This is a genomic window from Sulfuricella sp. T08 (assembly GCF_000971475.1).
Taxonomy (GTDB): domain Bacteria; phylum Pseudomonadota; class Gammaproteobacteria; order Burkholderiales; family Sulfuricellaceae; genus Sulfuricella.
Map to the genome: position 1 here is coordinate 19455 of NZ_DF967552.1, position 57671 is coordinate 77125.

The 57671-nt window shown below is 57.7% G+C and carries 52 protein-coding genes and 1 pseudogene (1 of these 53 only partly in view); 14 read left to right on the forward strand and 39 right to left on the reverse strand.

Annotated features, from left to right (window positions below):
• The 18 genes from SCT_RS17700 to menB all read right to left on the reverse strand — a co-directional run.
• A partial coding sequence (locus SCT_RS17700) for a thiamine pyrophosphate-binding protein (protein ID WP_256381550.1) occupies positions 1-430 on the reverse strand: 430 nt, incomplete at its 3' end.
• The gene (locus SCT_RS12980; protein ID WP_059423714.1) at positions 427-1779 is read right to left on the reverse strand and encodes an isochorismate synthase MenF; all 1353 of its coding nucleotides are present in this window, start codon (positions 1777-1779) and stop codon (positions 427-429) included. The genes SCT_RS12980 and SCT_RS17700, both read right to left, overlap by 4 nt.
• Before the next feature lie 12 nt (positions 1780-1791).
• Complete coding sequence (locus SCT_RS12985; RefSeq protein ID WP_159107908.1) at positions 1792-3087, reverse strand: class I adenylate-forming enzyme family protein; 1296 nt, start codon at positions 3085-3087, stop codon at positions 1792-1794.
• Between the two features lie 36 nt (positions 3088-3123).
• Positions 3124-3846, reverse strand: coding sequence for a class I SAM-dependent methyltransferase (locus tag SCT_RS12990; protein ID WP_059423718.1), 723 nt, complete (start codon positions 3844-3846; stop codon positions 3124-3126).
• A 101-nt stretch (positions 3847-3947) separates the two neighbouring features.
• On the reverse strand, positions 3948-4775 hold the full coding sequence (locus SCT_RS12995; RefSeq protein ID WP_059423720.1) for an ABC transporter permease: 828 nt from the start codon (positions 4773-4775) through the stop codon (positions 3948-3950).
• 25 nt (positions 4776-4800) lie between these two features.
• Positions 4801-5235, reverse strand: a complete 435-nt coding sequence (locus tag SCT_RS13000) for a nitrous oxide reductase accessory protein NosL (protein ID WP_059423722.1) — start codon at positions 5233-5235, stop codon at positions 4801-4803.
• Positions 5232-6101, reverse strand: coding sequence for an ABC transporter ATP-binding protein (locus tag SCT_RS13005; RefSeq protein WP_059423724.1), 870 nt, complete (start codon positions 6099-6101; stop codon positions 5232-5234). The genes SCT_RS13000 and SCT_RS13005 overlap by 4 nt, the downstream gene beginning before the upstream one ends.
• A gap of 32 nt (positions 6102-6133) precedes the next feature.
• Positions 6134-7105: a NapH/MauN family ferredoxin-type protein gene (locus SCT_RS13010; RefSeq protein WP_059423726.1), complete on the reverse strand. Its 972-nt coding sequence runs from the start codon at positions 7103-7105 to the stop codon at positions 6134-6136.
• On the reverse strand, positions 7105-7953 hold the full coding sequence (locus tag SCT_RS13015; protein WP_059423727.1) for a 4Fe-4S dicluster domain-containing protein: 849 nt from the start codon (positions 7951-7953) through the stop codon (positions 7105-7107). The genes SCT_RS13010 and SCT_RS13015 overlap by 1 nt, the downstream gene beginning before the upstream one ends.
• Positions 7950-9338, reverse strand: coding sequence for a nitrous oxide reductase family maturation protein NosD (gene nosD / locus SCT_RS13020; protein WP_237759694.1), 1389 nt, complete (start codon positions 9336-9338; stop codon positions 7950-7952). The genes SCT_RS13015 and nosD overlap by 4 nt, the downstream gene beginning before the upstream one ends.
• 42 nt (positions 9339-9380) lie before the next feature.
• On the reverse strand, positions 9381-10355 hold the full coding sequence (locus SCT_RS13025; protein WP_059423729.1) for a hypothetical protein: 975 nt from the start codon (positions 10353-10355) through the stop codon (positions 9381-9383).
• 186 nt (positions 10356-10541) lie between these two features.
• Positions 10542-11285 (reverse strand): c-type cytochrome, encoded by a 744-nt coding sequence (locus SCT_RS13030; protein WP_059423732.1) that lies wholly within the window; start codon positions 11283-11285, stop codon positions 10542-10544.
• A 160-nt stretch (positions 11286-11445) separates the two neighbouring features.
• Complete coding sequence (locus SCT_RS13035; RefSeq protein ID WP_059423734.1) at positions 11446-11763, reverse strand: cytochrome c; 318 nt, start codon at positions 11761-11763, stop codon at positions 11446-11448.
• Positions 11764-11951: 188 nt separating this feature from the next.
• A complete protein-coding gene (gene nosZ / locus SCT_RS13040) occupies positions 11952-14249 on the reverse strand; it encodes a Sec-dependent nitrous-oxide reductase (RefSeq protein ID WP_059423736.1) in 2298 nt (765 codons plus the stop codon).
• A 254-nt stretch (positions 14250-14503) separates the two neighbouring features.
• Positions 14504-15589 carry an o-succinylbenzoate synthase gene (gene menC / locus SCT_RS13045; protein WP_059423738.1) on the reverse strand — a complete coding sequence of 362 codons (1086 nt, stop codon included), beginning with the start codon at positions 15587-15589 and terminating at the stop codon, positions 14504-14506.
• A gap of 164 nt (positions 15590-15753) precedes the next feature.
• Positions 15754-16263 (reverse strand): TlpA disulfide reductase family protein, encoded by a 510-nt coding sequence (locus SCT_RS13050; RefSeq protein ID WP_059423740.1) that lies wholly within the window; start codon positions 16261-16263, stop codon positions 15754-15756.
• The gene (locus SCT_RS13055) at positions 16260-17150 is read right to left on the reverse strand and encodes a 1,4-dihydroxy-2-naphthoate polyprenyltransferase (protein ID WP_082098350.1); all 891 of its coding nucleotides are present in this window, start codon (positions 17148-17150) and stop codon (positions 16260-16262) included. Before SCT_RS13055 ends, SCT_RS13050 begins: the two co-directional genes overlap by 4 nt.
• 89 nt (positions 17151-17239) lie before the next feature.
• Complete coding sequence (gene menB / locus SCT_RS13060; protein ID WP_059423742.1) at positions 17240-18055, reverse strand: 1,4-dihydroxy-2-naphthoyl-CoA synthase; 816 nt, start codon at positions 18053-18055, stop codon at positions 17240-17242.
• Between the two features lie 212 nt (positions 18056-18267).
• Here menB and SCT_RS13065 point away from each other — a divergent pair, with 212 nt between their 5' ends.
• The 5 genes and pseudogenes from SCT_RS13065 (at position 18268) to cysG (ending at position 23871) form a co-directional block, all read left to right on the forward strand.
• Positions 18268-19923: a methyl-accepting chemotaxis protein gene (locus SCT_RS13065; RefSeq protein WP_059423745.1), complete on the forward strand. Its 1656-nt coding sequence runs from the start codon at positions 18268-18270 to the stop codon at positions 19921-19923.
• Between the two features lie 153 nt (positions 19924-20076).
• Positions 20077-20373 (forward strand): annotated as a pseudogene (locus tag SCT_RS13070) (nitrous oxide reductase accessory protein NosL); the annotation flags it as partial.
• 164 nt (positions 20374-20537) lie between these two features.
• Positions 20538-21752 (forward strand): ATP-binding protein, encoded by a 1215-nt coding sequence (locus SCT_RS13075; protein ID WP_059423749.1) that lies wholly within the window; start codon positions 20538-20540, stop codon positions 21750-21752.
• Entirely contained in the window at positions 21749-22423 is a 675-nt protein-coding gene (locus SCT_RS13080; RefSeq protein ID WP_237759695.1) for a response regulator, read from the forward strand. The genes SCT_RS13075 and SCT_RS13080 overlap by 4 nt, the downstream gene beginning before the upstream one ends.
• Before the next feature lie 29 nt (positions 22424-22452).
• Positions 22453-23871 (forward strand): siroheme synthase CysG, encoded by a 1419-nt coding sequence (gene cysG / locus SCT_RS13085; RefSeq protein ID WP_059423751.1) that lies wholly within the window; start codon positions 22453-22455, stop codon positions 23869-23871.
• 40 nt (positions 23872-23911) lie between these two features.
• Here cysG and SCT_RS13090 read toward each other — a convergent pair whose 3' ends face one another.
• Positions 23912-24343 carry an FKBP-type peptidyl-prolyl cis-trans isomerase gene (locus tag SCT_RS13090; RefSeq protein WP_202812160.1) on the reverse strand — a complete coding sequence of 144 codons (432 nt, stop codon included), beginning with the start codon at positions 24341-24343 and terminating at the stop codon, positions 23912-23914.
• A gap of 153 nt (positions 24344-24496) precedes the next feature.
• On the opposite strand from SCT_RS13090, the gene ovoA reads away from it, so the two are divergent.
• Complete coding sequence (ovoA, locus tag SCT_RS13095; RefSeq protein WP_059423854.1) at positions 24497-26596, forward strand: 5-histidylcysteine sulfoxide synthase; 2100 nt, start codon at positions 24497-24499, stop codon at positions 26594-26596.
• Complete coding sequence (locus SCT_RS13100; RefSeq protein ID WP_059423753.1) at positions 26593-27762, forward strand: MalY/PatB family protein; 1170 nt, start codon at positions 26593-26595, stop codon at positions 27760-27762. The genes ovoA and SCT_RS13100 overlap by 4 nt, the downstream gene beginning before the upstream one ends.
• Positions 27763-28098: 336 nt before the next feature.
• Here SCT_RS13100 and SCT_RS13105 read toward each other — a convergent pair whose 3' ends face one another.
• From SCT_RS13105 to SCT_RS13120, 4 genes are all read right to left on the reverse strand, one after another.
• Positions 28099-29829, reverse strand: coding sequence for a DUF2326 domain-containing protein (locus tag SCT_RS13105; protein ID WP_059423754.1), 1731 nt, complete (start codon positions 29827-29829; stop codon positions 28099-28101).
• Positions 29820-30095, reverse strand: a complete 276-nt coding sequence (locus SCT_RS17935) for an ABC-three component system middle component 6 (protein WP_371257746.1) — start codon at positions 30093-30095, stop codon at positions 29820-29822. The genes SCT_RS13105 and SCT_RS17935 overlap by 10 nt, the downstream gene beginning before the upstream one ends.
• On the reverse strand, positions 30034-30972 hold the full coding sequence (locus SCT_RS13115; RefSeq protein WP_159107909.1) for an ABC-three component system protein: 939 nt from the start codon (positions 30970-30972) through the stop codon (positions 30034-30036). Before SCT_RS13115 ends, SCT_RS17935 begins: the two co-directional genes overlap by 62 nt.
• Before the next feature lie 342 nt (positions 30973-31314).
• Entirely contained in the window at positions 31315-31638 is a 324-nt protein-coding gene (locus SCT_RS13120) for a rhodanese-like domain-containing protein (RefSeq protein ID WP_009205261.1), read from the reverse strand.
• 262 nt (positions 31639-31900) lie between these two features.
• Here SCT_RS13120 and SCT_RS13125 point away from each other — a divergent pair, with 262 nt between their 5' ends.
• A complete protein-coding gene (locus SCT_RS13125) occupies positions 31901-33643 on the forward strand; it encodes a YdiU family protein (RefSeq protein ID WP_059423765.1) in 1743 nt (580 codons plus the stop codon).
• A 323-nt stretch (positions 33644-33966) separates the two neighbouring features.
• On the opposite strand, the gene SCT_RS13130 is transcribed toward SCT_RS13125, so the two are convergent.
• The 6 genes from SCT_RS13130 to SCT_RS13155 form a co-directional block, all read right to left on the reverse strand.
• On the reverse strand, positions 33967-34245 hold the full coding sequence (locus SCT_RS13130) for a hypothetical protein (RefSeq protein ID WP_059423767.1): 279 nt from the start codon (positions 34243-34245) through the stop codon (positions 33967-33969).
• Between the two features lie 120 nt (positions 34246-34365).
• A complete protein-coding gene (locus tag SCT_RS13135; RefSeq protein WP_059423856.1) occupies positions 34366-34893 on the reverse strand; it encodes a disulfide bond formation protein B in 528 nt (175 codons plus the stop codon).
• A 13-nt stretch (positions 34894-34906) separates the two neighbouring features.
• The gene (locus SCT_RS13140) at positions 34907-35551 is read right to left on the reverse strand and encodes a pyrimidine 5'-nucleotidase (protein ID WP_059423769.1); all 645 of its coding nucleotides are present in this window, start codon (positions 35549-35551) and stop codon (positions 34907-34909) included.
• Positions 35548-36438, reverse strand: a complete 891-nt coding sequence (argB, locus tag SCT_RS13145; RefSeq protein WP_059423771.1) for an acetylglutamate kinase — start codon at positions 36436-36438, stop codon at positions 35548-35550. Before argB ends, SCT_RS13140 begins: the two co-directional genes overlap by 4 nt.
• Before the next feature lie 93 nt (positions 36439-36531).
• Positions 36532-36963, reverse strand: coding sequence for an Hsp20/alpha crystallin family protein (locus SCT_RS13150; protein ID WP_059423858.1), 432 nt, complete (start codon positions 36961-36963; stop codon positions 36532-36534).
• A 211-nt stretch (positions 36964-37174) separates the two neighbouring features.
• On the reverse strand, positions 37175-38725 hold the full coding sequence (locus tag SCT_RS13155) for a hypothetical protein (protein WP_059423773.1): 1551 nt from the start codon (positions 38723-38725) through the stop codon (positions 37175-37177).
• On the opposite strand from SCT_RS13155, the gene SCT_RS17175 reads away from it, so the two are divergent.
• From SCT_RS17175 to SCT_RS13170, 3 genes are all read left to right on the forward strand, one after another.
• Positions 38699-39097, forward strand: coding sequence for a hypothetical protein (locus SCT_RS17175; protein ID WP_144408273.1), 399 nt, complete (start codon positions 38699-38701; stop codon positions 39095-39097). The genes SCT_RS13155 and SCT_RS17175 overlap by 27 nt on opposite strands.
• A 128-nt stretch (positions 39098-39225) precedes the next feature.
• Positions 39226-42903 carry a PAS domain S-box protein gene (locus tag SCT_RS13165; protein ID WP_082098352.1) on the forward strand — a complete coding sequence of 1226 codons (3678 nt, stop codon included), beginning with the start codon at positions 39226-39228 and terminating at the stop codon, positions 42901-42903.
• 53 nt (positions 42904-42956) lie between these two features.
• Positions 42957-44807, forward strand: coding sequence for an ABC-F family ATP-binding cassette domain-containing protein (locus tag SCT_RS13170; RefSeq protein ID WP_059423778.1), 1851 nt, complete (start codon positions 42957-42959; stop codon positions 44805-44807).
• Between the two features lie 3 nt (positions 44808-44810).
• Here SCT_RS13170 and SCT_RS13175 read toward each other — a convergent pair whose 3' ends face one another.
• From SCT_RS13175 to SCT_RS13190, 4 genes are all read right to left on the reverse strand, one after another.
• On the reverse strand, positions 44811-45587 hold the full coding sequence (locus SCT_RS13175; RefSeq protein WP_059423780.1) for a transporter: 777 nt from the start codon (positions 45585-45587) through the stop codon (positions 44811-44813).
• Positions 45588-45730: 143 nt separating this feature from the next.
• A complete protein-coding gene (locus SCT_RS13180) occupies positions 45731-46678 on the reverse strand; it encodes a D-2-hydroxyacid dehydrogenase (protein ID WP_059423782.1) in 948 nt (315 codons plus the stop codon).
• A 124-nt stretch (positions 46679-46802) separates the two neighbouring features.
• Positions 46803-48119 carry an ATP-binding protein gene (locus SCT_RS13185; RefSeq protein WP_059423786.1) on the reverse strand — a complete coding sequence of 439 codons (1317 nt, stop codon included), beginning with the start codon at positions 48117-48119 and terminating at the stop codon, positions 46803-46805.
• Positions 48116-48823: a response regulator gene (locus tag SCT_RS13190; RefSeq protein WP_059423861.1), complete on the reverse strand. Its 708-nt coding sequence runs from the start codon at positions 48821-48823 to the stop codon at positions 48116-48118. The genes SCT_RS13185 and SCT_RS13190 overlap by 4 nt, the downstream gene beginning before the upstream one ends.
• Positions 48824-49008: 185 nt before the next feature.
• On the opposite strand from SCT_RS13190, the gene SCT_RS13195 reads away from it, so the two are divergent.
• The 3 genes from SCT_RS13195 (at position 49009) to SCT_RS13205 (ending at position 52104) form a co-directional block, all read left to right on the forward strand.
• Complete coding sequence (locus tag SCT_RS13195) at positions 49009-49245, forward strand: hypothetical protein (protein ID WP_144408274.1); 237 nt, start codon at positions 49009-49011, stop codon at positions 49243-49245.
• Positions 49246-49333: 88 nt separating this feature from the next.
• The gene (locus SCT_RS13200; protein WP_059423790.1) at positions 49334-51409 is read left to right on the forward strand and encodes a bifunctional UDP-sugar hydrolase/5'-nucleotidase; all 2076 of its coding nucleotides are present in this window, start codon (positions 49334-49336) and stop codon (positions 51407-51409) included.
• Positions 51410-51480: 71 nt separating this feature from the next.
• Complete coding sequence (locus tag SCT_RS13205) at positions 51481-52104, forward strand: NF038129 family PEP-CTERM protein (protein WP_059423795.1); 624 nt, start codon at positions 51481-51483, stop codon at positions 52102-52104.
• Positions 52105-52151: 47 nt separating this feature from the next.
• On the opposite strand, the gene SCT_RS13210 is transcribed toward SCT_RS13205, so the two are convergent.
• The 6 genes from SCT_RS13210 to SCT_RS13235 form a co-directional block, all read right to left on the reverse strand.
• Complete coding sequence (locus tag SCT_RS13210) at positions 52152-53450, reverse strand: MFS transporter (protein ID WP_059423797.1); 1299 nt, start codon at positions 53448-53450, stop codon at positions 52152-52154.
• 4 nt (positions 53451-53454) lie between these two features.
• Entirely contained in the window at positions 53455-53802 is a 348-nt protein-coding gene (locus SCT_RS13215; protein ID WP_059423799.1) for a hypothetical protein, read from the reverse strand.
• A gap of 20 nt (positions 53803-53822) precedes the next feature.
• A complete protein-coding gene (gene hslU / locus SCT_RS13220) occupies positions 53823-55145 on the reverse strand; it encodes an ATP-dependent protease ATPase subunit HslU (protein WP_059423800.1) in 1323 nt (440 codons plus the stop codon).
• Between the two features lie 84 nt (positions 55146-55229).
• Complete coding sequence (gene hslV, locus SCT_RS13225) at positions 55230-55766, reverse strand: ATP-dependent protease subunit HslV (RefSeq protein WP_059423803.1); 537 nt, start codon at positions 55764-55766, stop codon at positions 55230-55232.
• Between the two features lie 74 nt (positions 55767-55840).
• A complete protein-coding gene (locus SCT_RS13230) occupies positions 55841-57100 on the reverse strand; it encodes an STAS domain-containing protein (protein ID WP_144408275.1) in 1260 nt (419 codons plus the stop codon).
• Between the two features lie 78 nt (positions 57101-57178).
• Positions 57179-57671 carry the 3' portion of a metal ABC transporter permease gene (locus SCT_RS13235; protein ID WP_059423807.1) on the reverse strand. It continues 281 nt past the right edge of the window, so the window shows 493 of its 774 coding nt (coding positions 282-774); its start codon lies off the right edge, out of view — the gene reads right to left on this strand; the stop codon is at positions 57179-57181.

The window sequence follows — 57671 nt, forward strand, 5'->3', positions numbered from 1 at the left end:
CCGTGGTTTCCACCGGCGGCAATTCGTGACTGGCGCGCACTTGGCCGCCGAACAGTTTGACCTGGTCGATGGCTTGGTTGGCGCCGCAGTCACGCAGCTCCGGCGGGCGGTCGGCGGTCAGCAGAATCAGGGGGATCAAGCCATGATTGGCCTCGATCACCGCAGGAAACCAGTTGGCCGGCGCCGAACCGGAAGTACAAATGAGTGCGACCGGACTGTGGTCAGCCTTGGACAGGCCAAGCGCAAAAAAACCCGCGCTGCGCTCATCCACCTGGATCCAGGTGCGCAGGCGCGGATGGCGCAGACAAGCCAGCGCCAGCGGTGTCGAGCGCGAACCGGGAGAAATCACGGCATGCCCCACTCCCGCCGCAGCCAGACCATCCGCCAGCACCATCGCCCAGCGCAGGTTGGCAGCGGCGACGTCGCTCACACCTGTCCTCCCAGCACGCGCAGCATGGCATTGAGTTTGGCCTCGGTTTCTTCCAGCTCGGCGCGGGGATTGGAACCGGCGACGATGCCCGCACCGGCATACAGCTCGGCCTCATTACCGTCCAGCCAAGCGCAGCGCAGCGCCACCGCGAACTCGCCGTCACCATCGTAGCCTATCCAGCCGGTAGCGCCGCTATACCAGCCTCTCCGTATTTCACCGTGGCGCGCCAGCCAGTCCAGCGCGCGCCGGGCGGGGGCGCCGCCTATCGCCGGCGTCGGATGAAGTCGCTCGACCAGATTCAACAAGCTCACGCCCGAGTCGGCAGTGCCCCGGATCACGCTGCGCAGGTGACGCAATTCCTGCAGCTCGAACACCTTCGGACGGGCGGGAATTTGCAGAAACCCGCATACCGGCTCAAGGGCGCGGACAATCGCATTCACTACCAGGCGGTGCTCGTGCAGGCTTTTTTCGTCGTCCAGCCGCCCGGAATGCCAGTCGGTGCCCGCCAGCGCGTCGCTCACCACCTGCCCGGCGGCAAGTGATACCAGCGACTCCGGCGTGGCGCCGAGCAACACGCCGCCGCCCGGGAAGAAATGGGTGAAATGGATGCAGCCGGGATAGCGCGTCGCCAGCGCAGCCATCAGCGCGGCGGGAACAAACGGCTGCGTTGAACGGACGCGGATACTGCGCGCCAGCACCACCTTGTCGAGTTCGCCAGCATGGATGTCCGTCACTGCACGCGCCACCCGTGCTAGCCAGACAGCGTCATCAGGCTGGCTGGAAAACCGCTGCAGCAAAACGGCAGCAGATGGGGGCGCGTTTCGATCCAGGGCCGCCACCACCTCGCCAGCCAGCGTCATCCAGCCGGCCAGCACCGCATCCGGCGAACCGCCCCGGTCGCAGGTAAAGGTCATGGCGCAGATTTCTTCGCGCCGTTGCACCAGCAGGGTCGGAATCGTGAGCCGTGAATTCGGCACATCTCCCGCCCCTTCCTGGCCGAAGGCAAAGCCGGCCAGAGCGGCCGGCTGAAATCCGAGCCCATCCGCATCCACCGCCTGCCATAGGCGACGGTATTCAACGAAGGCCGCATCCAGGGCGCGGAAGCGACCTTCACCTTGCGCCTCGACGCTGGCCGTCACACCCAGGCCGAGCAGGAAGCGGCCGTTCGCCGGCCGGGCCCAGTAGCTGCAATTGTTCAAACCTTCGGGCAATCGGTCAAAAGCCAGTTCCGGCGTTCCCAGCGTCAGGCTCAGCAATCCGCTGCCCCCGCCATGCTGGCGCAGCAAGCTGCCGAGGCGCGTTTCCAGGGCTTGCAGCAAGGAAGGATAGCGGTGTGCCGGTTGTGCCATGATGCTTAGATTCTACTCCAACTTTTGCCTGATCAAATCGCGCAGCGCCTGCCGGTCCAGCTTGCCGAGCGCATTGCGGGGCAGCACGGGGAGGCGAATAAAGCGGCGCGGGCGCATTGCACCGGCCAACTCGTTGCGGCACCATTTTTCCAGTACTTCATCATCCGCTTCGGCAACTACGGCAGCCACCAGAAGGTCGCCCCAGATATCATCCGCCACCGAGGTCAACGCGGCATCCGCGACGCCCAGGCAGCGTTTCAGCACTTCCTCCACTTGCTGGGGATGGACGTTGGTTCCACCGCTCACCAGCATGTCGTCATGGCGGCCCAGCACGGTCAGGTTGCCCTGCGCATCTATACGACCCAGATCGCCGCTAATGAACCAGCCTTGAGCAAGTCCCAGCCCCATTTCCCGCTGCGGACTGGCATACCCCGCCATGACTGCAGCCCCGCGGATACGGATGCGGCCGATGCCGGAGGTGGGCAGCCCGTCTTCGCCCACCACTTCCACATCGAGCCCCGGCAAGGGCGAACCGACTTGACCGGGTTCCCAGCCTTGCGGCAGATCGCATAGGGTCGCCACTTGGGAGCCGGTCTCGGACATGCCGTAGCTGGCGCATACTGGCCAGCCCGCTGCGCGGGCACGTTCCGCCAGCGCTACGGACAGCGGGCCGCCGCCGATCAACGCAACCTTGATCGCAGGCGGCGGAGATTCGCGGCCTGTATCCAGCAACCGGGCCAGCATCGCCGGCACCAGCGAAATGTGGGTGACGCGGTGTTTTTCCAGGTCATCCCAGACCCGCAACGGGTCGAAGCCCTCATGCAGTAACACTGCCGCACCAGCCTCGGCGCAACGGTAGAGGATCGCCATGCCGCCGATGTGGTAGAGCGGCAGACAGGCCAGCCAGGTATCCCCCGCTTGCAGCGGCAGACGGCTGCGCGAGGCCAGCACCCCAGCCTGCAAATTAGCACGGCCCAGCATCACGGCTTTTGGTTCGCCCTGGGTGCCGCTGGTCGCAATGAACAATTCGATGTCATCCACCACCGGTCCGCCGGCGGCTTGCAGCAACACATCGCACCGCAGCGGTGAAAGCGCGGGATTAAGCGGAAAAAAGGCACGGCCAAGCCAGGAAGCGGCATGGGCGGACAGCGCCACCTCGGGCATAGACTTGGCTTGCAAGGCCAGCAAGGTTCCCTGCGTGCGCTCGAGCTGTTGCGCCAGGGTATGCGCGCGATCGAGCAGCTGACGGTAGCTCAGAATTTCATCAGGCGTGATCAGTGCTACCGCATCAGGACGGATGGTTGCCACTCGATTGACCCAGAAAGCGAGCAGGTTCAAAGTGGCTTATTCGGCTTTCGTCGCGCTATGCAGGCAGGCGATGCCGAAGCTCAGGTTGCGGTAGCGCACGTCGGCAAATCCGGCCTGCTCCATGGTGAGCTTGAACGCCTCCTGATCGGGGAAGCGGCGGATGGACTCGACCAGGTAGGTATAGGCTTCCGGTTCACGCGCGATCCATGCACCGAGGCGAGGAATCACGGCGAATGAAAACAGGTCGTAGAAAGGTCTGATCGGAGCCCAGGGGCGGGAAAATTCCAGACAAAGAAAACGTCCGCCTGGCTTGAGTACGCGCAACGCCTCTGTTAGCGCGTGCTCCAGACTGGTGACGTTGCGTATGCCGAAAGCGATGGTGATGGTATCCACCGAAGAGGAGACAAGAGGAATGCCTTCGCCGCTGCCGGCGAGCCACACAACGTGGGGTATGCCGCGCTCGCGACCGACGCCCATCATCGCCAGGCTCGGATCGCACACCATTACCTGGCGATTGCCAGCGGCCATCAATCTGGCCACATCCCCGGTGCCGCCTGCCAGGTCGACAATGACCTGCCCCGGCAACGGATGGGCGGCATGCGCCAGAGAGCGCTTCCACAGGCGGTGGATGCCGAAGCTCATGGCATCGTTCATCAGATCGTAGCGGCGGGCGACACTGGCGAACACCCTGCGAATGCGGCGCCGCCGTTCATCCTGGTCTACGTCCTGGTAACCGAAGGTATGGGATAGATCGGGCATCTTTTCACCACAGAGACACAGAGACACAGAGGCACAGATAAAACCGGAATAGTCTCTGCTTATGTTTTGTGCCTCTGTGCCTCTGTGGTTAAAAACTTAAATCAGGGCAAATCGCCGCGACGAAACAGAAGGTAGCCGCCGGTAGCAGACAGGGTACCCAGCAAGACGGGGTAGATCAGGGCATAAATCTTGAACAGCGGCCCGCCGAAGTAATCAAAAATGACGTAGGCTGCCGGACCGATCACCACCAACTGCGGGTCGAACAGCATCAGCGCTGCGGTGCGGAACACCTGCAACGGATTAATCAAGGCCAAGGCGACTGCAACTTCAGGCGCGACGTGCCCCTGAATCATGATGCCGAGGAGAATCAAATCCAGGAACAACAACATGGTCAGCCAAACCAGGAAGGCCGCACCCTGGGCAACGTCAATCGAGCGCGCCACAGTGGAAATCAACATGCCAATGCCGAGAAAGCACCAGGATATGGCCGCCAGCAATCCAGTGTAATACAGGAACATCTCCCAAGGCACCTCGACATCCTTGATCATGGCCCAACCCGCCGCCGCCGCCATTGCCGCGAACACCGGCAGGAACACCACCAGGTAGCGCCCGACGATCTTGCCCCAGAACCAGGCGGAAAGCGAAACAGGCAGGGACAGCAGGTATTCGAACACGCCTGCTTCGCGGTCACCGGCCACCGAACGCACGGTAGTGATCAGCACGAAAATCGGCAGGATCGCCATGGAGAGCTGGATGTAGGTTACCAGTAAGCGGGAAAGGCCGATGAAGCCGAGCACGCGCGACTCGGTCAGGCCGAAGGCGAACAACAGCGCAACGATGCCGCCGAACACCAGAGAGTAAATCATGAACCAGCGCGCGCGCAGAGATTCCACGATGTCGAGTTTAGCGGTGAGCCAGAGATGCTTCATATTCAGTCTTTGAATTTTTCGTTATTTATTTGTCTTTGGCCAGTAACTGCTTCCTGACCTCCTCAAAGCCGATGCTGCTTGGCAGCGCCTCACCAGAGGCGCCGTAACCATAAGCCATTGGCGTGGTCTTGCCGGTCACATAATTTGCGGTACGGGCATCCAGCCACTTGCCGCTGCGGAAATCGGTGACCCAGATTTCCGTGGCCGGATCGTTGACCCAGGGCTGATCCTTGAGCCAGTGGACGGCGCATCCGATGTCGTCGAACTTGAATACCTGCTTTTTCGGCCCGCCGCGCACCTGGGCGGCATAATGCCGGTCGCTGACTGCCATGCTGCAACGTTTGCAGGTATCGCGGTCCCACTTGATCTCGACCGGGCCGGTTTCCGGCTGTCGCGAGCAGGCGGCCAGAAACAGGACCGCTGCACCCAGCAGAAATATTCTTGCCAGCAAGCGCATCATTGCCCTGCGCTCCGCACGATTTCATCCAGGGAAATCTGGGTCAGCAGTCCGACATAGCGCGACAGCACGCCGAGGAAGCGCAGGCGATCCGGGCCCGCAATCATGCCTTCCCACTCGGTGCCGCTGCCGGTGTCGCGAAAACCCCAGCCCATCAACGCCTTGGCGATGGCCTCCTCGGGACGGCGCAACGTCAGGCGGCAGGCCAGCTTGCCGGAAAGCGAAGTGTCTTCCGCCACCCGGTCGTCCAGCACCACCTTGCCGCGATCCATCTCCAGTACGCGATTGACCAGGGGCGCCACTTCGTCGAGGCGATGGCTGGAAATCAGCATGGTGGTGTTTTGCAGCCGCTCCGCCAGCAATTCGAAAAAGATGTGGCGGGCGTCGGGATCGAGGTTGGCCGCCGGTTCGTCCATCACCAGAATATTAGTGTCGCGCCCCATGGCGATGGAAATCAACAGTTTCTGTTTCATGCCGCCGGACAGCTTGACGAAGGGCAATCGGGCTATCTTGCCGAGATCGAGGCCGAGACGTTGGGCCACGTCTTCCATGCGCTTCCGCTCGCTGTTGCATAGTGAAGCGGCAAAGCCGACCAACTGGCTGACGGGCATTTTCAGAGGGGGGGGCAACTGCGGCACGAAGCCGATCTTTTGCAGCACCTTGGTGCGCTCGCGTCGCGGCACCAGTCCATTCACCGTGACCTCGCCATCGTAGACGTACTCGCCAAGCAGACAGCGGATCAGGGTGGTTTTCCCGGCACCGTTGGAACCGACCAGGGCAATCCTCTCGCCGAGCTCGATTTTCAGATCGATGTTGTCGAGAACCTGATTGCGCTTGAAAGTTTTTGAAACATGATTGAAATGGATCATTTTAGAGTTTTTTGGTTTTCTGTACTAAATTCTTACATTATCTTTCTCAGGCCCTTGACCTCGAACGACAAGGCCCCGCTTGGGCAGACATCGATGCACATGCCGCAGCGGGTGCAGTCCGCACCGATATCCAACTGGGCAGTCGGTGCACGCCCCTTGATGACGCAGTCCAGCACGTGAGGCACCTCGCAAACCTTTTTGCATTCGCCTTCATGGTGGCAGTTGGCCAGCTTGTAGGTCACGTGCAAGGGCGAAAACACACCGACGAAACCATAAGTCAGCCCGATCGGGCAGACATAACGGCACCATGCGCGGCGCGAGTAGAATACCTCAAACAGCAGCAACAGCACCACCCATCCCAGCGCGAGCCCTGGGCCATAGATCAGCGCCCGGCTGACGATGCCAACTGGCGAGATGGTTTCGAACACGGTATATCCAGTAATAATCGCCATCAGGGCAAATAGCACCCAGAACACCGTGCGCACACCGCGGTGGAAAGTATGGTCGGAAATCTTCTTTTTTTGCACCAGGTACACGTGCAGCCGCTCGGCATTTTCCGCCAGAAAATGGTAGGGGCAGGCCCAGGAGCAGAAAGTGCGTCCGCCCACCAGCAGCCACAGGACGAAAACCGTGCCGGTGCCGATAAACAGATTGACGATGATGTGCTTGTGCGCCAGCATCACTTGCAGCGCGGAATTCAGGTCGATCAGGTGGAAGCCCAGAAAGCGCGAGGCGGTGAGCGCGCCTTCCAGGATCTGGATATCCAGCCAGAATGACGCCGTGAACAGCAGGTTGATCACCAGCAACGTGATCCAGCGCCGCTTGAGCCAGACGCCTTTCTTCTGATGCTCATGGGCTTCCACCCTGAGTGCCTCAAAATCCAGCTTCTCACTTTTCTTGTAAAAATGGATGGTCTTCGCTTCTTCTGTGTATTCGGCAGGCAGACTCTTTCTTGGAGCCGCCCCCAGCATCACCCGCACCGATTCCCAATATTTATTCGCCATCACGCACCCCATCCTTTGCGCGCATCCACCACGATTGCCGCAGATTCCACCGGACAAATCATTTCACACACGCCGCAACCCAGGCACGGCTCATGCACCGTCGGAGTCATGCGCTTGTTGCCATCCTTGTCCACTACCGGCTGCAGTGAAATCGCGCCCTTGATCGGACAGGTGCGCACGCACAGGTCGCACAACTCCAAGTCAAAGGGATGATCTCGAAGAGGGATCGGTTTCCAGCGGTCCACCTCGACAAAGCGCATGCGACCCTTGAAATCCGCTCCACGAGCCTGTCCTTTGAAGCCTTTGCCCTGAACAGCGAGACAGGCATCCGGGCGCGCCAGGCGTGCCAACCCAGTCCGCTCCTTGATATTCAGGGTCGGCTCCGGATCTTTTTCCTTGGCGATCAGAATTGGCGGATTCGCCACTCTCATCCCGCTGCGCGTGGGCATGAAGACCGGTTTCTTGTAAACCAGTGAGCCCGTAGGGCAAGCCAGAATGCACTGCACTGCATCGCATGAGAAGTCGCAGGCTTGGCTGCGTGAGTCGATATAGGGTACGCCAACACCGAAGCCATGATCGATGTCATCGAGCTTGATTGCCTGCACCGGGCAAACTTGGACACACTGTCCGCACTTGATACATGAAGAAAGAAAATCAGACTCTTCCAGCGCCCCTGGTGGACGCATGCGCATGCGCCAGCCACTGGCCACCGGAATATAGCCCAATGTAGAAATCCCTAGCACCGCCGCGCCCAGAATGATCGAGCGCAGAAATCGACGGCGTTCTTCAAGCTTGCGCTTGTTGACCACCCCGTTGCCGGGGACTGCCGGTTTCTTTTCAATCGTCACTTTCGTGTCTTCCTCGGTAAATGAAACATTGGAGCATCATCACGCAGAATTAGTTCTGGATTAGAAAAAGGCGCCAGCCGCTCGAGAAAATCGATCGCCTCCATCAGGGGGGCGTTCTTGAAAAAGCGCGCGTGCGGCACCTCCATCCAGATCCGGTCTGCATAGGCATAAAGATTGTATGGGGTATCGCCGACTCCGTCATTGTTCCGGTCGAACCCTTGATAATCATCCCAGTAATTTCCGCGCCACACGTTGCGTTTTGCGGATCCCGCACCGCCCACGGATACGTCGGTCAAATTGCCCTCGAAGATGTTATTAAGAAAATAGTGACCATCCCGGTCACTGTTGAATGCGATTGCAATGCCGTTGTACGCGAAGCGGTTGCCCTTGACCTGAATGGTCGTGCCAGGCTGGAAAGGAGACAGGTCGCTGCCGATACCAATCGCGCAATAGATAATTTCATTGTTTTCGATCTGCGCCGCGCTCGCTTCCTTAAAGCCTATCGCCATGCCGGTCGCGCCGTTGGAGTGGGAGAAGATGTTGTTCCGCACCACGGTATTTTCGTTGTACATCAGGTACACGCCCACTGCGTTGTCGTAAAAATGATTGCTGTCCACGACGTTATTGTTGGCAAACATGAAATGGATGGAATAGCGGCTGCGGGTACCGTAGTTCCGATAAAAAACATTGCCATTCGAATACCAGGCCACGTTGTCGCGTGAATCCACCACCCGGTTCCCTTCAATCCGGTTATTCATGCTGTACCAGAGCCGGATGCCGTCACCCCTGACACCCAATTCCAGGGGCTTGGATCGAATCTGGTTATTGCGGATGACATTGTTGCTGGACTGCTTGAGGTCGATACCAAACAGGCAGTTGTCTATTACCAGAGATTCGATATAGTTGTTGTTGCCGCGCACGTTGATGCAGGCATCGTCGGTATCGTGGTGCGAGCCCGATCCCGTAAGATGCAGGCCGCGTATCGTGGAGCTGTTGGCTTTGAGCACGAACACTGTCCCCTTGTCACCACCATCTATGGTCACCTTTCCGGCGCCATCGATCACAATCGGCTTGTCCACCAGAACCGGACCCGCATAGGTGCCGGGCTTGGGCTTGAGAGTCCCCCCTGCGGGAGTGGCATCCACCAGTTTCTGGAAAGGGATCAAATGATGGATACGGGGGTCGCGCTCGGAGAGCGGAACCAGTTCCACCGGTTTATCCACATCCACACGAGGAGTAGCACTCAAATCGGGGCTGCTTTCAAACTCGGCGGCAACGCCGACTGGGATCGCAAATGACGCCAACAACATCCCTACACAGGCTATTCGCAGACCGTTAGTCACAAGCTCAACTTTTATATTGGGTAAAATTTCATGAGGACGCAATCCCCCGCCTACTTAGAGCGGGGGACAGGGCATTCTACCCTTTCAACCCTGTTCTTCCCGCATCATTTTGCGGCGAATCAGGATTGCCGGGAGCAACGCGGCGGATGCGGCCAGCAAAATGGCATAGCCATAGTAGGGGTAGGAGTAGGTGCTAAATTGCGCGACCTTGCCCTCGCCGAACACTGTTGGCATGAAGGGCTTGACGGTGAAGGCCCCCCATGGATGCATGTTATGCCCAAAAAACCACAACCAACCCGCGTAATCCAGGACGAAAAACACAGGGAGCAAGGCAGGAACCAAGGCCAACAACAGCGAAAACTGGCGGATTTTCCAGACACCCAACATGATGATCAGCATCGCCACAACCAGCCCTGCCATAGCCGCTTTGGTCGCCAGCTTCAGGTTGGCCGTCCAGCGCTCCAATACCTCGGGCTGATTGAAGAAGGTGCTCGCCTCATGGTAGTAATGGTCGGCAAAAGCATTCAAATGACCCAGAACGATCTGGTCTGTCACCATCCACGCGGTTACGGCCGCGAAACCCGCGCCCAGTATCATCAGTTGCTGCTTGCGCTGGGTCGCCATGAATCCCAGCAGCAGCACGGCAAAGAAGCCGAAGAAGAACTTCGACATCGGCACCTCCACCGGGGCACCGGTATCGATCGGGTACATCCCCACATAGTGGTTGATGGTGTTCATTTCATGCACGCAGTTCAAGCCAGTTTCGGCAGATTCTCCCGCCTTCATTCCTTCACGTTCGGTCAGGTCATCACCCAAATCGGCCTGAAGAACTTCACTCGCATGAGAGCCTTTTTTCAGGGCGGGAGCCTTGCAGCCGTTAAACACGCCATTAAAGTGGAAGTGAATGCGGATGCCATCCGGGAATGCTTCCTTGGGATAGTTCGGTGCGGTCAGGGATACCCACCAGATCGGCGTAAAGTACGCAGCGATCATAAGCACCAAAGCGGCCAGCGTCAGCCCTCTGACCCACCAAACCTGATTCTTTGAACCGTTCGTCATCTTAACACTCACCATATTGAATTTTGGGCAAAAACCCGTAGGCGTAAAGCCGCCCCCTGAGACATCGCCTAAACCGTCTCGGCCAGGAAATTCTTATATATTCTAACAAACTTATATTGGTAAGCTATAGAAAGCAGGTCTCCCCGCCCTCTATAGTTTTTCTTGAACTGCCAGACCTGCTGATGCTTACTTCTTCTTGCCAGCGCCTTTCTTCTCCGGGCACAGGGTGCCGGGCATGGTCAGGGTAGACATGTAGGTCACCACCGCGTCCAGATCGTGGTCGCTGTACTTCTTCACGATTTTCACCATGTCCGGATTGGCATTGCGGCGCTTGCCGTCGCGAATCTCGGTGACTTGGCGCAACATGTACTTGTAATGCTGACCGGCCAGTACAGGGTAGAACTTCGCCTTGTCGCCTGCGCCGGTTTCACCGTGGCAGGAGGTGCACTCTTTCTTGTACAACTCTTCGCCATGCTTCAGGACGGCAGGGTCTTTCGCACCCATACCGTGTTCACGCGGAATGCACAGGGTCTGGATGTACTGAGCCACGTCAGCAAGTTCCTGGGCATCCGTCAGCGTCTGGGCAAACGGGTACATCGTTGGATTGTCGCGCAAGCCTTCACGAATATCGGCGATCTGCTTGATGATCACGGTGGCATGCTGCCCTGCCAACTGCGGGAAAGTACCATCAGGACGACCGGAACCGCTGGGCAGATGGCAGGCGCCGCACACCTCATAAGCCTCCTTGCCACGCTTGGCGTCACCCTTGAGTTTTAAGGCCTCGATCTTTTCGCCGCCTTCCTGAGAGTTCCATACATAACCTTTGGCCTCGATGCCTGCTTTCTTCTCGGCCACATTGGGATTGGCAGCCAAAGCTGCTGTTGCCGGCAGCAAAGCCAGGGTCAGTGCTACTACTAATGCCTTTTTCATTGTCTTCCTTTCGATTTCACAAACCCGAACTCAATACTATTAAGTATTAAGAGTATTCGTTCAGTCAAATAAGTTTAAAAAATTATATTAAATATTGCCTGACTAGCGCATTGATTTATGTCAATCCAATCACAATCCCTGCTTCTGCTTAAAATCTGACTCAGGGTTTCATCTTGGAAACGTATACCGCCAAATCCTTGATCTCTTCGTCGCTAACGATAACCATCACACCTTTCATGGCTGCGCTGTTGCCGTTCGAACGAGCACCGCTCTTGATGTCGGTCATTTGCTTTTCAATGTACTTGACGTTCTGGCCGGCGATTTTCGGGTAATCCGGCATCAGCGGGGTTTTTCCATCCTTGCCGTGGCAGGCAGTGCAGGTTTTCTCCATAAACAGCTTGGCGCCATCAGCCGCAAAAGCTGTGCTACAGATCAAAGCAGCGGACATTGTGGCGGCTACAACAGGTAAAAGTTTCATCTTTATAACTCCTAATCAAATAACAACACCGTTTTGCAACGGCGAAATTCTAATCCTAATATTGATGCAGATCAACTAATAACAAAGATATAGACATCTTGTTATCTTGCATTAATAATTTACCGTCAAAAAAGGCGGGGAGCATTTTCATGCCCCCCGCCCCGGATGTTACGACCTAGTCAGCGATTTTACTTGCCCACCTTCTTGGCACCATGCTCCTCCAGGTAGGTCTTGGCGCGCAGACCGATGTCGGCGGCTTTGACCTGGTACTGCCAGACCTGCTCAGCCCACAGGGTAGCATTCTGCCAATCCTGCTTCTTGGCCGCTTCTTCATGCTTGGCCTTGGATTCCTTCATGCGGCCCAACTGGTCGGTTGCGTCTTCAACCAGAGCAACAACATCAGGGAAGTCCTTGTAATTGTGGCTGGTGATGAAGCCCACCACGCTGTCAATTACGGCCTGGGTATCAGCAATCTTCTTCACTTGCTTGTCGTAGTCAGCCTTGGTGTACTCGGCCTTGGCCGCAGCAACCTTGACTTCCTTGTAGCCCTTGGGCTTGACCAGCAAGTAACCTTGCATCTCCAGGTGAAGGGCCGAGCAAAACTCGGTGCAGTAGTAAGGATACACACCTTCCTTGTCCGCCTTGAACTTAACCGTCACGGTTTTGCCCGGTTCAGCCGAAGCGTGGACGTTGTAAGTGCTCACCGTAAAGCCGTGTGTCTCGTCCTCGGCACGCTCAAGGTTGGTAAGGTGTATCGTCACTTCATCACCCACCGTCGCCTCAATGGTTTCCGGCGTGATATGCGAACGGATCAGGGTGCCGAATACTTCCACCTTGCCTGCTTTCTTGTCGGTATGCTCTTCACCCGCCCTTACAGCACCTGCGCTCGGCTTGTCGGTACGACTGTTGGTGCCCACCTTGTAGCGAATGCCAGGTTTCAGCATCTTGGCATCGATCGCCACGACATAATGCGGCTCGCCCAGCGGAATTGGCATGTCGTACAACAACTGCATCTTGTCGTTGGAGATGTCGATCAACTGGTGGTTTTGTGGATGCAGCGGACCCACCGGGTTGAAGCGGTCGATTGCCAGCTTGTTCAGCGCAACCAGGTAATGGCCTTTTGGATCTACCGAATCACCTTCCATAGTCATCAAGTGACCAATGTTGTAGTGAATGGAGATCTTGTCCAGCACCTTGCCTTCGCAGTAGTCCCACTTGGCAACTTGGGAATCCACGTACAGTGAGGTGTAGGCCACGCACTTCTTGGAATCATACTGGGTGTGCAATGGTCCCAAGCCCAATTGAACCTGCTTGTGCAGCGTGTCCTGCATGGAAATCACGGGAATGCCGTAGGGATCCTTGCCTTCGAACTTGCCGGCCTTGATCGCCGCCATGATCTTTTCGAAGCTGTATACCGAAACGTGGGTATCCAGCTTGCCGGCCACCGTGATGAATTTACCATCCGGCGTTACGTCCACACCGTGCGGGCTCTTCGGCTCCGGAATCAGGAACAGGATGCCTTCCTTGATGGATACGTCCATCGGCAGAACATCCATGCCGTTGATCTTTTTGGCTTTACCGGCAGCAACCAGTTCGGCGGCTTTCTTCCAGTTGATCACGTGCATGTAATCGGTGTCTTTTGCGGAGCAGCCTGCCTCATAGGGAGGACGACCTTTCTCGATACCACCGACGTAACGCTCGGTACAGAAAGAGTTGGTAAAGGACCACCCATCGGAGGCCAGTTTACCGGCATCGGACAAGTCCTGGCTATAAGGGGGCAGTTCAAGCGTGAAGGATTTCTTCACATCGATCTTGCCTTCCTTACGGTCAAACTTCCAGTAAGTCACGCCGCCGCGATACTCTTCATTGAAGCGTTCTAGCGGAACAAATTTCTTGTTCGCAAACGGCGTTGCGTACTGCGCAGCCTCGATCACGTAGTCGGTGTTCGGGGTGACGAAAGCACCACCGTGTTCCGATTTGAAAATCGGGTTGACCACGATCTGCTTGGTCTCGAAGTCGCGCAGGTCGATCACTGCCAGACGGGGGTTAGCCTTGTCGTTGATGAACAGGAACTGGCCGTCGTACTTGCCGTTGGTTTCGGAAAGTGCCGGGTGGTGAGTATCGCCCCAGGTAATGTCTTTGCCATCGATGCGGCCGCCTTTCAGTACTTCCTTGGATTCCTCATCGAAACCATAGCCCTGCCAAGGTTCGGGAGTGAATACGCCGATGTATTTCAGGATACGCATGGACGGAATACCGTACACGATCACCTGGCCAGACTGGCCGCCCGAACTGAAGGCGACGAATTCATCGCGCTTGCCAGTCGGAACATAGGTTTTGGACGCTGCCAACAAGTCCTGCTGCGACAAGCCGCGACGCTTCATTACGTCCTGCAGCGATTCTGCCGACCAGGCACTGGACACTGCGGCAAAACCCATCCCCGCCGCTAATGCCAGCGTGGCTGTTTGCTTAGTGAAGAGATTCATAAATGTCTCCTATTGTTAAAACCGTATTAAAATTAAAAACCTGCCCCTGACCCATGCCAACCAAAATCCAAGGTGTGCGATTTGACACACATATTCTTATGTATAGCACACCTTTTTTCTTTGACCTAGGTCAAGTCAATCACGATTTACCTACATCTACCGTAATGATTTCAGCGCCAGAAGCGCTCCGATATTCAGGACAGACATATCCGTGAAGTGTGTAATATAACACCACCATCAACCCATGATCCAGATCAACTAATAAATATTTTCTCTAAATGTTCATTTTCCTCGCTGGGAATGCATCCCAGCCCGGGGCAATCAACAAGCCGCAACTCCCCGCCCGCCGGTCGCGGGAAATTTCCCACATCCCGCTCCAGCCAGGCCGAAGTCGCCAGCCCATGCGCCAGGTCATTCGCCACGGCGGCAGCCAGGTTCAGGGCTGCAGCCACCCCGACCGCACTGTCAACCGTTGTCGTTACCACACATCCCACACCCACCTCACGCGCCCGCCGCGCCAGCGCCAGAGCGGCAGACAGTCCACCCAGCACCATCGGCTTCAGCACCACACGCCGCACCGGCGACTGATCAAACACTGCAGCCGTACCCATAATCCGCAAAGACTCATCCGCCGCCAACGGGAAAAGAACTTTAGCCTGCAAACGCGACCACCCTGCCATATCCGGGTTAACCAAGGGGTCCTCGACCGATTCCACCGGCAGGCCGGTCAATGCATCGAGAAAATATTCCGCCTCCCTTACACTCCACGCGCAGTTCGCGTCCAGCCGCAAGGCAATGTCCGCCGGCAGGCATCGCACCAGATCATGCAACAAAGGGATTTCCTCATGCCCTGCCGCCAGCCCCACCTTCAGCTTGAGCACTGAATAACCTTCCGCCACTGCTGCCAGCGCACGCTCAACCATCTGACCATCCAGGCCGCCGAGCGCAGCATTCACTTTGACAGCAGCAGACGAACTTGGGTTAAGCCAGCGCGCCAGAGGCAGCCCGGCTTGCTGCGCCAGCAAGTCGAGCAGAGCCGTTTCCAGCCCGCAACAGGCAGCAGGCGCTCCGGCTGCGTCAGCGGTTATCCTGCCGAGCGCCACCTCCAGCGACAGCCCGGGCAGAATCGCGGCCCAATCCGACAGGCAAGCTACGGCACTGTCCATGCTCTCTGTGCCGGCTTGCGGCAGTGGAGCACAATCGCCGTAACCGAACAATCCCGCATCGGTCACCAGCCTGACCAACCAGCCTTCGCGCACGGCGAATCCACCGCGCGCACTGACCCACGACTGGCGCAACGGCAAGCGATAGGAAACGAAAGTGCAGTGGGTAAGGCGCACTAGGAGTCGGCCGGACTTATGGGGATCGAAGCGAGAATTCGGCTAGGCGAGGACAGATTTAGCTGGTTTTGCAGGTCAATAGTTATTCTATTGATCAAAAAATCGGCGAAATATGGACCGCCCAAGCGGATTTGCAGCCGATTCATCATGAGTCCGACAGGCTCCTATAGGAGAGGATCGAGTATCTGTTGCAGGCGAGCTGGCGTCATGATTCCACGCTTGGCGGCAACGATGTTGCCCTGACGGTCAAGAACGATAGTAAAGGGCAGACCTGCGATCTTGTTGCCAAGGGCACGCAACAGGGCAATGCCCTGGTCCTTGCCGGCCATGGCTACGGTATAGTTGATGCCATAAGCCTTGCCAAAATCACGCACCGAGTCGGCATTGTCCTCAACCGCGGCACCGATGAACACGATGCCGCGCGGACCATACTTTTCCTGAGCTTCGATCAAGTGCGGTATCTCCGTGCGGCAAGGTCCGCACCAAGTCGCCCAGAAGTTCAACACCACCAGCTTCCCCTTCAGTTCCGCCAGCGGCACCGGCTTGCCGTCGAAATCGGCCAGCGTGGCGGCAAACACCGGATCGGCGGAAGGCATGGACTCCATTTCGGCGGCAACGGACGCACCAGCCATCAGGCAAAAGGTCAGTGCAAACAAATAGACCAGTCGGATCATAGCAATAACCCAATGCTTAACAGTATCCCGAAACCCAACTGCAATTGCGCCGTCTGCGCCAGGACGAGGTTAAACGCCGGCCCCAACTGCTCACGCCGGAAACGTTGCCACAATGACAGCGACAGAGGCAACGACAGCAGCGGCAGCCCGACACCCCACCCGGAATGACTCAAATAGGCCAGCAGCGGCAGCAGCAAATACGGTGTAAACAGCAGCAATGCATATTCTGCCTGACTGGCACCGCGTCCGATTCGCACTGCCAGGGTGTTTTTACCTATCTTCCGGTCACTGTCGAGATCGCGGTAATTGTTCACCGCAATCACGGCAGCGGCCAACAAACCGACCATGGATGCAGCAATGAAAACACTCCAGCCCAGGCTAAAGGTTTGCAGATAATAGCTGCCCATTACCGCTCCCAGGCCGAAAAACAGCCAGACGAACAACTCGCCCAGAGCGCTGTAGGCAATAGGACGAGGCCCGCCGGTATAGGCCCAACCGGCGGCAACGGAACAAAGCCCAAGCAGCAGGATCGGCCAGCTGCCATGCCAGACCAGGTAAATCCCCAGCAGAACAGCCAGGCCGAAGCAGGCGAAAGCAGCGCGGCGCACGGCCACAGGGGCGAGCCATCCGGAGGCGGTGGCGCGGGCCGGGCCAAGGCGCTCAGCGTTATCCGCACCACGCTCGAAGTCACTGACATCGTTATGCAGGTTAGTGCCGATCTGAATCAGCATCGCCGCCAGCAGCGCCACCAGCAAGGGAAGCCAGGTAATTGCGCCAGTCTCAGCATAGGCCATGCTGCTGCCGACCATCACCGGCACCAGCGATATGCTCAGCGTTTTTGGCCGTATCGCCAGCCACCAGACTTTAAGAAGAAAAGATTGATTCAAAATTTATGTAACCGCAGAGGCGCAAAGAAAAACAGAAAAGTAAATTTTAGCCCTTCGCAGAGCGTCTCTGCGCCTCAGCGGTAAAAAACTTATGGGCGGCGCGGGAATTTGCCGAAGTCGGGCGGCCGTTTCTCCAGCCAGGCATTGCGCCCTTCCTGGCCTTCCGGTGTCATGTAATAGAGCGCAGTGGCATTGCCGGCCAGTTCCTGGATACCTGCCAGGCCATCGGTATCCGCATTGAACGATGCCTTGAGCACGCGCAGCGCGGTGGGCGAGAGTTGCAACATTTCCCTGCACCACTTGACAGTTTCGATCTCCAACTCGGCCAGCGGCACCACGGTGTTGATCAGCCCCATCGCCAGTGCCTCCTGGGCATCGTACTGGCGACACAGGAACCAAATTTCCTTGGCCTTTTTGATGCCGACCGAGCGCGCCAGCAAGCCCGCGCCGAAACCGCCGTCGAAGCTGCCGACGCGAGGCCCAGTCTGGCCAAAGCGCGCATTATCGGCGGCGATGGTCAGATCGCAGATCAAATGCAGCACATGGCCGCCGCCGATAGCATAGCCCGCCACCATCGCCACCACCGGCTTGGGCAAACTGCGAATCTGCTTTTGCAGGTCCAGCACATTCAGATAAGGCACACCCTGCTCGTCATGGTAGCCGCCGTCGTCGCCTCGCACCTTCTGGTCACCGCCGGAGCAGAATGCCTGATCGCCGGCGCCTGTCAGGATGACGGCACCAATTTCAGGATCCATATGCGCATGAAGAAAAGCTTCCATCAACTCGCGCACCGTCAGGGGGCGAAATGCATTGCGCACCTCGGGGCGGTTAATGGCGATTCGGGCGATACCCTCAGCCTGGTGGTAGAGAATATCTTCGAAAGTACCGGCAGATTTCCAGTCCATGATTCGATTCGGTTGGTTTGCAAAAGACGGGCACAAGTATATGCGGGCGCATTTAAATTCACAAACCGTCGTCGGCACAGAGCCACGCCACTATAAAATACCCTGAATTTCACCATTGACTAAGCATATAATTGTTACAGAATTTAAAGTTAGATCAAAATATTACCGTTAAATAATCACAATTTTCGTTTCTTAAGGAAGAGAAAACAACCATGCTCAACAACCTGAACGTTGGCCCACGACTTTTAATCCTGACCGCCATCATGGCGATTTTTATGGTTATCATCGGCACAATTGGCTTACGCGCCGAATCAGATATGGTCCATCGGCTTGAATCTGTTTATAACGATCAAGTCACTCCCATGGCCGACTTGGGAAAAATCAACCACCTGATGAATGGCAATTTCGCCGACATCCTGCGTGCCCTGCAGCACAATCCGGAAATTGCCATTTCCAAGCTCCACGATCATCCGGTCAACGAACATATCAAGCGCATCGAAGCCAATCAGGCTCTCATTGACAAGCTCTGGGCAAAATACATGGAGACGAACCTGATGCCAGAAGAAAAGAAGCTGGCCGAAGATTACGATCAAAAACGCAAAGCCTACCAGGACGAGATCCTGCAACCCATGCTGCAGGCCCTGCGGGACAATGACTTCTCCATTGAAAAACAGAGCCGCTTCTTGAAAGGTAACCGCACCCACGCCACACCGCTGATCAAATCAATGGAGGCGCTGCTTGAGGTGCAGGCAATAAGCGCCAAGGACACGTACGACAAGGCCAAATCCAATTATGTCATGGAACGTACCATTTCGATCGGCACCATCGTTACCGGTCTGGGACTCGGGCTACTCCTGGCATGGTGGATCATTCGCTCGATCACCGGCCCGCTCAATCAGATGCGCGCCACCATTTCCGAAGTCGAGAAAAACGGCGACTTCACCCGGCGCATCCCGATCGACACCGAGGATGAAGTCGGACAAACCGCCAAGTCCTTCAACGAACTCATGGCCACATTGCAGCAAACTCTCGGCCAAGTGCTCGACAGCGTGACCAAGGTCTCGGATGCGGCACAAACCCTTTCTGCCGCATCCGGCCAGGTTGCCACCAGCTCTTCGTCCCAGAGCGAAGCGACCTCCTCGATGGCGGCCGCGGTCGAGGAAATGACTGTCAGCATCAACCATGTATCCGACAGCGCTCATGAAGCCGTGGAGATTTCCCGCAAATCGGGCAAGCTCTCCACCGAAGGCGGGGAAGTCATCCACAAGGCCGCCGCAGAAATGTCCCAAATCGCCGAAACCGTGCGCCACACCGCCCAAGCCATCGAAGAACTGGGACAGCATTCCAACCAGATTTCTTCCATCGTCCAAGTCATCAAGGATGTCGCCGACCAGACCAACCTGCTCGCCCTCAACGCGGCGATCGAGGCCGCCCGCGCCGGCGAACAGGGCCGGGGCTTTGCGGTAGTGGCCGACGAGGTACGCAAACTGGCGGAACGCACTACCAAGGCCACGGAAGAAATCACCCAAATGATCGGCACGATTCAGAGCAGCGCTCAAGGCGCGGTCGCCACCATGAGCTCCGCCGTCGATCAGGTCAGTAGCGGAGTAACGCTGGCAAACCAGGCCGGCTCAGCCATCGTCCAGATCAAGGACGGCGCGGAGCAGGTAGTCGGGGTCGTCAATGACATTTCATCGGCCCTGGCCGAACAAAGCAGCGCCAGCAATGATATTGCCGCCCAAGTGGAGAAAGTGGCGCAAATGACCGAAGAGAACAGTGCCGCCGCAGCCGAAACCGCCAGTGCCGCAAACAACCTGCAAGACCTGGCAAACACTATGCGGGCTGCGGTGAACCGCTTCAAGATATAGCAAGTCATAACAAGCGCCAAATCAAAACAAGCAGCCCTCATCCAACCTGCTCCCTCCGAAAGAAGGTTGGGATGAGGGTAGGCGACACCCTTGATGGCTTCCCGCTCACTGGAGAGTGGGCAATGGTGACAGGCCAGGGATGGGGCTGTTACCGCGTTCGATTCTCCCGCTGAAATGTTCCGTTTTCTCGGCAACATGGTGAAGTACGACAGCAAACACTCTGCCACGGACATCGTGCAGATGGATGCCACCGATCATGTCAGGCGGGGCCTGATCGAAGCACGACGAGCCACTTATATCTCCGGATCGTCAGCAAGGGGGCCCATGGGGCCGGACCTGCCGGCCTTCGAGAATAGGGTCGATGCCGAATTCTTTGTCCGGACAACGGGCGGCAGGACATTGAACTTCGACCAGGCAACAAAGGAAACCAGAAGCGCTTCTGCACGCTGACAGAAAGACGCGGAACCTGTTCCCTGATTCATTCTCTAAGTTTGCAGTCATTGCACCAAACGCCCGTGCTCTCTACAATTAACTAGCATTTGTTTTTGTCCAAATGCTGGCTACAATAGACCCCCCGGTTGAAAAGTAGCCAGTGCGTTATTCAGGAAACCCTAATGAATCAGGAAGTTGGCATTCAAACCGCCCCCTCCAGTGCAAACAAAGCCTCAGTCCACGGAACCTACAAGATTCCGGCGCTGCGGGTTTTGTCCGAAATCACCAGCAGCCTGTCCAGCGACAATAATCTGGACTCCTTGCTGGAGCGCTTTCTCGGCACCATGGTCAAGCTCGCCGGCGCGGACGCCGGCGCAGTGCGGGTATTGACCGCCGACGGCCTGTATTTGCGTCTGGTAGGCGCGCTGGGGCTTCCTCCAGAAGTGCTCGAACAGGAGCGCTATATCCCGGTCGATTGCGGTGTCTGCGGCGAAGCCGCGCGCGCGCATACCGCACACAACAGCACCAACCTGAAAGCCTGCGAAGAGCGCACCGCCCACGACTATTTCGGCAAGCAATGCCTGCGTGTAGTTGCAGTGCCATTGCGGTATCAGGGCAAGATGCTGGGGGTGTACAATCTGTTCATGGCTACCGACAGCCCGGTACCGGAAGACGTATCGCTGCTGTTTCAATCGATCAGCGAACACCTCGGCATGGCGCTGGAAAACGCCAGGCTGACACGGGAAAATCTGCGCATCAGCCTGACCAACGAACGCCAGATGTTGGCCAACGAACTGCATGACTCGCTCGCCCAAACCATGGCCTACATGAAAATGCGATTACCGCTGTTGCGCGACGCCGTGGCGAACCGCGACGAGGCGCGCTCCAACAAATACGTCAACGATCTCGGTCAGGCGCTGGATTCGGCCTATGCCGAATTGCGCGAGCTTCTTACCCAGTTTCGCAACCGCATGGACCCACGCGGCTTGCTCCCGGCACTGTACGATATCGTCGGCAATTTCTACGACAAGACCGGCATCACCATCGATTTCATCAACCACGCACCCGACATCAACCTCAGCCCCGACCAGGAAGTCCAGGTCTACCACATCGTGCGGGAAGCGCTGAACAACGTATCCAAGCACTCGCGCGCCAACCACGTGAGCCTGGCAGTCGAGATCAGGCAAAGCCGCTACGTCATCAGCGTCGAGGATAACGGCATCGGCATTACCGGCAAAGTTAACACGGACAGCGGCATGCACCTCGGCCTCAACATCATGCGCGAACGGGCCAAACACCTGAATGCCGAAGTGACTGTCACCCCGGGAGAGAAGGCAGGCACCCGGGTAACCTTGAGCTTCCCGGTCTCCGCCGGACACCGGGAGGACAGCCTGTGAGCGACCCGATTCGCGTCATGCTGGTCGACGACCATACCCTGTTCCGCATGGGCCTGGCCGAACTGCTGGAGCAGCGCGGCAGCATCAAGGTGGTGGGTGTCACCGGCAATCCGGACGAGGTGCGCCGCCTCTTGACCGAGCAGCAACCCGACGTGCTGGTGATGGACCTGCACATGCCGCCGCTCGACGGACTGACCCTGTTCCGCCAGCTGCGCCAGGAGGGTTTTACCACCCCCACCCTGATGCTGACGGTCAGCAACGCCGAGGAGGATCTCTCCAATGTATTGCGTGCCGGTGCCCGCGGCTATCTGCTCAAGGATATGGAGCCGGACGACGTGGTGGATGCGATCCTGCGCGCCTCACGCGGCGAAACCGTAGTGGCCCCCGCGATGACCATGAAGCTGGTCAAGCTGCTGCAAAACGACCAGCCAGCCAGCTCATCGGCTTCGATGCTCGATTCGCTCACCCAGCGCGAACGCGAAATCCTCACCCATCTGGCGCTAGGCGAAAGCAACAAGGTGATAGCCCGCGCACTCGACATCAGCCACGATACCGTCAAGCTGCACGTGCGCCACATTCTTGCCAAACTCAACCTGACTTCGCGCGTTGAAGCAGCCGTCTTCGCTGTCGAGCACAAACTCAGCACCCAAAACGGCCAGCTCACCAGCTAACCGCCTTACCTCAATTAACGGATCACGATATGGATTTCTTCCCGGTTTTTTTCGACATCAAAAACAAACCCTGCCTGGTCGTCGGCGGTGGCGAAGTAGCAACGCGCAAAGGGGGGATGCTGATGCAGTCCGGCGGACTCGTCACCATCGTCTCACCCGAGCTGACCGACACCCTGAAAGAGCTGGCCGATACAGGGAAAATCACCCATATCGCAGAAAAATTCCGCCCCGAACACCTTGGTGCAGCCATTCTGGTGATCGCCGCCACCAATGACCGCGCTGCCAACGAACAGGTTTCCGTGGCCGCGAAAAAGCTGCGGATTCCGGTCAACGTGGTGGACAATCCTGACTTGTGCTCCTTCATCATGCCCTCGGTGATAGACCGCTCGCCGCTGGTCATCGCAATTTCCAGCGGCGGCACTTCGCCGGTGCTGGCACGGGTAATGCGAGCCAAGCTGGAAACCTTCATCCCGGCTGCCTACGGACGACTGGCGCACTTTGCGGCAAGCTTCCGCGACCAGGTAAAAGATCGTATCCAGCCTGCCAAGCGCCGTATTTTCTGGGAAAAAGTATTGCAGGGTCCGGTGGCCGAGATGGTGCTTTCCGGGCAAGACCAGACCGCGAAGGACGTACTCCAAAAAATGCTGGCAGCCGATTCCGACGACACCCCGCCACGCGGCGAGGTCTACCTGGTCGGCGGCGGCCCCGGCAACCCCGATCTGCTCACCTTCCGCGCCCTGCGCCTGATGCAGCAGGCCGACGTTGTGGTCTACGACAATCTGGTTTCCCCTGCGGTACTCGAACTGGTGCGGCGCGATGCCGAACGCATCTATGTCGGCAAAAAACGCGCCGACCACGCCATGCGCCAGGAAAATATCAACGAACTGCTGGTCAAGCTGGCCCAGGAAGGCAAACGCGTCGTGCGACTAAAAGGCGGCGACCCATTCGTATTCGGCCGCGGCGGCGAGGAAATTGAAACCCTGGCAGCTCACGGCATCCCTTTCCAAGTCGTGCCCGGCATCACCGCCGCCACCGGCGTTTCATCCTACGCCGGCATTCCGCTGACCCACCGCGATTATGCGCAATCCTGCGTGTTCGTCACCGGGCACCTGAAGGATGGCAGCGTCAACATTGACCTCACCGGCATCGCCAAAACCAACCAGACCATCGTGATCTACATGGGATTGATGGGACTGCCGACACTGTGCCAGGAACTGGTTGCCCACGGCCTGCCGATCACCACGCCGGCTGCCATCGTGCAACAGGGCACCACCTACCAGCAGAAAGTGGTCACCGGCACGCTGGCAACCCTGCCAGACCTCGCCGCCAATGCGCACATGAAACCGCCTACCCTGATCATCGTCGGCGAAGTGGTGAAACTGCAGGACAAGCTTGCCTGGTTCAAGCCGCAACCGATTGAGGGTGGTTCCGACTTCGTACAATTTTAAGGGTTGCGCAGGCAAGCCAGTACTTGGCCAGCATACCGCTTTACCGACGAGTTATGCCCAGCAACTCGATTTCGAACAGCAACGTTGAGTTGGGCGGGATCAAGCCGCTCACACCCCGCTCACCGTAGGCGATAGCCGGCGGGCAAACCAGCTTCGCCTTGCCGCCAACCTGCATGCGCTGCACGCCCTCTGTCCAGCACTTGATCACGCGGTTCAACGGAAACTCTGCTGGCTGGCCGCGTTTGTACGAACTGTCGAACTCCTTGCCGTCCGGCAGTGTTCCCTTGTAATGCACCTTCACCGAATCGGTTGCCGCGGGGCTGGCGCCGGTTCCGTCATGCAGAGACAAGTAAACGAGCCCGCTATCAGTGACGACCGCCCCCGCTTCCTTGGCGGCGTTCACCGCCACATCGGACTGTGCCCAAGCGGGTATGGTGGCTATGACGAGCAGAATGGCGAAAACAATTTTCACGGCAATACTCCAAGAGAGGGTCGCCGAATGATCCACGATTTCCCTGAGTCGCGCAAATTTTCAGGTTCTCTGAATGGCGACTTAGCCACCGAGGAAAAGTACCGATTCCCATTCCTGCTAGAATTCGAACATACGCATAACCACCAGGACAGCATGAAGCATACATTTACTCGATCACCTTTACTGACTGGCAACGACGTCGAACTGAAACGCCGGGAGATACGGGACTATTTTCATGCCACGTATGACCGCTATGAGCAGCTATTCGAAGTGCTCACCGGCGACGAGGCTTATTACAGGAAGCCGATCCCGCTGCGCCACCCCCTGATTTTTTACCTCGGCCATACCGCGACCTTTTTCATCAACAAACTGATTCTTGCCGGTCTGCTGAAAGACAGGGTCAACCCGAAATTTGAATCCCTGTTCGCCGTTGGCGTCGACGAAATGAGCTGGGACGATCTCAGCGAGGCTCACTACGCCTGGCCCGGGGTCGACGAAGTCAGGGCATATCGGAAAGCCGTGAGGACAGCGGTCGACCAACTCATCCGGAACGCCCCTCTCGCGTTGCCGATAGACTGGCACCATCCTTGGTGGACGATCCTGATGGGCATCGAACACGAGCGGATTCATCTGGAGACCTCTTCCGTGCTGATGCGCCAGCATGCGCTGAAGTATGTCGCGCCGCACCCGGCATGGCCGCCCTGCCGTACTAGCGGGAGTACGCCACAAAACCAGCTGGTGGATGTACCAGCGGGCGCGGTGCGACTGGACAAGGACAAAAGCGACCTGCTTTACGGATGGGACAATGAATACGGCCATCACGCGGCGGAAATCCCGGCGTTCCAGGCCAGCCGCCATCTGGTGAGCAACCGGGAATTTCTCGGGTTCGTCGAGGCCAACGCTTACGCTGACGAGCGATTCTGGGAAGAAGAAGGCCGTGCCTGGAAAAACCACACCCAGGCCGACCATCCGACTTTCTGGATCAGGAACGGGAGCGGATGGCGGCTGCGTCTGCTGGCCGAAGAAGTCCCTATGCCGTGGGACTGGCCGGTCGAAGTGAACTATCACGAGGCCAAAGCCTTCTGCAACTGGAAAAAAGACCAGAGTGGTAAACCGGTAAGGCTGCCCACCGAAGACGAATGGTATCGCCTTTACGATTTTTCCGGGCTATCGTCTGGTCAGAAAGCCGGGGCCAATATCCATCTGGATCACTACGCGTCCCCCTGCCCCGTCACCGAATTTCGCCATGGCGAACTCTACGATGTGATCGGCAATGTCTGGCAATGGACGGAAACGCCGATCTATCCGTTCGACGGTTTCGAAGTGCATCCTATCTATGACGATTTCACCACGCCCACCTTCGATGGGCGTCACAACCTGTTCAAGGGCGGTTCCTGGATTTCCTGCGGAAATGAAGCACTGCCCGGCTCACGCTACGCCTTCCGCCGCCATTTTTTCCAGCATGCCGGATTCCGCTACGTGGTAGCCACATCTCCTGCCCTGTCGCCTTCATCCAGCTACGAAACCGACAAGCTGCTTTCCGAATATGCCGAATTCCACTACGGGGATGAGTATTTCGGCGTGCCCAACTTTTCCCGTGCACTGGCACAACTCGCCATCCGGGCGATGGGCGAAAAACCCGCCCGCAAGGCGCTGGACCTGGGCTGCGCTGCCGGGCGCGCCAGTTTCGAACTGGCTCGCCATTTCGATCAAGTCTCGGGCATCGATTTCTCGGCCCGCTTCATCGGGCTGGGTGTCCGGCTTGCCGAGCAGGGAGTGCTGCGTTATACCCTGACCGACGAGGGCGAACTCGTCTCGTACCGGGAGCGCACGCTTGCCGATCTCGGCCTGGATGAAACCCGGAAGAAAGTGGAATTTTTCCAGGGTGACGCCTGCAACCTCAAGCCCCTGTTCGCAGGCTATGACCTGATTCTTGCCGCCAATCTGATCGACCGCCTGTACAGCCCGGCGAAATTCCTGACAACGGTGCACGAGCGCCTGAATCCGGGCGGCATCCTGTTAATCGCCTCCCCTTACACCTGGCTGGAAGAGCACACCAGGCGCGAGGAATGGGTCGGCGGCTACAAGAAAGACGGCGAGAACTTCGGCACCCTGGACGGATTGAAGAGCTTGCTCGGAAAGCACTTCCGCCTGATCGACGGACCGCTGGAAGTGCCCTTCGTGATACGCGAAACCAGGCGCAAATTCCAGCATACGCTGGCGGAAGTGACGATTTGGGAACGCATAGCGTGAACTTCGATTTCGACCACGAGATTCCGCGCGACGGTACGGCATCGGTCAAGCACGACGGTCGCGAGGCTTATTTCGGCACCGGAGATGTGATTCCGCTGTGGGTCGCCGATATGGATTTCGCCGCGCCGGAAGCGGTCGCCCGTGCACTCGCGGCGCGCGCAGCTCACCCGGTTTACGGCTACACCTTCTATCCGGACAGCCTGTTCGATGCCCTCATCTCTTGGTTGAAAAAACGCCATGGATGGGAAATCCAGCGCGAATGGATACTCATGTCGCCGGGCGTAGTGCCTTCCCTGCATGCAGCAGCCCTGGCCTTTGCCCAGCCCGGCGAGGGCGTAATCATCCAGCCGCCGGTCTACTTTCCTTTTGCTTCGTCGGTAACCAACACCGGACGGCGCCTGGTCATCAACCCGCTCCGCCTCGAGAACGGGCGTTACCGAATCGACTTCGCCCATCTCGAACAATGCGCTGCACAGGGCGCGCGACTGCTGCTATTGTGCTCGCCTCACAACCCGGTCAGCCGCGTCTGGAGCCGGGAGGAACTCGAGGAAGTTCTGCGCATCGCCCACCACCATGACCTTATCGTGCTGTCCGACGAAATCCATGCCGACCTGGTTTACCCCGATTTTCACCATGCCTCATTGGCCGCACTTGCGGATAACAGGGACAATATCATCACGGCCGTGGCGCCGAGCAAAACCTTCAATATTCCCGGACTCGGGCTGTCAGCGCTGATCGTGCCGAATCCCGAACACCGTGCGGCCCTCGGCAAGGCCTTCGACATGCTGCATGTGAGCGCGGCCAACCCCTTCAGCATCGCCGCTTTTGAGGCGGCCTACCGCGAAGGCGAGGAATGGCTCGACGAACTGCTTGCCTACCTCCAGGAAACACGGGATTTCGTCAGCGCGTATCTGCTCCGTCACCTGCCATCCATCCATCTGATCCAGCCCGAAGGTACCTATCTTTTATGGCTGGATTGCCGTGCACTGGGAATGCCGGACCGGCAACTCCAGGATTTTTTCGTGCATGAGGCCAGGGTAGGCATGAGTCCCGGAACGGTATTCGGTGAAGGCGGCAGCGGATTCATGCGGCTCAACATCGCCGCACCGCGTCACATCATCGTCGAGGCGCTGGATCGCATCAGGCTTGCGCTCAACGCGAGGTGAATCCGGAAAGGGCGTCGCCGCAACGGCGATTGACTGCAGCGCAGGCCACCGATCCCAACGAGTCTTCGCCAACGGTCTGCTCCTCGGCCATTGCGGCCGTTGGTGCTGCATAAACCCAGCGGCGGTTGTGAGTCTGTTAGAAGCCCTTGTCTACCTGCTTGTGAGTGCCTGCTGACGGGAACGTCAAGTGAGTATCCCTCACCCCCTTGCGTACAGTCAGCTCCGCCATCGCGCATGTGGTTGACTGGGCTCTCGGCGGAGACAACAAGCACAGGGATCTGATCACTTCCTCAATGGGCTGGCCTATAACGTGACGGGTGACTACCCGCTTGTCCGTTACGTCCCTTGGACGCTTTCAATGCGGAGGACTTTATCCGCCTGGGACAATTTCACGGCGAAATACTTCTCGTCATCGAGCTCCGGCGGTAGCTTGTCGTGTAGGATCGAGGCGACGAACTGTATCCCTTTCTCCTGCACCAGGTTCGCAATGTTCAGCAGCTGGTTTCCGTGCATCAGTTCCTTCTTGTCGTTCAGCAGGAAATGCAGGCAAGGAATACCTTCCTGATCCGCGAACAGGGTATAGGCAATATCGAAGCAGAATATTTCGCCCTGTTTCTTCCCGGAACTGAAGTTCGTATTGAAAGCGCTGAACTTGTATAATCGCTGGCCCTTCTTATTGACCACGGGGTCCACTTTCAGCGCGTACTGCTCCCCGTAAAGGGTAGATGAGATTTCGGAAAAGAACGTGTTGAACTTTCCGACTTGCCCCCTTACGACGTCCCCGAACTCATCGGAGAACAGTTGATCATCGATGGTAGTCAACTCGCGGTTATAAGTGGCCAGGTTTCCGTCTACCTCTCGGAGTTGGGCGATGGTTTTCTCATATTCGCCCTTTTTCCGGTATTTCTCGTTGAGCTCCGCCATGAGCTTTTCAAGCGCCTCGAAAGAGTCGCTGTGGTTTATCTTTTCCGTCAGCGCGCTCTGCTGCCTGATGAGGAGCTTGAGGCTTTCCGATCGTTCCCGGATAGTCTCTTCCAGCTTCGGGAGCTCCTTCGTCACATATGCGACTTTCTCCCTCAACATCCTGTCGTGGAAAACGCAGAGTTCCTCGAACGTCTTCTGGATTCCCTCCATCCCCTGACGTGCCTGCTGGTATATGAGTCTGAGTTGCCCGTGGTCGACTTTTGCCACGCGCGCGTTCAGGTCGTCGGAGGCTTCGACGATGAGCTTTCGACGTATCTCGAGCTTGGTAATCGCTGAACTCACGACGCTGATTTCGTATTTCAGCTCGTTGAGCGCCGAAAGGTCCGCCTCGAGCCTTTCGTTCAGGTTGAAACGGGACTTCTTTTTAGAAAGGCGCTCTATCTCGCCGTCGAGGAGCGCCAGGGCGGTTTCGTAGGCGGACCTGGTTTCTTCCTTCTCGAGCCTGTCCTTGAAGGATTGCTCGAGACGAATCTTCGTTAGCAGTTCCTGCTTCCGGTCCCCATGATCTACGTCGCATCCAAAAAGAAAAAGGTACAGCGTTTCATACTCGTCGTCGCGAGTGAAGCCATCCAACGTTTTCAGCGTGTTGTTTATGCTCAGGTCTTTGTACCTGATGTTGTGCGAAATGATCTGCCGAAAGCTCGGTTTTTTCCCAAAGTGCCCCGGGGAAAGGATATCGGTCAACGTACGCTCGAAATCTGATTCTGTAAGATCCTTGCCGTTGATCCGTCGAATGACATCCTTGCGCGGCAGGAAATTTCGTTCTATCAGCACCTCCTCGGAGTCGTCCAAGGAGAGGTCTGCCTTCAGGACGAGGGAAACTAGGATGCGGTGGTCGTTAAGGTACTTTTTTACAAGCCGGTGCTCTTCCTTTTTATTTTCTGGATCCGTATAGACGTATTTCCCGCTTCCACCGAGGCAGAAATCGATCAGCGCGAGCACCGTCGTTTTACCGACGTTGTTCCCGGTCTGCTTCGTGTCGTCGGCAGGCGTGTCGTCGACGATGAGGTTCAGCCCTTCGTGGAAAACTATTTCGCGGATGACTTTGTATCCGCTTGAGATCGTCAGGGACTTTAAGAACATACCCGCACCCTGCCGTAGTTATCCAATGTAATTAATTCCAGCAAGAAGAGCCAATCTAGGCAAAGCACGAAAACAGCGACCGACATATTCCGGGAGTCCCGCACTTCCGCGTACAGGTCCAGCCAGTCCGATCCGGGACGCGCACGCGCCGTCTCGAGCACGAAGGCCCCATTGTAGTAGACCGTGTTTTCCGGATGGACGTTGTCAGGCAGCAACATGGTTATATGCGTTCGGATTCTTGAAGACCTTGCAGCGGATGAACGCATCGACGACCAGGATGGTCGTTGCCAGTTCGAGCTCGTCCAAGGGGATCCTATTGAAATTCGAGCTATTCCTAATTTTTTCGACGGTATTACGGATTATCGAGAAGAACAGATCTATCCCCGCTACCGCCGCCTGGCATTTCAGGAATTCAGAGTTTATGGAGGCGAAAACCGAAGCGCTCTTATTGACGCCCCGGAGGTCAAACTCCGTGTAAATCTCATCCAGCCTAGAGTAGTGGACAGCATACCCCTGGATCAGGCTCCCCAACGAATCCAAATTGTTGAACGTTATTTTCCGGCCAACTTCGAATGGGTCGACCTGAAGGCTCTGCGGTTCGTCGTTGAGATCTTCGGTGGAAAGGATGTTCACTATATCCGCAAGGTTTGTTTCGAGTCGCTCTTCCCCGAACTCTTCCCCGAGTTCTTTCCTTACGAGATCGAACACCCGCTTCAGGTCGTCGATCTCCATCGCCGCGGCCTCGCGCACAACCGACGTCACATCATGGATGTCAATCTTCGGGTCAAACGTTATGCCTGTGGGTACAGTGTACGTCAGTTTTTTTAGCCTCGAAGCGTCACCCACGATCGGAATGAACTTGAACCGGCACCCAGCGTAAGCAGACAAATCCTTCGACAACGCGGACTCGATCTTCTGCTTTGTCGCAGTCGACGAGACTTGGATTATGATCTTATTTGAAGCGTCCACGAGGTCTACCGCCGTCGCATTCTGGTCATAGGCATTGGCATTTACCAGCGACAGTCCGAGCAATTCGTTGAACAGGTGAACGTAGAAATTCTCTGCGTGCACGTTCAAGTTCAGGACGTTCACACGGCCGCGCACGCCGATCCTGACCGCGAGTGCGGACAGCTTTTCTTCCACGTAATCGAAATAGTAGGACCTATTCATCGCACCGACTAAATTTCTTTAGCCTAAATTCGCCATCATACTCCTGATGAAAAAGAAGATGGGGCGAAAAGAAACGGAGGCTATGGCAATGTTCTTACCATGGCGTTCGTCTGTACCCAACTACGAATGTTTGCAACGTGTCGAGTAGCTGTCGGTCAGTGGAGTGCTCTCGACCGTCCGCAATGGCCGAATTGCCGCCATCCCACTCCAACCGCAAACAAATAATGACCGCAAAGATTCGCGTGAAAATGGACAATAAACCGTATTGGGGTTGCAAGTGGGAACCCCAATATGGCAAACGACTATTGGGTCGGCTTAGTAAAGTGCCATTGTCAGATCTATTTCCCTCGCCCAGGCATCAATGCCACCGTCCAGATTCACAACTTGCGCAAAGCCAGCCCGCTCCAGAAAAGCAGCCACATGCATACTTCGCACGCCGTGGTGACAAATCACGATGATTTCCTGCTCTGGGTTCAACACCTCTATCTGTTGGGGTATTTGCCCCATCGGGATGAGCCGCGATCCCGCGATGCTGCAACGTTCGAATTCCCAAACTTCCCGTACATCCAGTAATAAAGGCTGAACCGAGCTATTTTCGAGATGGACTTTAAGCTCGGGAGGTCTTAGTCTTTTAATCATTGATTATGATGCCTGGAAAGAATGAGAAGAAATAATATAGCTAATCGCAAAAAATATTCCTGTCGCATTAATAAATTATGGAAAAATGTAGTTGATTTGTTCGTGCAAGCACCTCCCCCTGGACGCACGCTTTTCACTTAAATGTCACTTTTGACCGCTATGTACAAGCTACCCCATACTTGGCCTCATGTGGTTGAAATGCCCAGCCGTAAGTGATGCTGTGTGATCGTTTTACTTTTTGATATTTTGTGACCTTAAGAAAATGAATTCTCCCGCACCACTCTCCTTTACCGCCTTTCTCCAGTGCGCAGACTACTCGCTGCTTCGATACCTCACCGCCGATCCCGAGCAGGCCCGCCACGCCCCCAACAAGACGCTCCGCCAAGTCAAGTCCGGCCACTACGTTGAGGTTCTCCCGACGCCTCTGCCGACCCCCCGCTACGTCATCCACAGCCGAAGTTTTTTCCGTGAGCTGAACTTGTCTGAAAGCGCCGCCAGTGCGGGTTCCTTCATGCAATTCTTCACTGGCGATCCGACAGTTGCCGTGGGTGCCGCAAACGCTGATGTCGAGTCAACCCACGTTCTAGCCGGCGGCTGGGCGAGCGGCTACGCCCTTAGCATCTACGGGCAAGAAATGTATCATAACTGCCCCTTCAAAAACGGCAACGGTTACGGGGACGGGCGCGCCATTTCCGTGCTCGAGGTGCTTCTCTCTAACGGTCATCGCTGGGAGTTCCAGCTCAAGGGCGGCGGCACGACCCCTTATTGCCGCGGTGGCGACGGCCGTGCGGTGCTGCGGTCCAGTATCCGTGAGTTCCTTGCATCGGAAGCGATGGCGGCGCTGGGGGTGCCTACCTCCCGAGCCCTCTGCCTCTTTGTCTCCCGCAGCGAAACCATCTCGCGTCCCTGGTACTCCCCGGGTGCCAAAACCGAAGAGCCGGACCGCATGGTGGACGAGCCAGCCGCCATCACGACGCGCGCCGCCCCCTCCTTCCTCCGCGTCGGGCAGCTCGAACTGTTCGGGCGGCGGGCGAGGAAAAACGAGCACCCGCGTGCCCTCGCGGAGCTCGAGGCGATCTTCCTGCATACGCTCGAACGAGAGTACCCTGACATCGCAGCTCAGCTGTGCCACCCCGAGGCAACGCTTACCGACAAAGTCTTAGCCATCGCGCGGGAGTTCGGCGCGCGCCTGTCCCGGTTGGCCGCCCATTGGATTCGGGTGGGGTATTGCCAGGGAAACTTCAACAGCGACAACTGCTCACTAGGAGGGCGGACGCTGGACTACGGGCCTTTCGGCTTCATCGAGGCATATAACCCGATGTTTCAGATGTGGATCGGCGGCGGAGAGCACTTTTCCTTTATGAACCAGCCGATATCCGCTGTGACGAATTTCAAGATGTTCTGCACGGCCCTGGTGCCGCTGCTGGGGCAGGACGCGATTCAGGAGCTGGGGAAGATTTTGGAGGCCCTGCCGGAGATCATGAACCGTGAGATGAATCGCATGTGGGCGGAAAAGATGGGCCTTGCCGAGTTTCGCATGGAACTTTTCGCGGAGCTTCACGCGCTCATGGCGGAAACGCCGGTGGACTATACGATCTTCTGGCGGGAGCTTTCGAGCCTGCCCAAGCACGTGGCGGCTCTGCGTCCTGGCTTCTACGAGACACGTGGGGGATATGGTCAGGACAGCGTCGCGATGGAGGCACGTTGGGCGGTGTGGCTGCAGAAGTGGCACGCGGCGCTGGGACAAGAGGGGCGCGATCCGGCTGGAGTGTCAGCGGCAATGAAGAGGGTTAACCCCAAGTACATTCCGAGAGAGTGGATGATGGTAGAGGCGTATCGAAGCGCCACGGACACCGGGGATTACAGCCTAGTGCAGAGCTTGCACGATGTTCTGGATGACCCGTACGGCGAACAGTCCGAGGCGGTGGCGGCGCTATATTACAAAAAGAAGGAGGAGAAGTTCTTTGACTTGGGGGGCACGTCGCACTGCAGCTGCTCGTCGTAGGGGGAAAAGGTTCTGTCGTGATAACGGAGTCTGGCGGAACAGAGTTGCGCTTTCGCGTTGCCTTTGTAGTAACCAGAATAGTTGATTCTGTCGAAGCTGTTGTATGACTGCAATCGACCGGGGCGACTAACTGCAATGAGCTAAAGCACTCATTCAGGACTCAAGGTTGAGTGTCTCTGTGATGGCATACTGCGGCAATCATTGTTGCTAACAACCTGCCGTAAAGCGGTCGTCCATAGCTTATTGAGTTCAGATGGGCGCGACCGACCGCTCAGGCCGAGCCTCGCATCCCTGCGAGGCTTTCATTTTTATGTGCTTGCGTCTCAATGGTGCAGCGCTTTATCCAGCGAATGGAGAAACTTCTCGGCGTCGTGTTGTGTGACGTGATATTTCACGGTTGGGCCGGTCATCAATTTGGCACAGGAGTCCACCAGTTCCATGGCGATAGGATATTTGCCGATGGCGAGGGCTTCTTTTAGGGCGGTGAGTCTATTGCCTGCGTCTTCCAATGTAATGCAGAAGTGGTGCGCGTCATCGGTGATGCTGATGCTTTTGATGCCTTCGTGAGTAACCGCTTGGCAGTGGAACCGTTTCTTGGACATTCTCTTCTCCTGTGGTGCTACATGGTTTGCGAATGCGCGGCAGTCTGCGCCCCGTCACCTTGTGTGTCAAACCGCGGCTCTGAAGGGTTGGTATCCAGTCACTTTGGTTTGTTGCAGCGGCTACAGTGCCGGGTGTTCTTCGGGAAGCTTAAAGAGACGGTTACTATGCCGAAAAGCCACAACCAGTCCCACCAAAGCGAACAGAACGAACCAGCCCAGTGCCCATTGCGCAATGGACAGGTCAAGAAAGGTCCAGGTTACTTCGGCGCACTCGCCCGAACCTTTGAAAATCATCGGCAAAATTTTGGTCAACGGCATGGCCTCAAGCATGTAATCCAGACCCGGCCCGCATTCTGGCGCTTGGCCGGGAGGCAGGTGCTGCAAATACACCTGCCAGGCAGCGATTCCTCCGCCCAACAGAGATAAAAAAGTCAACAATCCGCTATATACGGTCCAGCCACTGTGTTTTGGATTATGAATAGCCGCCGTCAGTGCCGTCACACAGATAGCGATGAAGACGATGCGCTGCAGGATGCACAGCGGGCAGGGTTCGAGGTGAATAACATGCTGCAGCACCAGCCCAAAACCCAGCAACCCGAAACAGGCCAGGAATACCCCGAGAAACAGCACACGATTATTAATGGTCACCAGCAACTCCTTGTTAACGGATACGGCGCTGCGCCCGAGGCAGCTCCAGCACCGATTTCACACTCAGATCCACGCAACCCGGGCGCTTCGGCAACGCCCCCACCAGTACCGTCTTCATGCCGAGCCTTTTTGCGGTTTTAAGATTGGCCAGCGTATCTTCGACCATGATGCACCGCGACGGGTTCAGTCGCATCCGACGGAATAAAAGACGAAATCCCTGAGTATCCGGTTTCGGCCGGTAGCCGGCATGCTCGATCGTGAATACCTCTTCAAACAGGTCCGCAATGCCGAGCAACTCCAGCACCCGGTGAATATAATGAGCCGGCGCATTGGAGTACACCAGCTTGCGGCCAGGTAGCCTTTGCAACGCTGCCCTCAGCCCGCGCTGACGCAACACCATCTGGTGCAGCGACGGAAACTGATGGGTGTGCCAGAGAAAATGATCGGGGTCGGTGCCGTGATGCCGCATCAAACCCTGCAAGGTCGCGCCGTAGCGCAGCCAGTAGCGCTCGCGCAATTCGTTCGCACCCGCTTCATCGAGGTTGAGGTGGTCTTGCAGATACTGCGTCATCGCCCGATTCATGTGCGGGAAAATATGCGCGCCTGCATTGTGCAGGGTGTTGTCGAGATCGAACACCCAGGTCCTGGAAAGTTTCAATCGTTCGCCCGGATCAAGGTGCCCACGCCCTCATCGGTAAGAATCTCCAGCAGTAGCGCATGCTCCACCCGTCCATCGATGATGTGGCTGCTCTTGACACCGTTCTTCACCGCTTCCAGGGCCATGGATATTTTCGGAATCATGCCGCCGCTGATGGTACCGTCTTCGATCAGCGCGTCCACTTTAGCTGCGGTCAGGCCGGTAAGCAACTTGCCTTCCTTGTCGAGCACGCCGGTGGTATTGGTAAGCAGAATCAACTTCTCGGCCTTGAGGGTTTCCGCCAGCTTGCCTGCCACCAGGTCGGCGTTGATGTTATAGGCTTCACCATCCTCGCCCACGCCGATCGGCGCGATCACCGGGATAAAGTCCTGGGTGTCGAGCAGAGCCACCAGGGTGGGGTCAATATGGGTCACCTCGCCGACCTGGCCGATGTCGATGTACTCGCCCGCCTTCTCGGCGTGCTTTACCATCAACTTTTTGGCGCGGATAAAGCCGCCGTCCTTGCCCGTCAGCCCCACCGCCTTGCCGCCATGCTGGTTGATCAGGTTGACGATTTCCTTGTTGACCGAGCCGCCCAGCACCATTTCGACGATATCCATGGTCTCCCGGTCGGTGACGCGCATGCCCTGGATGAATTCACCCTGCTTGCCGACCCGCTTCAGCAGATCGTTGATCTGCGGCCCGCCGCCATGCACCACGACCGGGTTCATGCCCACCAGCTTGAGTAGCACCACGTCCTTGGCGAAGCCCTGCTTGAGATGCTCCTCGGTCATGGCGTTGCCGCCGTACTTGATGACGATGGTCTTGTCCTGGAAGCGGCGGATATAGGGCAGCGCTTCGGATAGGATAGTGGCTTTTTCTTTTGCAGTAGATGCGCTCAGCGGCATGGTTGGAGTCTTTCGCCCAAGGTGATAATCAGCCTATTTTAGCTCAAACAAAAAAGGCGGCACAGCGCCGCCTTTTAGGACAGGTTTGCGGAATTACTGGATGGCCAGTTTCTTCGCGCTGGATGTTGCCTTCTTCGGCAGCGTCAGATCAAGCACGCCGTCATTGTATTTAGCCACGGAGGTCGCCTCGTCGACGTCCTGCCCGAGGCTGAAGCTGCGATATACCTTGCCGTAATAACGCTCGCTGCGCAACACTTTATCGCCTTCCTTTTCCTCTTTCTCCTTCTTTACCTCGGCGCTGATACTGACCTGGTTGCCCTCGATGGTAACGTGAATGTCTTCCTTCTTCACGCCGGGAATCTCGGCATGGACAGTGTAGGCCTTGTCGTTCTCCTTCACGTCCATCTTGATCTGCATCTGCTGGGGCTGGCCCTCGAAGCGCACTGGGCGAAGAAAGCCACGGAAGAGGTCGTCGAAGGGATCTAAAGCCACGTCAAACGGGTCATAACGGGTAATGTTTGCCATCATCGATCTCCTTGATCAAAGTCACTGAAAAATCGGCAAATTTCTTGCCTCTGGCTTAAATATAGAGGATAAGACTGGCAATTCAAGAGGGCGAAAAATCGGCTCTAGCCATCATGTCGTCATACTTGCCATGGCCAAGCCGCCGCGAAAAATGGTTCCATGCATCGCGGTACGATGATATGTGTACAAATACGCACCTAAAATTCACCCGCTACCGCGCCCTCCCCGCCATGCTAGTGCGGTGACCCAGCAGGTCGAATTTCACCCGCACCCATTCCTCGGTAACGTCCACAACTTCGGTCAGGCGGATGCGGAACAGGTTGTTGCGGTAGTACATGTCGAGCAGGCTGTCGGCGACATAATCGGGCGCCTGCAGGATCAGGCTACTATCCACCTCGCGGTCGTACCACTTCGGCAGGAAAACGGCTTTGATCCTCATGTTGTCGGCCTCGTCTGCGAGGCAAAGCTCCACATGCTTGGGGTCTTCGCTCAACTTTTCGATGCCCAGGGCGGGCGGGCCGGAGGATTCCTTTTTCCAGCGCACCACGCCGACTTCCCACTTACCGGTATCGCCTGCCTGCTTGACGCATACCAGCTTGCCGAACTCCGGCTTCTCCGGCGGTTTGCCCTCGAGCAGGCCATAGCCGCTCCCGCTCTCGTTTTCCACCGCCCAATGCTCGATCAGCGCGCATTCCTCATCTCTCGCCTTTCCCGCCGCGCCGGAATGCAGGCACGTACGGACCGCATCAACGCCGCAAGCCATTTCGACAACCTTGCTACCGGAAGCGATGCGCTCCTGATTGCGGGCATTCTTCGGGCGAATCCAGTGCTTGGAAAGGTAGTCGAGTAGCGCCATGTAGTCCTGCACGGTTGCCGGCACTCCCTCGATCTTCAAGCTATCCACATCGTCCCCCTGCGTCAGTCTGAACCGCAGCTTGCGGATATGCACATACAGATCCGCCATGCCCCAGCAACGCAAGTTGTCGCCATTCATGCCCTCTACCAGCCTCCTGGCGGCGCTCCCGGATAACAAATCGACGCAGTGCATATGCGAACTGGTGTCACAGGTTTTTTCCAGTTTCACCAGTGGCGCCCATTCTTCCAGCCATCCGGCAACCAATCCGACCTGGAACGGCTTCAGACCGGCCGGCCGTACCATATCGAGAAGCAGAATACGAACATATTCGTCGGCGCAGGTCGTCAACCGGCCGCTGGCCAGGCGTATCTGCGCTCCGGCGAAACCGGCGGATTCGGCGAAAAGGTGGAATTTATGCAGGCGCTGCCACATCGCCGGCGGCACCGCCTCCTGCCTGCAATAACCCCACTTGACCGCTGCCCCAAGGTGATTCAGCGTGCGCGCCACGACTAGCGGCAGATATTTCCGGCCGCCTCCGCCGTCACGCCCGGCGACGATTTCGCGGCACAACCCCCGGTAGCTGTTCGCCAGTTGCGCACTCAGGCCCGCCACGGCTTTCAGCAGCTTATCCCGGCTCTCTGCCGACTCGTCCGCGCCTTCCAGGTATTTTCTGCCCAGGCTGCGCTGCAAACTCTGACTGCATTCATCCAGGCGCATCAGCGTCTTCAAGCGTTCGCGCGAATACGGCTCCCCTTTCGCGCCGAACGCCGTCAACGCATCGACCAGCACTTTCAGCGAATCACATTCGTTTTGGGAATTCGGCTTGCTGGACCATGTCCCGGCCCTGAGCACGCCTTCGAGCAAACCGGCTTCCTTGCGATGAAAAAATTTGAGCAAATCGAACATAACGGTTCCCGGCCGCGTAGCGCGGCGGCAAAATGCATCATCTGTAGATCAGCAGAACAGTTGCATAATTCGTGCCAGCAACAGGAAACTTTCCCGCATCATTACAACACTTTGAATAACAACGGAATAACCTGGAACCCGCGTTTCATGTCGAGTGGATCATCAAAAAAACTGCCCTTCCGCGTCACATTGGCAACAATAAAGGCGCATTGCGCGCCTTTATTGGAACGTGGTGGAAATGTAGGACGTCATCCTATTCTGCTGGGCCTTGACAATTGCATCTTTGGCCTTGGCGAAGTGGTCCATGCCGATGTAGGCGTAGCCCGCACCGTTCGGATTATCCATGATCAGGCGCCGAAGACCCACGCGTGATGGAGATATACGAGCACCTGAAGCACGTCTAGTTCCATTGCCACTGGCGGTGCAGCCGCAGCCTGCAGCAACGCCCAAACGATAAAATAATCGGTATAATCCTTGCAATCCCCTGCCCCAAGCGAACCATGCTCTTTTCCCCGCAATCTCTCAGCCTTCCTCAACTTCCGGACGGAAAAACCCTCCCCCGGCAGGCAGTTGCGAAGCTCTTCCTCGCTCTCTATCTTCCCATGGCGTTCGTCCTGACCGGGCTGGTGTATGGAACGCTGAATATCAATGCGGAAATAGAATTGCAGACGCTTCAGGCTCAGGAAGCCGGAGAAGTGAAGCTCGCCAGCCAGATCCTGACCCACGACTTCGAGGTAGTGGCCGCTGACCTGCGGCTCCTGTCCAAGACGCCCGCGCTCAAGCATTTTCTCGACACGGACAGCCCTGAAGAAAAGCAGCGTCTGACCGCGCAGTTCTTGAATATGTCCCAGGAAAAACGCCGTTACGACCAGATCCGTTATCTTGACAACAGTGGTATGGAAGCAATCCGGGTTAACCTGGTCGACAGCAAGGCAGAAGCGGTGCAGGGAAAGGAACTGCAAAACAAGGCCGGGCGCTATTTCTTTAGCGACTCCCTGCGCCTCGATCGGGGAGAAATCTATATTTCGCCGCTGGACCTCAACATCGAGCACGGTCAGATCGCAATTCCCCACAAGCCCATGCTGCGCTTTGGCACGCCGGTATTCACCAGCGCGGGCGAAAAGAAAGGGGTGGTGCTGATCAACTACTACGGCAGCGCATTGATCGAGGACTTCAGGCGGGCGATGGGGGAAAAACGCCACGCCATGCTGCTCAACCGCGACGGATACTGGCTGAGCAGCCCCGACCCTAGTCTGGAGTGGGGTTTCATGTTCGGGCGGGAAACCAGCTTCGCCAGGCAGTATCCCGCAGCATGGACACGAGTCAAGGAGGACGACCAAGGCAGCTTCATGACCAAGCAGGGCCTGCTCACCCATGCCACCGTCTATCCCTTGCTGCTCGGCCGGCATGCCGCCATCGACTCACCGAGTTCCGAGGGCGCGAGAGAGCACGCACTGTCAGCCCGGGAACATTACTGGAAGGTCGTTTCCCTGGTTCCCACAAGCGAGCTGCCTTCCCCCAGCCTGACCCGGCACCCCGGCATCTTTACCCTCTACTTGACCGGCATGGCGTTGCTGGCACTATTCGCCGGCTTCATGGCGGCAAGCATGTCGACCCGACGGCAACTCCGCCGTGCCCTGATCGAGAACGAGGCGCGTCTGAGGGAAATCACCGCCACCCTGGCCGAGGCGGTCTACGTCATCGACACCCGCGGAAATATCGTTTTCGTCAACCCGGAACTGGAGCGGCTGCTGGGATGGCCTGAAGCTGAACTCATCGGCCAGCATGGTCACAACAAATTTCATTACCGCAACACCGATGGCACGGCCATCCCCGCCTGCGACTGCCCAATTTACCGAGTACTCGACACAGGCCAGACCTACCGCAGCGATACCGAAGTATTCTGGCACAAGGACGGCTCCCCCGTTCCGGTCCAAGTGAGCGCCTCACCCATTGTCCGGGACGGGAAAAAGGCAGGTGCGGTGGTCGCCTTCAGCGACATCAGCGAACGCAAGCAAGCCGAGGACGAGCGCCTGCACGCCGAAGCCCTGTTCCACATGGTGTTCGACAATGTGGCGGACGCCATCCTGATCCACGACGTGAACGGCCACTTCCTGGAAGCAAACCGGGTGGCCTACGAGCGACTGGGATACACCCGCGAGGAGTTGCTTCGCCTTTCACCGCCGGACATCAACGGCCCAGAAGGGGCGGAAAAATTCGCCGAACGCGGCAGGCGACTATTGGCCGATGGCCGGATCACTTTCGAAACCGTCCATATCAGCAAGGATGGCCGGGAAATTCCCGTCGAAGTCAGCGCACGCCTGATCGACTTCAACGGCAAACCGGCAACGCTCAGCGTGGTTCGCGACATCACCCAGCGCAAGGCAGCGCAGAAAGCCTTGCGGCAAAGCGAGGAAACCGCCCGCGCCATGCTTAACGCCACCTCGGAAACAGTGCTGTTGCAGGATTGCGTCGGCACCGTGCTGGCCATCAACGAAATCGGCGCAAAACGTTTCGGGATGAAGCATGAAGACATCATCGGCCGCAATATCTATGACCTGCAGCCGCCCGACGTGGCGGCAAAGCGCAAAACCGTCATCGACGAGGTGTTTCGCGCCGGACAGCCCGCCCACCTGCAGGACGAGCGCGCGGGATTTATTTTCGACAGCAATATGTATCCGGTTTTAGATGCTCAGGGCAAGGTCGAGCGGATCGCCATTTATGCCGCCGATATTACCGATCGGGTGCAATTGCAGGCCGTCGACACCCTGCTCCACGCCATCGACCAGCATGCACTGCGCAGCGAGAGCCTGCCGGAACTGCTGCAGTTCGTGTGCGCGGAAACGGCGCGTCTGCTCGATTACCTTTTTGCCTGGGTAGGTCGGAAAGAAGAAGGCGGCATGGTCACCATTTCCGCCTGGGCCGGACCGGAAGCCGCTTACCGCATCGAATTGGAGCGGGTCGGCGTGCGCTGGGACGACACCCCCCAGGGCCACGGCCCCGCGGGAACGGCCATCCGTACTGGACTGATTCAGATGTCCAAGCTCTCCGACCCCGGTTTCCATCTCTGGCACGATGCCGCCCGACGCTACGGCTTGGAATCCACAATCAGTCTGCCATTGATCATCCGCGGCGAAATTTACGGCGCATTTACTTTGTATTCACAGCATGCGCTCAGCTTCGACAACTCAGCTACGAAGCAGCGCCTTTCCGACATTGCCAGCCGCATCTGCGTGGCGCTGGAAATGGCCATGGATCAGATGCAATTACGCCTGATCAGCACAGCCCTTGCTGCGGCGGGGAACGGCGTGTTCATCACCGACCGGCGCGGCCGCATCCAGTGGATCAACTCCGCCTTCACCCGGCTCACTGGCTATGCCGCCGAGGACGCATTGGGCTTCACGCCCGACATCCTCAAATCGGGCAAGCAGGGAACGGCCTACTACCAGAACCTCTGGATGACCATACTCCAGGGTGAAATCTGGAGCAGCGAAACCGTGGAGCGGCACAAGAACGGCACTCTGTTTACCGTGCAGCAGACCGTCACGCCGATCCGCGACGATAAGGGGGAGATCAGCCACTTCATTTCCATCCTCGAGGACATTACCGCCCAGAAAGAGGCGGAGGCCAGCATCCAGTACATGGCCCATTACGATGCCCTCACCGACCTGCCCAACCGTTCGCTGTTCTATGACCGCCTGCATCAGGCACTCGCCTTGGCGAAACGGGACGGGCACTTGTGCGCCCTGATGTTCCTCGACCTGGATCGTTTCAAGATGGTTAACGACTCCCTCGGCCACCATATCGGCGACCTGCTGCTGCAAGGCGTCGCGCAACGCATTTCCACCTGCTTACGGGAAACCGACACCGTGGCACGGCTGGCGGGCGACGAATTCGTGGTCATACTGCCCCACCCGGTCGCCCGGGAAGATGCCGCCGTCGTCGCGCAAAAAATCGTCACTGCCCTGGCCGAACCCTTCCTGCTCGACAGCCACGAGGTAAAAACCAGTACCAGCATCGGGATCGCCCTTTACCCCCTGGATGCGGCCAAAGACGAGGAACTGCTCAAACTGGCCGACCTCGCCATGTATGCCGCCAAGCACCGAGGACGCGGCCAGTATCTTTTTTATGCGGATGTCCGCCCCCAGAAAGCAGATACATCTGGCCCCGGCCAATAGCGGCAAGCGATTCGTTACGGGAACGCGCCGGCCCATTCTGATATCATTGCGCCATGCTAAACATCCAGAATCTGACTTACCTTCAAGGCGGCATAGCGCTATTTCAGCAAGTGAATTTGCAAGCGTACTCCAACCAGCGTATCGGTTTGGTCGGCAAGAACGGCTGCGGCAAATCCACCCTGTTCCGCCTGATCCGCGGCGAACTCAAGCCCGATAGCGGCGAAATATCCTTGCAAGCCGGCAAAACGCTGGCCTATGTCGAACAGGAAATCGCCAACTCCACGCAACCCGCGCTGGAATTCGTGCTCGACGGCGACATCCAGCTGCGCCAGCTGGAAAAAACTCTGGCGCGGGAACAGCATGATGCCGCCTGGTTCGACGCTCAGCACCGTTACGAGGCCATCGACGGCTATGCCGCCAAGTCCCGCGCAGCACAACTCCTGAATGGGCTGGGCTTCGCCAACGACACTCTGGAACGCCCGGTAACGAGCTTCTCCGGCGGCTGGCGCATGCGCCTCAACCTTGCCCGCGCGCTGATGCATAGAGCCGATCTGCTGCTGCTCGACGAGCCCACCAACCATCTCGACCTCGAAGCCATCCTCTGGCTCGAACAGTACCTGGCGCGCTACCCCGGCAGCATCCTGCTGGTCTCGCACGACAGGGAATTCCTCAACGCCACCGTCAACCGCATCGCTCACGTTCACGACTGCGTCATCGATAGTTATGCCGGCGACTACGACGACTTCGAACGCGCCCGCGCCGAAAAAATTTCCCAGCAGAACCAGGCCTTCCAGACGCAGCAGGCGAAGATCGCCCACCTCGAGGACTTCGTCCGCCGCTTTCGCGCCAAGGCCACCAAGGCCAAGCAGGCGCAAAGCCGCGTCAAGGCACTGGAACGGCTTACGCGCATCGCCCCGGCCCATGTCACCGACGGCCATTTCGAGCTGGAAATCGAGGCGCCGGAGCGCGGCCCAGACCTGCTGCTGCGCGCCGAAAAAATGGGTTTCGCCTATGGCGACAAAACCCTGTTCCAGAACGTCGATCTGGCGCTGCGTGCCGGCGCGCGCATCGCCCTGCTGGGGCCGAACGGCGCTGGTAAATCCACCCTGATCAAGCTGCTGGTGGGCGAACTCGAGCCCATTTCTGGCAAGCTGGAAATCACCCCGGACGTCCGCATCGGCTACTTCGCCCAGCATCAACTGGAAAATCTGGACAGCACGGCCACGCCGCTACAGCACATGGAACGGCTGGCGCCCAAGGAAACGACACTGGCGCTGCGCACCTTCCTCGGCCGCTTCGGCCTGGCCGGAAGCAGCGAGGATAGACCGGTGGACAGTTTTTCCGGCGGCGAAAAAAGCCGCCTGGCACTGGCCCTGCTGGCTTGGCAAAAACCGCACCTGCTGCTGCTCGATGAACCCACCAACCATCTCGATCTGGACATGCGCGACGCCCTCACCCTGGCGCTGGAGGAATACACCGGCGCAGTGGTGCTGGTTTCCCACGACCGCAGCCTGATCCGTGCCGTGGCCGACGAGTTATGGCTGATTGCCGACGGCGAAGCGAAGCTGTTCGACGGCGATCTGGAAGACTATAAAATCTGGATCGAAACACGCCGCCCGCGCGAGACTGTTGCAACGCCGGAGAAACCCCGCCAGGAAGCCGCACCCAAGCCGAAGAAGAAGGCGCTGCTGTCGAAGCAGGCCAAGCTCGAAACCGAACTGGCAACCGTCCAGGCGGAACTTTCTGAAATCAGCCGCCAGCTGGCCGACCCGGCCACCTATGCCAAATGTAGCGGGGACGAAATTAGCAGTCTGAATACCCGGCACGAAAGCCTGGAAGCCAAAGCCGCGGAACTGGAGGAAAGCTGGCTGGAGCTGGAAATGGCGCTGGAGGAAGCGGTTTAGCCTCTACTTGAACGGGAAGGCGATGATCGCCTTCGCCACCCACCGGTCACTAGCATTGTCGAAACCGTGGCCGATACCGAAATTGATGTCAAAGTCCTTCTTCTCGACATCCACCACGCCATAAAGGTACTGGGCGCGCTCATTGTGCGGTAGCGTGTGATGAATCGGCCCGTACTCGCCGTAATACTCCAAGCCTGCATGGACACCTTCAGCCGCCTTGCGGGTCACCTTCAGCGCCGGCTCGAAATTCGGCTCGCGGCTGATGTTGTTGGACAAACTCATGTCCAGGATCGGGTTGAAGCTGACCAGCCAGTTGTCGGTGCGGTAGCCGATAATCGGCCGCAGCTCCATGCCCCAGTAGCTCTCCGACACGCGCCGGGTGGAATAACCGACTTCCACATTGAGACCCCAGAAGAAGGCCTCGCTCGCCTCGCGCGGCGCGATGAATTTCAGACGGAAGCGCAGGCCGTTATTGTAGAGGTTTCCATCCTCGGCCATCGCCAAAGGCACGTAAAGTCCGGCTTCCAGGTTTTTGGTCCAGCCATAGGAAAATTCCGGCGTAACCTGCAGGCGATGATGGGCCTTCATTTCCCCCTCGAAGGAAGACTCTTTCGCACCATTGATCGCATAATTCGCATGCAGTTCCAGGCCGAACTCACCGGGATCGTTCATCTCCTCGGTGTAGACCTGGATTTCGTCCGGCGCGGCGATTGCGCCGGGGCTGATTAAAGCGAGAACGACAGCGACCGCTGCGCCGCATGCATAAATAACGAACTTCATTTTTCCATCCTCGACCTGTTGTAGATGCGAATAATTATCAATTAAACAGGTCGGGAACGCAACTATTTTTCTCGGGCGGTGACGCGAAACCTTAGCCATCTCCGCAACAGCGCGGCTGTCGCCAGGAAATGGAATTCCTGCCCTCAGGTAACCAGATTGCGGGGGGTACCCGCAACAAACGCCTCAATGTTGCCGACTAGTTGATCGGCCAGGATCTGCATCGCCTCGCAGCTAGCCCAGGCGATGTGGGGGGTGACGATCAGATTGGGCAGGTCGAGGTCGAGCAAGGGATTGCCTGCGCATGGTGGCTCCACCGACAGCACATCGCATCCCGCTCCGGCAATGCGCCCCACGCGCAACGCCTCCGCCAGCGCATTCTCGTCCACCACGCCGCCGCGCGCGGCATTGATGAGCAGGGATGAGGGCTTCATCCGGCGAATTTCGTCCGCGCCGATCAGGTTGCGGGTTGCATCTGTCAGCGGCACGTGCAAAGTCACGATGTCGCTCTCTGCCAGCACCTGTTCGAAAGGGGCGAAGCCAGGGCGAACTTCGATTACGCCCTGGTGCTCTGCAAACAGAACCTTCATGCCGAAGGCTTTCGCCATCTCCGCCACCGCCTGTCCCAGTGCACCGTGGCCGATGATACCCAGAGTGCTGCCGTGAATATCGCGAATGGGATGGTTGAACAGGCAAAACCGGTCAGATTGCTGCCACAGCCCCTTTTGCAAGTCAGCGCGATAGGCCAGCAGGTTGCGGCGCAGCGCCAGGATCATCATGAACACGTGTTCCGGCACGGCATGGATGGCGTAGTTGCGCATGTTGGCGACGGCAATACCGTGCTCGCGGCACCAGTCCACATCGATGTTGTTGACGCCGGTGGCGGCCTCGGCAATCAACTTCAGCCTGGGCAACTGCGCCAGAGTTTCGGCCCGTAGCGGCACCTTGTTGGTAATGGCGATGGTGGCTTCCTGCAGGCGCGTGACTATCTCCTCCGGCGAGGTGATGGCGTATTCTTCCCACTGGTGTGGAAAGGCCGGACGGCGGATAGTCGCTTCCAGAGAAGAGCCGTCGAGAAAGACAATGTGTTCCATAAATATTCCTGAAAAAAATTATTGAACCGTAAAGAACATCAAGAAAATGGGTGCGGGAAAAAATAACCAAAAAATGGTGACTGAAAAAATTATTGATATTGCCGTAGCCGTCCTGCAACTCGACTCAAGATCTTCGTCCCTTACGGGGGATCGTCAAACGCGAGACAGTTCCGCCACCCTGCCGATTTTCCAGCGTGAGTGACCAGCCGTGGGCACGCACGATTTCCATGGCAATGGCAAGGCCAAGCCCGCTACCGCCGGTTGTGGCATTGCGTGAGCTTTCCAGACGAAAGAAGGGTCGAAACACCAGTTCCTTCATGTCATCGGGGATGCCGGGGCCGCGATCCAGCACTTCAATGTAAGCCTGAGTCGTGCAGTCCAGCTTGATTTCCACCGGCCCTCCGCCGCTGTAGCGGATGGCATTGTCTATCAGGTTGGTGACGATGCGGCGCACGCCGACCGGGTTGGCTTGTACCGGGCAGGCCGTAGCCGGTTCCCCACTTAGCTGTGCGCCGCTTTCCCGATAATCCCGGATCAGTTCGCTGATCATCTGCGCCAGATCGATGGGTTCTGTTGCGCCGTTTTCCTGCGCTCTGGCGAAGGAGAGAAATTCATCGATCAACTGGTTCATCTCGGCCAGATAACGTTCCATGCGTTTGAGCAATGCGGGGTTCGGTGAGTCGCGCAACAGCTCCAATGCCATAGTCATGCGTGCAATGGGCGTGCGCAAGTCGTGTGAAATCCCTGCGAGCAGGGTGGTGCGGTTGTCGGCCAATTCCCTTACCCGGCTTGCCATGTGATTGAAGTCTGCGGCGACTGTGGCGAGTTCTGTAGGGCCGTCCTCTGGCAGCATTTTTGGCCGCACACCTTGCGCCAGTTCGCGGGTTGCTGCTGACAAAGCGGACAGACGGCGTTCCAGCCTGCGGGTTAACCACAGTGCCGCCGCGAAGCTTGCCGCCAGATTGATGCCGAAGACCAGCGACATGGCGAGCATGGGGCTGGTGCCGATGCGGGCGCGGCTGAATTCGAAACGAAGCTGCTTCGCCCCAGCCGGCACAACGACGCCATAACGGTCCGTACCCGGGATGACCAGCACGCTGACAGGTGCTTTCAAGCGATCCGCAAGCGCCGTTTGAAGCAATGCCACATAAGGTAGATAGCTTGGACTGCCGGAAAGGGGCGCAGTGGAAATTTCCACATCCAGTGCGTGGTGCCGCTGCAACTCGATCTGGAAATCAGACAGGCGCGAAGGGGGGAGTTCCCCCCACGTTTTGGAAGACAGGACAATCAGGGCAGCCAGGTCGTTGACGGAATTGCGTGCAATCGGATAGAGGATAAGTGTGCTGGTGGTAAGCAATGTGATGAACTGGATGGCGATCGCCAGTACGACAAAGAGCAGACCGGTGGATTTCGCCAGCGAGGCGCGCCGCCGGACTGTCATGGCGCATCGCCTCCGCTTGGCGCAAAAAGGTAGCCCGTTCCCCACACGGTGCGGATGTAGACCGGCTGTTCCGGATCGGGCTCGATTTTGCGTCTCAAACGGGTGACGCGAACATCGATGCTGCGGTCGAAAGGCATGCGTTCATCACCCTGGACCAAGCTGACGAGCGTGTCCCTGGTCAGCACCTTGTTGGGGTGCTGGGCAAAAATGCGAAGCAGCGTGAATTCGCCCGTGGTTAGATCAATCCGGACATCTTCCCGCATCAGCGTATGAGTGTCGAGGTTGAGCTGGTAGAGCCCGAAAGAAATGGAGGGGGCGACTGGCAGCGTGACTTGGATGCGGCGACGCAATACGGCCCTGATCCGGGCGAGCAACTCGCGCGGATTGAAGGGTTTGGGCATGTAATCGTCGGCCCCGGTTTCCAGCCCGATGATCCGGTCTATGTCATCGCCACGGGCGGATAACATGATAATGGGCACATCCGATTGCGCACGCAGGCGACGAGCGACAGAGAAACCATCCTCGCCGGGCAACATGAGATCGAGAATAACCAAGTCTGGCGGCGTAGAGGCAAATGCCGCCGTTGCCTGCGCACCATCCAGCGCTACAACGGGCAGGAAACCGTGGGTAGTCAGAAATTGGCTGAGCATCTCAGCCAACTCGCTGTCGTCATCCACGATCATGATGCGCTGGGTTTTATCCATGGGGTCAAAGAATATCACAGCGTCAATAAATGCCAGATAACAAGCCTTCCCCTGAAACACTTTGAAACAATTCGTAACGCGCTGGAAATTTCTGGAAACCGTAGTGTAACCCTGTGCGGGCATGATGCCGATTGCCGACTATCAGTGCGGCGCAGTGCAAATTTTTCATTGTTAAGGAGTGGGTCATGCCCCAGAAAATAGTTATGTTCATTGCAGCAGCCACGTTAACCAGCACCGTTTACGCCGGAGAATACGGCAGCGGTCCGGATATGGCGCAGCAGGCCATGAAATCACAGGCCAAAACCGAGATGCAGGCACGCAAGGAAACCTTGGGCCAGATGAGTACAGAGGACCGGCAGGCCAAGTTTGCCGGCATGCGCGACAAAATGCAGTCCCGCATGGGAACGCACAGAGCGCGTTAGGCATTGGCAGAGGATGCCCTTGAAACGCCCAAATTTACGTAATGAAAATCCCGTCGCATGCTGTGCCGGGCCGGAGAGAGGAAATACCATGAAAAACCTGAAACTGTGCCTGACTACACTGGCGCTTTCGTTGGCGTCGGTCCAGGCTAATGCGGTTACCCTGACGTTCATCGAGAACAACGATCTGCATGCTCACCTGACGCCGCACCTGGATAAAGTGGTAAAGAATGGACAGGTGGTCTATGAGTCGCGCGGCGGCCTGGCACGGGTGGCCACGCTGGTGAAGCAGATTCGGTCGCAAAACCCGAATTCGGTGCTGATGAATGTGGGCGACACCTACCACGGCGGGGTTGAGGCGCTGTACACCTTGGGCAACGCGGTGATCGATCCGCTCAATGCGCTGGGCGTGGATGTCGGCGTGCCGGGAAATTGGGATTTCGCCTACGGCCCCAACGTGTTCCGCTTGCGCTATGTCAACAACCTGACAACATTACAAAAGAATTTACTCCAGGCGACGGTGAGCATCACGGTTAAAAAACCCGTTTTCCAGAATATCGCGGCCAATATGCAATCCACGCTGGGCGCAAATTCCGGCGGGCTTTTGCTGCCGGGCACGATGATCAAAACCGTGGGTGGCGTCAAGGTGGGTTTTATCGGCCTGACTTCAGACATAGTTGCGCAAATGGATTCGGTACTTGCCACTGGACTGTCATTTACCCAGGGTGAAACGGCTTACCGCGACCTGATCAACGCCAATGCCCTATCCCTGCGCAGCCAGGGGGCGGAATTGGTGATGGTGATGAGCGAGCTGGGATTGCAAAAGGATTACCGGCTTGCCGATGTGATCAATGCGGGCGCGGTGAACGTATTTTTCTCTGCGCATACCCACGATACGGTATTCACACCGCTCAAGGCCAAAAGCGGCGCGCTGGTGGTACAGGCAGGACATGACGGCTGGCTCGGTCGCATGGATGTGACGGTAAATAGCGGCTCGGCACCGGTTTTCAACTGGAGCCTGCTGCCGGTTGATGCGAGCATCCCCGAAGATGCCGCCATGAAATCGCTGGTGGATGCGGCGCGCGCCCCTTTCCTGGCGGCCAATCCCAATATGACCGTGCCCATGACCGGCATGACGCTCAAACTTACCGAGCCTATCGACAAGGTGTTGGGTTATGTGTACGCACCGCTGGATCGTGAACAGGCGCTGGAATCGACCTTCAATAATGCCTGGACCGATACCATGCGCCAGCAAACCGGGACAGATATTGCCATTACGCCGGGTTTCCGCATGGACGCGCCGACGCCTGCCGCTGGTACCTTGTATGAGGACAATCACATCGCCAACGGCGCGCTGACGGTAGAGGACGTGTATCGATTTATCCCGGTGCCCTACACGCTTGCAACAGGCTCGGTGGCAGGCTCAACCATCAAATCCATTATCGAAGGCAATCTGACGGCGGTGTATTCAGCCAATAGCTTCTCTGAGGGAGGCGGCTGGACCGATGGCTGGTCCGGATTGAATATCAACGTCGACCTGTCGCGCCCGGATGGACAGCGGGTGCAGTCCATCTTCCGCGCCAATGGCACGCCGATTGCGGACACCGACACCCTGACCGCGACCGGTTGCTTGCGGCCCAGTGACACCACGGGAACGGTGCTGTGCAGTTACGATGGCTTTACTAATGTCGTTTCGCTGATCAATCCCGCCACGGGGAATCCCTGGTATCCGCAGGAATTATTTGGCGCTGCCTTGGCACAAGGCTGGCTGGCCAATGGTGCACGGCACAGCATCGTGGATGCAGCGGCCACCCCCGCTTGGCCTGAACAGCCCTTCGTACAGCCGCTGGCAGTCAAGGTGACCTCGGGCGTTAGTCTTGCCAAGTCCGGATTGGTCTACAACGCGGGCACTCAAATATTCACCGGTAAGGTCACTGTGAGCAATACCGGCACGGTTCCACTCCTGGCGCCGCTCAAGGTAGTGATCGAAGGGCTGCCTTCCAGTGTCACTCTGGTGAATGCGGTCGGCGCCTATTACGGCCAGCCCTATCTGACTCTGACGGGTACGCTGGCACCGGGAAGCAGCACAAGCGTGCAGGTGCAGTTCAAGAATTCCGCCGGCACTGGCATCAGCTACACGCCAACAACGTATAGCGGCGGAGTTTAAACCCGTTCTCGAACCGCCGCCTGCCGAGACGGCGGTTCGATTTTCATGATAAATAAAAAAAGGATTTCAGCATGAATAAGAAAATGCTCATCGCAGGCTTGTTTGCCTTGTTCGCTTCCACTTCTGCCTTGGCAAGCACCTGGTACGTCAACGTTGATACGAGTTCGCTCGCCGGGCAAACGGGTTGGCTGGATTTTCAGTTCAACCCCGGTGATGTCACTGCGCCTTCAGCAACCGCAACCGTGGCTGCATTTGCCACTAGTGGCGGCACACTGCTTCCATCGGCCACGCCAACGGGCGATGTGAGCGGCAGCCTTAACAGCGCAATGACGCTGGGGAACAGTCAGTACTTTAATGATCTGTTGCAGGCTTTTACCTTCGGCACAAAGCTGAGTTTCAGCATCAACCTGGACTTGCCCCATCCCAGCCTCGACCCGGCAGCGCCAGGGACGGCATTCGGCCTGTCGTTTTACGACACCGCCTACAACTCGTTGCTTGCCGACCCGGATTGGGGCGCAGCGTTGGTCATGAACCTGAAAGGAGATGGAGCGACGGAAGTGTTGGCGAAATCGGCGCCTGTTTCCTTGTCAGCGACTGCGCCAACGTCTGTACCACTTCCCGGCGCACTTGGCCTGCTGTTTGCGGGAATTTCCATGCTGGCAGGGCTGGCACGTACACGGTTCTACCGAGGCTAGCAGTTTGTCGGACTGGAAGGGTTTTTGATGCGCCGCCGGCAAAAAGTTTAATCTGAATTAACGTAACGACAATGCGTTTCTTGGATGAACAGCGTCGCCACCAGCCCCATCAGCGCGACTCCCAGCATCATCCCCATGCCGGCCTGGTAGTCCGCCAGGGTATGCGCCGTGGTAGCCGGATGGGTGCCGGCCGAACGGTCGATCATCCAGCCTGCCAGCGGCTGCATCACACCCGTGCCCAGAAAGGCGCCGGTATTGACCACGCTGGTGGCCATGCCGGACAGGGCATGCTTGTTCACCTCCTTGGCGCACGCCCAGCTCAGGGTGAAGCCCGAAGCACCCAGGCCCATCAGCAGGAACAGGCTGTAGCCTGGGAGCGGCGTCAGCGGCCAGCCGAGCACCAGCGGCACCCAGCTCAGGCAATACACCAGCGCAGCGCTGACCATCACCGGCTTGCGCCGGCCAATGCGGTCGGACAGGGTGCCGATGAAGAAGGCGCCGAGGGCAAAGCCGGCCAGCAGCATGGAAGTATGGGCCGTTGCTGCGCTGCGCTCCATGCCGTAGACATCCTTCAGGAATGGCACTGCCCACAGCCCGCCGAAGGCGAAGAAAGTACCGGACATGCCCAGGTTGACCCAGAAGCCGGGCCAGGTGGCGCGGTTCTTTACCACCTCCACCAAGCCGTCGTACCAGTGGCCATCGCGTGGTGGATGCGCTGTCTTGCCATCCAGCTCGCGCATGGAAGGCAGGCCAGCCTTGCCCGGGTGGTCGCGCACCATCATCCAGCCGAGCACGGCCACTCCCAGGGAAAGCCCGCCCACCGCAACGAACACGGTACGCCAGGAGACGAACCCCAGCGCCCAGGCCAGCGGTGATGCCGCCAGCAGCGCGCCGATATTGCCGAGCAGAATGGACAGGCCGGTGAGCGAGGCAAAATGCCTATCGTGAAACCAGGCGGCATTGAGCTTGAGCAGCGAAATGAAAGTGACTGACACTCCCAGCCCGACCAGCAGCCGCCCCACCGAAGCCACCGCCAGGCTGTCCGCCAGCCCGAACAGGAGTGAACCCGCCCCCGCGACCACCCCGCCGATGGCAAGGATCCTGCGCGGTCCGAGCGTATCCACCAGCACGCCGGTGGGGATCTGCATCACGGCATAAACGTAGAAATACGTGGCGGCCAGCGCGCCCAGTTCGGCGCCGCTCGCCTGAAAGGTCTGTTGCAGATCGGCTGAGATTGCAGCCGGGGCAAAGCGGTGGAAAAAGGACAGGATATAGGCCAGCGCCACCAAACTGAACGCTGCCCAGCGCAGGCGGAAGTAGTGAATTTTCTGAGTGGCAGTGAGCACTGGGCTATCCCTTCAGAACCGCGTCAAGAAAGCCTTGCCGCTCACCCTCCAGGACATTGGCAATATCTAGCAATCTGTCGACAGGAAGCTCTCCCGCCAGTTTTTCCAGCCCCTCGCGGCAAGCCGAGTGGTAAACCTCGAATGCAGCCAGCACCTCCCCGGCCCGCAGCATTTTCTCCTGCTCCGCCTTGGCGCGAGGTGCTGCACCATCCAGCAGCTTTACCATGACATAGCGCGGCATGAACCTGGAGCCTCCGCCTTCGGCTTGGCCGGCCAGCACCGGGCTGGTTTTGACGTAGGCCACGCCATCCAGTTCGAAGCGCTGACCGATGTCCAGATCGTGGAATTTCATTTTATCGACGTGACAACGTGTTAGAGCACATAGCGCGCCAGATCCTCGCTCTTCGCCAGCTCTTTCAGCTTGCCATCGACATAGGCAGCATCGATGATGATGCTTTCTTCAACCTTGCGTCCGGCCTCGAAGGAGATTTCCTCAAGCAGTTTTTCCATCACGGTGTAGAGCCTCCGCGCGCCGATGTTTTCGGTTCTTTCGTTGACCTCGAAAGCGATTTCGGCGAGGCGCCGGATAGCGTCGGGTTTGAAATCCAGCTTTACCGCTTCGGTGCCGAGCAGCGCTTCATACTGTTTGGTCAGACAGGCGTCGGTGTTGGTGAGTATCTGCTCGAAATCGGCCACAGTCAGGGAATCCAGCTCGACCCGGATGGGCAACCGACCCTGCAGCTCGGGGATGAGGTCGGAGGGCTTGGCGAGGTGGAAGGCGCCGCTGGCGATGAACAGGATGTGATCGGTCTTGATCATGCCGTATTTGGTGGAGACGGTGGTACCTTCCACCAGCGGCAGCAGATCGCGCTGCACGCCCTGGCGCGACACGTCGGATCCGGAAGACTCGGAGCGGCTGGTGATCTTGTCGATTTCGTCGAGGAAGACGATGCCGTTCTGTTCGACGTTCTGCACCGCATGGATTTTCATCTCCTCGTCGTTGACCAGCTTCATCGCTTCTTCTTCGGTGAGCAGCTTCATCGCTTCAGCGATCTTCAGCTTGCGCTGCCTGCGCTTACCGCCACCGATGTTCTGGAACATGCTCTGGATTTGCGAGGTCATTTCCTCCATGCCGGGCGGAGCAAGGATTTCCATGTGCGCCTGGGCGCCAGCAACTTCGATTTCGATTTCCTTGTCGTCGAGCTTGCCCTCGCGCAGCATCTTGCGGAATTTCTGCCGCGTAGTATTTTCCTCATCCGCGTTCGCTTCAACGCCGCGAGCCAGCGGCAGCAGCGCGTCGAGGATGCGCTCCTCGGCATGATCTTCGGCGCGATGGCGCACCTTGAAGGTTTCCTGCTCGCGGGTCTGCTTGATGGCCATTTCCACCAGGTCGCGAATGATGGAATCCACGTCGCGCCCGACATAGCCCACCTCGGTGAACTTGGTTGCCTCGACCTTGATGAAGGGCGCGTTGGCGAGCTTGGCCAGGCGACGCGCGATCTCGGTCTTGCCGACGCCGGTCGGACCAATCATCAGGATGTTCTTCGGCGTGATTTCGTGGCGCAACGGCTCGGCCACCTGCTGCCTGCGCCAACGGTTGCGCAGGGCAATAGCGACCGCACGCTTGGCAGCATCCTGGCCGATGATGTGCTTGTCCAGTTCGTGGACGATTTCCTGGGGAGTCATTGGGGTCATGGTTCGCTGCGCTCACGGTAATGGGTGAAGAGTAAGGAGAAGTGGGTGTGTGGGATTTACCCATCACCCATCACTCATTACCCTTCACTCGAGAACTTCAATGACATGATTCTGATTAGTATAGATGCACAGGTCGGCTGCGATGGTCAGCGCTTTCTTGACGATCTCTGCCGGTGGCAGGTCGGTGTAATCGAGCAGGGCGCGCGCTGCGGATTGCGCGTAGGGTCCGCCGCTGCCGATGGCGACCAGGCCATATTCCGGTTCCAGCACGTCACCATTGCCGGTGATGATCAGCGAGCTTTCATGGTCTGCCACCGCCAGCATGGCCTCGAGCCGGCGCAGGATGCGGTCGGTGCGCCAGTCCTTGGCCAGTTCCACTGCAGAGCGCAGCAAATGCCCCTGGTGCTTGTCGAGCTTGGCCTCGAAACGCTCGAACAGGGTGAAGGCGTCCGCCGTGCCGCCGGCGAACCCGGCCAATATCCTGTCGTGGTGGATGCGGCGCACCTTGCGCGCGGTGGCCTTGACCACGATATTGCCGAGGGTCACCTGCCCATCGCCGCCGAGCGCAACTTGATTGCCGCGCCGTACCGAGAGGATGGTGGTGCCGTGAAATTGCTCCATGATTTTTCTCCGCAGAATAATCCCATTGGATTAGAGTGACGCAAACGGGCTGGCGGAGCGAAGAACAGCGAGGATCAGCCGATTTTTCTTTTCAGGATGTCGGCGAACTGGTCGACGCCCATGACTCCGAACAGGGCGCGGATCATTTCATTGGCATTACGGACCAGCAATTTCTTGCCACCACAGTTCAATCCAACCAGTACACCAACAAAATCTCCGATACTGACGAAATCCACGCGAGACACATCAGCCATATCCAGGTAAACCTCGCTGCGCGAGGCGGCAAAATTTTTCAGCTCCTGCAGTTGCTGGGCACTATCAGCCGAAATCACGCCGCTCATGAAAAAGGTGTCCTCGTCATGAGGCAGTTCATCCGGAGCATCGACCATTGCCACCGCAACCGGTTGCCTGCATTGGGGCATGGCCTCCCAGGACGGCGGCGACACTTCGAAAGTGATGGCGTACTCCACCGCCAAATCCTCGAATTCAGCCTCCATTTCCTGGCATTGGTAGAGGTTGAGCAACAGCTGCCAGTGGGCCTGCTCATCCTCGCTGCCCTGCCCGAGCAAAGCCTTTAGCAGATCCGTTACGTGCGGAACGCTTATTGGCGTGATTTTCTTTCCGCTTTTTTTCAAACCTTGCAGAGTCTCCACCAGGCGACGACTGCCCGAGGCGTCCAACCCCTCCAGCCGGGCAAAATCCAGCCGCAGGCCGGCACCCTTCTGCGCAACTTGCTCCAGGTTCAGGAACAGGGAATCCTTGTCCCCCTGCAAAATACCGGTCAGGGCAACATAGCCTTCAACGGCAGCCCCTCCTCCCGCTTTGGGGTTTTCGGTCTGGGCGCCCGACACCTTGCCATCACTCCAGGTCGGTGCACTGCGCTCGAACTTGACAACGAACTCCAGCGCAAGCTCTTCGAACTGTGCCTTCTTGCCCTGAATCTGGTAAATATCGAACAACATCATCCAGGGCTTGAGCTCTTTTCTATCGGCATTGTTCTTGACGAAGTCCAGCAGCAGCGCGGCGGCTTGATCGGGATGGTCGCTGGCATAGAGAATCGCCGCCTCCTCCACCGCCGAATACATTTCTGCGGTGTCCACAGCTCCAGCACCCCCTACCGTATTCGTTTCGGCTTGAGGCGGTGGAGGAGAAGGAACTGCCGTCGGTTTGGGCGAAACTGCAGGTTGCTGCTCCAAAGCAACCGTCTTCGGCGCCACCGGCTGCGCGGTCGGGGTTGACAGCGGAGTTACCTGCGGGCGAGGATTGGCGGCAGCAGGCGCACGAAGCTTGGCTTGCGACGTTTCTTCTGGCTTCTTGCGAAAAAATGAAAACACCACTGCGGGTCAACCAAGTATATTTATAAGTGAACCATTATAAGGCCGCTCAGCTTGCATGAGCAATAAGGGATAATCCTATTTGGCAATGCTTCTGGACGGGCTGGGACCCAAACTGTAGATTGCAATTCCGACCAGCGCCAAAGTCCACACCACCACTGCGCCGGAAGGCAAGTCAAACAACACCGAAAGCCCCAACCCCAGGATGTAGCCTGCTGCGCCAACAGCATAGCCCACCGCCAGCCGGATACGGGACGAATAAAGGCGGCAAGCCAGTGCCGGAACAATCAGGCTGGCGAACACCAGGTACACGCCGACCAACTGCACCGAGGTGGTGACGGCAAAGGCGAACAAGCCGTAGAATCCGAATCGTCCGAGTCTATCCCTCAACCCGAACCACAGGGCCAGGATGATGGCTGCGAGGACGGCCACCGGCAGCAACTGCGCCGTGCTCACCCACAGAATCTGACCTGCCAGCAAATCCCTGAGATGTTCGCCGCCATGCGGATTGTTGGCCACCAGCAGCATTCCACCACTGGCGGCCAGCACGAACAGCACGCCGATCAGCGCC

Coding starts and splice junctions, on each gene's coding strand:
- SCT_RS12980 (WP_059423714.1), bottom strand. CDS start 1,779: ATGGCACAACCGGCACACCGCTATCCTTCCTTGCTGCAAGCCCTGGAA.
- SCT_RS12990 (WP_059423718.1), bottom strand. CDS start 3,846: ATGCCCGATCTATCCCATACCTTCGGTTACCAGGACGTAGACCAGGAT.
- SCT_RS12995 (WP_059423720.1), bottom strand. CDS start 4,775: ATGAAGCATCTCTGGCTCACCGCTAAACTCGACATCGTGGAATCTCTG.
- SCT_RS13000 (WP_059423722.1), bottom strand. CDS start 5,235: ATGATGCGCTTGCTGGCAAGAATATTTCTGCTGGGTGCAGCGGTCCTG.
- SCT_RS13005 (WP_059423724.1), bottom strand. CDS start 6,101: ATGATCCATTTCAATCATGTTTCAAAAACTTTCAAGCGCAATCAGGTT.
- SCT_RS13010 (WP_059423726.1), bottom strand. CDS start 7,105: ATGGCGAATAAATATTGGGAATCGGTGCGGGTGATGCTGGGGGCGGCT.
- SCT_RS13025 (WP_059423729.1), bottom strand. CDS start 10,355: ATGACGAACGGTTCAAAGAATCAGGTTTGGTGGGTCAGAGGGCTGACG.
- SCT_RS13030 (WP_059423732.1), bottom strand. CDS start 11,285: ATGAAAAAGGCATTAGTAGTAGCACTGACCCTGGCTTTGCTGCCGGCA.
- SCT_RS13035 (WP_059423734.1), bottom strand. CDS start 11,763: ATGAAACTTTTACCTGTTGTAGCCGCCACAATGTCCGCTGCTTTGATC.
- nosZ (WP_059423736.1), bottom strand. CDS start 14,249: ATGAATCTCTTCACTAAGCAAACAGCCACGCTGGCATTAGCGGCGGGG.
- SCT_RS13050 (WP_059423740.1), bottom strand. CDS start 16,263: ATGATCCGACTGGTCTATTTGTTTGCACTGACCTTTTGCCTGATGGCT.
- menB (WP_059423742.1), bottom strand. CDS start 18,055: ATGGACTGGAAATCTGCCGGTACTTTCGAAGATATTCTCTACCACCAG.
- SCT_RS13065 (WP_059423745.1), top strand. CDS start 18,268: ATGCTCAACAACCTGAACGTTGGCCCACGACTTTTAATCCTGACCGCC.
- SCT_RS13075 (WP_059423749.1), top strand. CDS start 20,538: ATGAATCAGGAAGTTGGCATTCAAACCGCCCCCTCCAGTGCAAACAAA.
- cysG (WP_059423751.1), top strand. CDS start 22,453: ATGGATTTCTTCCCGGTTTTTTTCGACATCAAAAACAAACCCTGCCTG.
- ovoA (WP_059423854.1), top strand. CDS start 24,497: ATGAAGCATACATTTACTCGATCACCTTTACTGACTGGCAACGACGTC.
- SCT_RS13105 (WP_059423754.1), bottom strand. CDS start 29,829: ATGTTCTTAAAGTCCCTGACGATCTCAAGCGGATACAAAGTCATCCGC.
- SCT_RS17935 (WP_371257746.1), bottom strand. CDS start 30,095: ATGCGTTCATCCGCTGCAAGGTCTTCAAGAATCCGAACGCATATAACC.
- SCT_RS13120 (WP_009205261.1), bottom strand. CDS start 31,638: ATGATTAAAAGACTAAGACCTCCCGAGCTTAAAGTCCATCTCGAAAAT.
- SCT_RS13125 (WP_059423765.1), top strand. CDS start 31,901: ATGAATTCTCCCGCACCACTCTCCTTTACCGCCTTTCTCCAGTGCGCA.
- SCT_RS13130 (WP_059423767.1), bottom strand. CDS start 34,245: ATGTCCAAGAAACGGTTCCACTGCCAAGCGGTTACTCACGAAGGCATC.
- argB (WP_059423771.1), bottom strand. CDS start 36,438: ATGCCGCTGAGCGCATCTACTGCAAAAGAAAAAGCCACTATCCTATCC.
- SCT_RS13150 (WP_059423858.1), bottom strand. CDS start 36,963: ATGGCAAACATTACCCGTTATGACCCGTTTGACGTGGCTTTAGATCCC.
- SCT_RS17175 (WP_144408273.1), top strand. CDS start 38,699: ATGAAAAAATTTGAGCAAATCGAACATAACGGTTCCCGGCCGCGTAGC.
- SCT_RS13155 (WP_059423773.1), bottom strand. CDS start 38,725: ATGTTCGATTTGCTCAAATTTTTTCATCGCAAGGAAGCCGGTTTGCTC.
- SCT_RS13165 (WP_082098352.1), top strand. CDS start 39,226: ATGCTCTTTTCCCCGCAATCTCTCAGCCTTCCTCAACTTCCGGACGGA.
- SCT_RS13170 (WP_059423778.1), top strand. CDS start 42,957: ATGCTAAACATCCAGAATCTGACTTACCTTCAAGGCGGCATAGCGCTA.
- SCT_RS13175 (WP_059423780.1), bottom strand. CDS start 45,587: ATGAAGTTCGTTATTTATGCATGCGGCGCAGCGGTCGCTGTCGTTCTC.
- SCT_RS13180 (WP_059423782.1), bottom strand. CDS start 46,678: ATGGAACACATTGTCTTTCTCGACGGCTCTTCTCTGGAAGCGACTATC.
- SCT_RS13185 (WP_059423786.1), bottom strand. CDS start 48,119: ATGACAGTCCGGCGGCGCGCCTCGCTGGCGAAATCCACCGGTCTGCTC.
- SCT_RS13190 (WP_059423861.1), bottom strand. CDS start 48,823: ATGGATAAAACCCAGCGCATCATGATCGTGGATGACGACAGCGAGTTG.
- SCT_RS13195 (WP_144408274.1), top strand. CDS start 49,009: ATGCCCCAGAAAATAGTTATGTTCATTGCAGCAGCCACGTTAACCAGC.
- SCT_RS13200 (WP_059423790.1), top strand. CDS start 49,334: ATGAAAAACCTGAAACTGTGCCTGACTACACTGGCGCTTTCGTTGGCG.
- SCT_RS13205 (WP_059423795.1), top strand. CDS start 51,481: ATGAATAAGAAAATGCTCATCGCAGGCTTGTTTGCCTTGTTCGCTTCC.
- SCT_RS13215 (WP_059423799.1), bottom strand. CDS start 53,802: ATGAAATTCCACGATCTGGACATCGGTCAGCGCTTCGAACTGGATGGC.
- hslU (WP_059423800.1), bottom strand. CDS start 55,145: ATGACCCCAATGACTCCCCAGGAAATCGTCCACGAACTGGACAAGCAC.
- hslV (WP_059423803.1), bottom strand. CDS start 55,766: ATGGAGCAATTTCACGGCACCACCATCCTCTCGGTACGGCGCGGCAAT.